This window comes from Spiroplasma endosymbiont of Dactylopius coccus (genome assembly GCF_977110965.1).
Window position 1 is genome coordinate 1672474 of record NZ_OZ373019.1, and the last position, 57671, is coordinate 1730144.

At 24.2% G+C, this 57671-nt stretch carries 58 protein-coding genes, 4 pseudogenes and 1 riboswitch (2 of these 63 only partly in view); of the genes and pseudogenes, 37 read left to right on the plus strand and 25 right to left on the minus strand.

Annotated features, from left to right (window positions below; all coding sequences use genetic code 4):
* Positions 1-1163: the 5' portion of a polyribonucleotide nucleotidyltransferase gene (locus ACXUB0_RS10610; protein WP_458258625.1), read on the minus strand. The gene continues 952 nt to the left of window position 1, outside the view; only the first 1163 of its 2115 coding nucleotides appear in the window; it begins with the start codon at positions 1161-1163; its stop codon lies beyond the left edge, outside the window.
* A gap of 105 nt (positions 1164-1268) precedes the next feature.
* On the opposite strand from ACXUB0_RS10610, the gene ACXUB0_RS10615 reads away from it, so the two are divergent.
* On the plus strand, positions 1269-1604 hold the full coding sequence (locus ACXUB0_RS10615; RefSeq protein ID WP_458258626.1) for a rhodanese-like domain-containing protein: 336 nt from the start codon (positions 1269-1271) through the stop codon (positions 1602-1604).
* Between the two features lies 1 nt (position 1605).
* Here ACXUB0_RS10615 and ACXUB0_RS10620 read toward each other — a convergent pair whose 3' ends face one another.
* From ACXUB0_RS10620 to ACXUB0_RS10630, 3 genes are read right to left on the minus strand one after another with little or no spacing between them, the layout of a single operon-like run.
* A complete protein-coding gene (locus ACXUB0_RS10620) occupies positions 1606-2004 on the minus strand; it encodes a hypothetical protein (protein ID WP_458258627.1) in 399 nt (132 codons plus the stop codon).
* A gap of 38 nt (positions 2005-2042) precedes the next feature.
* Positions 2043-2858 carry an NAD(+)/NADH kinase gene (locus ACXUB0_RS10625; protein ID WP_458258628.1) on the minus strand — a complete coding sequence of 272 codons (816 nt, stop codon included), beginning with the start codon at positions 2856-2858 and terminating at the stop codon, positions 2043-2045.
* Between the two features lie 23 nt (positions 2859-2881).
* Positions 2882-3277, minus strand: a complete 396-nt coding sequence (locus tag ACXUB0_RS10630; RefSeq protein WP_174481244.1) for a Spx/MgsR family RNA polymerase-binding regulatory protein — start codon at positions 3275-3277, stop codon at positions 2882-2884.
* A gap of 308 nt (positions 3278-3585) precedes the next feature.
* Between ACXUB0_RS10630 and ACXUB0_RS10635 the strand changes: the two genes are divergently transcribed.
* The 5 genes from ACXUB0_RS10635 (at position 3586) to ACXUB0_RS10655 (ending at position 7167) form a co-directional block, all read left to right on the plus strand.
* The gene (locus ACXUB0_RS10635) at positions 3586-3708 is read left to right on the plus strand and encodes a hypothetical protein (protein ID WP_255495889.1); all 123 of its coding nucleotides are present in this window, start codon (positions 3586-3588) and stop codon (positions 3706-3708) included.
* 18 nt (positions 3709-3726) lie between these two features.
* Positions 3727-4197: a hypothetical protein gene (locus tag ACXUB0_RS10640; RefSeq protein WP_458258629.1), complete on the plus strand. Its 471-nt coding sequence runs from the start codon at positions 3727-3729 to the stop codon at positions 4195-4197.
* A 349-nt stretch (positions 4198-4546) separates the two neighbouring features.
* Positions 4547-5185: a hypothetical protein gene (locus tag ACXUB0_RS10645; RefSeq protein WP_458258630.1), complete on the plus strand. Its 639-nt coding sequence runs from the start codon at positions 4547-4549 to the stop codon at positions 5183-5185.
* Positions 5133-6311: a hypothetical protein gene (locus ACXUB0_RS10650; protein ID WP_458258631.1), complete on the plus strand. Its 1179-nt coding sequence runs from the start codon at positions 5133-5135 to the stop codon at positions 6309-6311. The genes ACXUB0_RS10645 and ACXUB0_RS10650 overlap by 53 nt, the downstream gene beginning before the upstream one ends.
* Before the next feature lie 196 nt (positions 6312-6507).
* Positions 6508-7167: a hypothetical protein gene (locus tag ACXUB0_RS10655; RefSeq protein ID WP_458258632.1), complete on the plus strand. Its 660-nt coding sequence runs from the start codon at positions 6508-6510 to the stop codon at positions 7165-7167.
* Between the two features lie 79 nt (positions 7168-7246).
* Here ACXUB0_RS10655 and ACXUB0_RS10660 read toward each other — a convergent pair whose 3' ends face one another.
* Positions 7247-7459: a hypothetical protein gene (locus ACXUB0_RS10660; protein ID WP_458257755.1), complete on the minus strand. Its 213-nt coding sequence runs from the start codon at positions 7457-7459 to the stop codon at positions 7247-7249.
* 299 nt (positions 7460-7758) lie between these two features.
* On the opposite strand from ACXUB0_RS10660, the gene ACXUB0_RS10665 reads away from it, so the two are divergent.
* Positions 7759-8007, plus strand: coding sequence for a hypothetical protein (locus ACXUB0_RS10665; RefSeq protein ID WP_458258633.1), 249 nt, complete (start codon positions 7759-7761; stop codon positions 8005-8007).
* Here the strand turns inward: ACXUB0_RS10665 and ACXUB0_RS10670 are convergent.
* The 6 genes from ACXUB0_RS10670 to ACXUB0_RS10695 form a co-directional block, all read right to left on the minus strand.
* A complete protein-coding gene (locus ACXUB0_RS10670; protein ID WP_458258634.1) occupies positions 7963-8697 on the minus strand; it encodes an IS3 family transposase in 735 nt (244 codons plus the stop codon). The genes ACXUB0_RS10665 and ACXUB0_RS10670 overlap by 45 nt on opposite strands.
* A gap of 9 nt (positions 8698-8706) precedes the next feature.
* Positions 8707-9827 (minus strand): IS3 family transposase gene (locus ACXUB0_RS10675; RefSeq protein ID WP_458257450.1). Its coding sequence is split into 2 segments (ribosomal slippage): positions 8707-9584 and positions 9584-9827, totalling 1122 coding nucleotides; the frame shifts between segments, so codons are not numbered across the junction.
* 255 nt (positions 9828-10082) lie between these two features.
* The gene (locus ACXUB0_RS10680) at positions 10083-10952 is read right to left on the minus strand and encodes a rolling circle replication-associated protein (protein WP_458258635.1); all 870 of its coding nucleotides are present in this window, start codon (positions 10950-10952) and stop codon (positions 10083-10085) included.
* A gap of 268 nt (positions 10953-11220) precedes the next feature.
* Positions 11221-11829 carry a hypothetical protein gene (locus ACXUB0_RS10685; protein ID WP_338958323.1) on the minus strand — a complete coding sequence of 203 codons (609 nt, stop codon included), beginning with the start codon at positions 11827-11829 and terminating at the stop codon, positions 11221-11223.
* A 36-nt stretch (positions 11830-11865) separates the two neighbouring features.
* Positions 11866-12411, minus strand: a complete 546-nt coding sequence (locus ACXUB0_RS10690; protein ID WP_252319343.1) for an L-threonylcarbamoyladenylate synthase — start codon at positions 12409-12411, stop codon at positions 11866-11868.
* 222 nt (positions 12412-12633) lie between these two features.
* A protein-coding gene (locus ACXUB0_RS10695) for an IS3 family transposase (RefSeq protein ID WP_458257454.1) occupies positions 12634-13754 on the minus strand; the annotation gives its coding sequence in 2 pieces (ribosomal slippage) (positions 12634-13478 and positions 13478-13754; 1122 coding nt in all).
* Between the two features lie 222 nt (positions 13755-13976).
* Between ACXUB0_RS10695 and ACXUB0_RS10700 the strand changes: the two genes are divergently transcribed.
* Both ACXUB0_RS10700 and ACXUB0_RS10705 read left to right on the plus strand, forming a co-directional pair.
* Positions 13977-14297 (plus strand): hypothetical protein, encoded by a 321-nt coding sequence (locus tag ACXUB0_RS10700; RefSeq protein ID WP_458258636.1) that lies wholly within the window; start codon positions 13977-13979, stop codon positions 14295-14297.
* A 403-nt stretch (positions 14298-14700) separates the two neighbouring features.
* Positions 14701-15192 carry a hypothetical protein gene (locus ACXUB0_RS10705; RefSeq protein WP_338987583.1) on the plus strand — a complete coding sequence of 164 codons (492 nt, stop codon included), beginning with the start codon at positions 14701-14703 and terminating at the stop codon, positions 15190-15192.
* On the opposite strand, the gene ACXUB0_RS10710 is transcribed toward ACXUB0_RS10705, so the two are convergent.
* Positions 15189-15833: a hypothetical protein gene (locus tag ACXUB0_RS10710; protein WP_458258637.1), complete on the minus strand. Its 645-nt coding sequence runs from the start codon at positions 15831-15833 to the stop codon at positions 15189-15191. The genes ACXUB0_RS10705 and ACXUB0_RS10710 overlap by 4 nt on opposite strands.
* A gap of 191 nt (positions 15834-16024) precedes the next feature.
* Between ACXUB0_RS10710 and ACXUB0_RS10715 the strand changes: the two genes are divergently transcribed.
* The 14 genes and pseudogenes from ACXUB0_RS10715 to ACXUB0_RS10780 all read left to right on the plus strand — a co-directional run bounded on the left by ACXUB0_RS10715 (position 16025) and on the right by ACXUB0_RS10780 (position 25128).
* Positions 16025-16972 (plus strand): rolling circle replication-associated protein, encoded by a 948-nt coding sequence (locus tag ACXUB0_RS10715; RefSeq protein ID WP_458258638.1) that lies wholly within the window; start codon positions 16025-16027, stop codon positions 16970-16972.
* 224 nt (positions 16973-17196) lie between these two features.
* A complete protein-coding gene (locus tag ACXUB0_RS10720) occupies positions 17197-17472 on the plus strand; it encodes a hypothetical protein (protein WP_458257892.1) in 276 nt (91 codons plus the stop codon).
* 60 nt (positions 17473-17532) lie between these two features.
* Positions 17533-17736 carry a hypothetical protein gene (locus tag ACXUB0_RS10725; protein ID WP_458257735.1) on the plus strand — a complete coding sequence of 68 codons (204 nt, stop codon included), beginning with the start codon at positions 17533-17535 and terminating at the stop codon, positions 17734-17736.
* A gap of 336 nt (positions 17737-18072) precedes the next feature.
* Complete coding sequence (locus tag ACXUB0_RS10730) at positions 18073-18930, plus strand: hypothetical protein (RefSeq protein ID WP_458258090.1); 858 nt, start codon at positions 18073-18075, stop codon at positions 18928-18930.
* A gap of 1 nt (position 18931) precedes the next feature.
* Positions 18932-19165: a hypothetical protein gene (locus tag ACXUB0_RS10735; protein ID WP_458257597.1), complete on the plus strand. Its 234-nt coding sequence runs from the start codon at positions 18932-18934 to the stop codon at positions 19163-19165.
* A 1-nt stretch (position 19166) separates the two neighbouring features.
* A complete protein-coding gene (locus ACXUB0_RS10740) occupies positions 19167-19373 on the plus strand; it encodes a hypothetical protein (protein WP_174480363.1) in 207 nt (68 codons plus the stop codon).
* Between the two features lie 22 nt (positions 19374-19395).
* Entirely contained in the window at positions 19396-19650 is a 255-nt protein-coding gene (locus ACXUB0_RS10745) for a hypothetical protein (protein WP_174480864.1), read from the plus strand.
* An 11-nt stretch (positions 19651-19661) separates the two neighbouring features.
* On the plus strand, positions 19662-20054 hold the full coding sequence (locus tag ACXUB0_RS10750) for a hypothetical protein (protein WP_458258639.1): 393 nt from the start codon (positions 19662-19664) through the stop codon (positions 20052-20054).
* Between the two features lie 215 nt (positions 20055-20269).
* Positions 20270-20461, plus strand: a complete 192-nt coding sequence (locus ACXUB0_RS10755; RefSeq protein ID WP_458257599.1) for a hypothetical protein — start codon at positions 20270-20272, stop codon at positions 20459-20461.
* Positions 20462-20463: 2 nt separating this feature from the next.
* Entirely contained in the window at positions 20464-21522 is a 1059-nt protein-coding gene (locus tag ACXUB0_RS10760; RefSeq protein ID WP_458257600.1) for a hypothetical protein, read from the plus strand.
* 11 nt (positions 21523-21533) lie between these two features.
* Complete coding sequence (locus ACXUB0_RS10765; protein WP_458257601.1) at positions 21534-22457, plus strand: hypothetical protein; 924 nt, start codon at positions 21534-21536, stop codon at positions 22455-22457.
* Between the two features lie 129 nt (positions 22458-22586).
* Entirely contained in the window at positions 22587-23141 is a 555-nt protein-coding gene (locus tag ACXUB0_RS10770) for an inorganic diphosphatase (RefSeq protein WP_458258640.1), read from the plus strand.
* Between the two features lie 52 nt (positions 23142-23193).
* Positions 23194-23374, plus strand: a riboswitch (cobalamin riboswitch).
* A 124-nt stretch (positions 23375-23498) separates the two neighbouring features.
* Positions 23499-23810: a hypothetical protein gene (locus ACXUB0_RS10775; RefSeq protein ID WP_458258641.1), complete on the plus strand. Its 312-nt coding sequence runs from the start codon at positions 23499-23501 to the stop codon at positions 23808-23810.
* 79 nt (positions 23811-23889) lie between these two features.
* Positions 23890-25128, plus strand: a pseudogene (locus ACXUB0_RS10780) (IS256 family transposase).
* Between the two features lie 325 nt (positions 25129-25453).
* Here ACXUB0_RS10780 and ACXUB0_RS10785 read toward each other — a convergent pair.
* Positions 25454-26368: pseudogene (locus ACXUB0_RS10785) on the minus strand (IS256 family transposase); the annotation flags it as partial.
* A 343-nt stretch (positions 26369-26711) separates the two neighbouring features.
* Here ACXUB0_RS10785 and ACXUB0_RS10790 point away from each other — a divergent pair.
* Positions 26712-26930, plus strand: a complete 219-nt coding sequence (locus ACXUB0_RS10790; protein WP_458258642.1) for a hypothetical protein — start codon at positions 26712-26714, stop codon at positions 26928-26930.
* Between the two features lie 7 nt (positions 26931-26937).
* Here ACXUB0_RS10790 and ACXUB0_RS10795 read toward each other — a convergent pair whose 3' ends face one another.
* From ACXUB0_RS10795 to ACXUB0_RS10815, 5 genes are all read right to left on the minus strand, one after another.
* Positions 26938-29565 carry a valine--tRNA ligase gene (locus ACXUB0_RS10795; protein ID WP_458258643.1) on the minus strand — a complete coding sequence of 876 codons (2628 nt, stop codon included), beginning with the start codon at positions 29563-29565 and terminating at the stop codon, positions 26938-26940.
* Positions 29566-30029: 464 nt separating this feature from the next.
* Positions 30030-30200, minus strand: coding sequence for a hypothetical protein (locus ACXUB0_RS10800; RefSeq protein ID WP_458258644.1), 171 nt, complete (start codon positions 30198-30200; stop codon positions 30030-30032).
* A gap of 842 nt (positions 30201-31042) precedes the next feature.
* Positions 31043-31726 (minus strand): ABC transporter permease, encoded by a 684-nt coding sequence (locus tag ACXUB0_RS10805; RefSeq protein ID WP_458257703.1) that lies wholly within the window; start codon positions 31724-31726, stop codon positions 31043-31045.
* 83 nt (positions 31727-31809) lie between these two features.
* Entirely contained in the window at positions 31810-32541 is a 732-nt protein-coding gene (locus ACXUB0_RS10810) for an ABC transporter ATP-binding protein (protein ID WP_458258366.1), read from the minus strand.
* 761 nt (positions 32542-33302) lie between these two features.
* Positions 33303-34688 (minus strand): hypothetical protein, encoded by a 1386-nt coding sequence (locus ACXUB0_RS10815; protein ID WP_458258645.1) that lies wholly within the window; start codon positions 34686-34688, stop codon positions 33303-33305.
* Between the two features lie 120 nt (positions 34689-34808).
* Here ACXUB0_RS10815 and ACXUB0_RS10820 point away from each other — a divergent pair.
* A protein-coding gene (locus ACXUB0_RS10820) for an IS3 family transposase (RefSeq protein WP_458258646.1) occupies positions 34809-35929 on the plus strand; the annotation gives its coding sequence in 2 pieces (ribosomal slippage) (positions 34809-35052 and positions 35052-35929; 1122 coding nt in all).
* Positions 35930-36044: 115 nt separating this feature from the next.
* Positions 36045-37580: an ABC-F family ATP-binding cassette domain-containing protein gene (locus ACXUB0_RS10825; protein ID WP_338957779.1), complete on the plus strand. Its 1536-nt coding sequence runs from the start codon at positions 36045-36047 to the stop codon at positions 37578-37580.
* A 100-nt stretch (positions 37581-37680) separates the two neighbouring features.
* Here the strand turns inward: ACXUB0_RS10825 and ACXUB0_RS10830 are convergent, their stop codons facing one another.
* The gene (locus ACXUB0_RS10830; protein WP_174480642.1) at positions 37681-37953 is read right to left on the minus strand and encodes a hypothetical protein; all 273 of its coding nucleotides are present in this window, start codon (positions 37951-37953) and stop codon (positions 37681-37683) included.
* A 212-nt stretch (positions 37954-38165) separates the two neighbouring features.
* Positions 38166-40289 carry a hypothetical protein gene (locus ACXUB0_RS10835; protein WP_458258647.1) on the minus strand — a complete coding sequence of 708 codons (2124 nt, stop codon included), beginning with the start codon at positions 40287-40289 and terminating at the stop codon, positions 38166-38168.
* A gap of 324 nt (positions 40290-40613) precedes the next feature.
* Here ACXUB0_RS10835 and ACXUB0_RS10840 point away from each other — a divergent pair, with 324 nt between their 5' ends.
* The 11 genes and pseudogenes from ACXUB0_RS10840 to ACXUB0_RS10890 all read left to right on the plus strand — a co-directional run.
* Positions 40614-45341 (plus strand): FtsX-like permease family protein, encoded by a 4728-nt coding sequence (locus tag ACXUB0_RS10840; protein WP_458258648.1) that lies wholly within the window; start codon positions 40614-40616, stop codon positions 45339-45341.
* Between the two features lie 161 nt (positions 45342-45502).
* On the plus strand, positions 45503-46480 hold the full coding sequence (locus tag ACXUB0_RS10845) for a DnaJ domain-containing protein (RefSeq protein ID WP_458258649.1): 978 nt from the start codon (positions 45503-45505) through the stop codon (positions 46478-46480).
* 219 nt (positions 46481-46699) lie between these two features.
* On the plus strand, positions 46700-47683 hold the full coding sequence (ftsY, locus tag ACXUB0_RS10850; RefSeq protein ID WP_458258650.1) for a signal recognition particle-docking protein FtsY: 984 nt from the start codon (positions 46700-46702) through the stop codon (positions 47681-47683).
* Positions 47676-47990, plus strand: a complete 315-nt coding sequence (ylxM, locus tag ACXUB0_RS10855; RefSeq protein ID WP_174481096.1) for a YlxM family DNA-binding protein — start codon at positions 47676-47678, stop codon at positions 47988-47990. The genes ftsY and ylxM overlap by 8 nt, the downstream gene beginning before the upstream one ends.
* Before the next feature lie 15 nt (positions 47991-48005).
* Positions 48006-48833, plus strand: a complete 828-nt coding sequence (locus tag ACXUB0_RS10860) for a TIGR00282 family metallophosphoesterase (protein WP_458258651.1) — start codon at positions 48006-48008, stop codon at positions 48831-48833.
* A gap of 30 nt (positions 48834-48863) precedes the next feature.
* Positions 48864-49850, plus strand: a complete 987-nt coding sequence (locus ACXUB0_RS10865) for an alpha/beta fold hydrolase (protein WP_458258652.1) — start codon at positions 48864-48866, stop codon at positions 49848-49850.
* A gap of 11 nt (positions 49851-49861) precedes the next feature.
* A complete protein-coding gene (gene metK / locus ACXUB0_RS10870; RefSeq protein WP_458258820.1) occupies positions 49862-51037 on the plus strand; it encodes a methionine adenosyltransferase in 1176 nt (391 codons plus the stop codon).
* 18 nt (positions 51038-51055) lie between these two features.
* Entirely contained in the window at positions 51056-51724 is a 669-nt protein-coding gene (locus tag ACXUB0_RS10875) for a copper homeostasis protein CutC (RefSeq protein ID WP_458258653.1), read from the plus strand.
* A 461-nt stretch (positions 51725-52185) separates the two neighbouring features.
* Positions 52186-52875: pseudogene (locus ACXUB0_RS10880) on the plus strand (IS256 family transposase); the annotation flags it as partial.
* A gap of 76 nt (positions 52876-52951) precedes the next feature.
* Positions 52952-54072, plus strand: a protein-coding gene (locus ACXUB0_RS10885) for an IS3 family transposase (protein WP_458258654.1) whose coding sequence is annotated in 2 segments (ribosomal slippage) — positions 52952-53228 and positions 53228-54072 — 1122 coding nt in all. Because the reading frame shifts where the segments join, the coding sequence is not laid out codon by codon here.
* A gap of 24 nt (positions 54073-54096) precedes the next feature.
* A pseudogene (locus ACXUB0_RS10890) lies at positions 54097-54606 on the plus strand (IS256 family transposase); the annotation flags it as partial.
* Here the strand turns inward: ACXUB0_RS10890 and ACXUB0_RS10895 are convergent.
* The 5 genes from ACXUB0_RS10895 to ACXUB0_RS10915 form a co-directional block, all read right to left on the minus strand.
* Entirely contained in the window at positions 54599-55372 is a 774-nt protein-coding gene (locus tag ACXUB0_RS10895) for a hypothetical protein (protein WP_458258655.1), read from the minus strand. The pseudogene ACXUB0_RS10890 and the gene ACXUB0_RS10895 sit on opposite strands and share 8 nt — an antisense overlap.
* Before the next feature lie 161 nt (positions 55373-55533).
* Positions 55534-55788 (minus strand): hypothetical protein, encoded by a 255-nt coding sequence (locus tag ACXUB0_RS10900; RefSeq protein ID WP_458258656.1) that lies wholly within the window; start codon positions 55786-55788, stop codon positions 55534-55536.
* 41 nt (positions 55789-55829) lie between these two features.
* Complete coding sequence (locus tag ACXUB0_RS10905; RefSeq protein WP_458258657.1) at positions 55830-56066, minus strand: hypothetical protein; 237 nt, start codon at positions 56064-56066, stop codon at positions 55830-55832.
* Between the two features lie 359 nt (positions 56067-56425).
* Positions 56426-57082 (minus strand): hypothetical protein, encoded by a 657-nt coding sequence (locus tag ACXUB0_RS10910; protein ID WP_458258658.1) that lies wholly within the window; start codon positions 57080-57082, stop codon positions 56426-56428.
* A 9-nt stretch (positions 57083-57091) separates the two neighbouring features.
* A protein-coding gene (locus ACXUB0_RS10915) for a phosphoglycerate kinase (protein WP_252319026.1) crosses the window boundary here: on the minus strand, positions 57092-57671 show its end. It continues 611 nt past the right edge of the window; the window shows 580 of its 1191 coding nt (coding positions 612-1191); its start codon lies off the right edge, out of view — the gene reads right to left on this strand; it ends in the stop codon at positions 57092-57094.

A 57671-nucleotide genomic window follows, 5' to 3' on the forward strand; every position in this document is an offset into this window, starting at 1 on the left:
AAATTATAATGATGAATAAAACGTTTATACTCTTCTTTACCTAATCCATCAATAATTTGATGTTCCGCAAGTGCACCCAAAGTTAAAACTGATAAAACTTGTGTTTCACCACGAGTAAACATTGCACTACCATGAACAATAGGTAAAACATCAATCATACTTGTTAATTTTCTAATATCATCTGCTTTTCGTCCATCAACTCGTACATTATTTTTTAAAATCATAGTACGCATTGCTTTTTGTAATAATTGATCAATACTTTTGCGTAAATTATGAATAGTTGTTTCTTCACCAGCATTTAAAACTTCTTGATTAAATTTATTTTTAAAACTTTGAAATGTTTCTTCAACTAAATTTTTAATCAAGTTACTTCGACTTTTTTTATCAACAGTAGTACTAATTTTACTAATTTGTGATTGACAATTTGTTTCTACAAATTGTTCAATATTAACAGGAATTAATGCTAACTGTGGTTTAAATTTATTTGGTTTTAATTTTTCAATGATACTTTCTTGAAAAATTATTAATTTAATAATATGTTCATGTGCAAATTTTAATGCTTTAATCATATCTTTTTCTAAAATATCATGACATCCAGCTTCAACCATATTGATGGCATCTTTTGTTCCACCAACAATCAATTCCATTTTTGAATTTAATAACTGCTCTTGTGTTGGATTAAGGACAAGTTCATCATTTATTTTACCAACAACAACAGTAGCACTAGGACCCTGAAATGGCAAACTACTTAATCCTAAAGCAAGTGAAGTACCAAAAGCTGCATTTACTCTAACATCACAAGCATCATCTAACGCAAAAACATTATTTACAACTTGCACTTCATTAACAAAACCTTTTGGAAATAATGGACGGATTGAACGATCAATTAATCTAGCACATAGTGTTGCATATTCACTAGGTCGACCTTCACGCTTTAAAAAACCACCTGGAATCTTACCAACTGAATATAACTTTTCTTGAAAAACTATTTGTAATGGAAAAAAATCTTGATTATTAATAACTTCATTATATGATACAGTTGTTAATACAACTGTATTTCCATAAGTAATTTTTACTGATTTTTCTGCTAAATTAGCCATTGTACCTAATTCAACAATTAATTCATATTTTCCTTCTTTAAAAAGGAATTTTTCTTTTAACATTATTTACTCCTTAGCTTCCATTTTTTGTCGCAACTATGAGAATTATAGCATAATAAAATGTTAAAATAAGTTATAGAACAATTTTATTTTAGGAGGTCATAACTTATGTTTAAACATAAAATACAAAATGAAATTTTAATTTCAAATAAAGACTTTGATAAAATTAAAAATAAAGCTTTAATTATTGATGTTCGTGATGTTGCTGAATATCAAATTTTAAAAAAAATAACAAATGATAATGGTGAACTTAATATTGTTAATATTCCTTACTATGATTTGATTAAAAATCCTAGTAAATATATTGAAAACAAAAATCAAGTGATTATAACTATTTGTAATGTAGGAAATCGTTCAACTGCTGCTGCACTAACACTCAGAGAATTGGGCTATACTAACACTTATGTTTTAATTAATGGTATTTATGGATATTACAAAAAATAACTTATTTCTCATTATTTAATTTAATAAGATCATTAATAACAATACTTAAATTATTACAATAAGTTCCTAAGACTAAACTAACACTATCGTCTTGGTCTAAAATACCACGATTTTTAATTTTTTTAAGATTATTAAAATTAATTTTTGAATGATCAATAATCTCTACCTTAATTTTATTTGCTGTTGCTGTTGTCTCTTTAATATTATCAATTCCCCCTAAATCAACAATAAAATTTTGTAATTTAAATGGGAATTTTTGTGGTTTATTAATAGGTTTTGAATTACTTTCTTGTTGATTGCGTAATTTTTTAGCTCTACTAACATTTCATATTCAAATCCCAATACTAGCCACAGCAAATAACAATGCAATAACTAATAATACTATTTGTCAAATTGGCATGATTACCTTCCTTAATTAATATATTTTTAAATATTTTCTTAATCTTCTTGAATAAAAGCTTTTTTTACTTTAGCAAGTAAAGAATAATGATTAAGTCGATATTCTAAAACTTGTAACGTTAATTCTGATAATTTAATTGTTACCTTATCATTTAGTTTATCATTAAAATCAAAAGTATCAACAATTAATTTTCCAAAATCGCTCAATTTACTATCTTTTTGAATATTTTTCAAAGTAATTTCATGATTTTCATCCAAAATTAGTGGTGAATTTAAACTGCGATAACTATTATTAGCTACTGGAGCAATTTCATGAAATTGCATTAAGTTATGATTTGAAATTAAAACAGCACCACCAAGTGATTTCATTAAACCCGTCGAACCAGTTCTTGTTGCAATAACTAAACCAGAACCACGAAAGTTTTCAAATAATTGATTATTAATTAACACTTGACATGAAAGAGTTGTTGTTAAATTAACAAATTTAACTTCATTAATAGCATATAAAATCTTATTATTAATATTTACTTCTAATAATGAAAATTTATTTACTATTAAATTATTATCATTTTTATCAATTCACATTAATACTTTGTCAACTTCTGTGTTTAAAAAGTTTTCATAAAAACCAAGATTACCACATTTAAAACTAACAAACTTAATAGTATTGAGTATATTATTATAATCATGAACAGCTTTTAAAAATGTTCCATCACCGCCAATAATAAAAACAATATCTGGAAAAGAAGTATCTTCAAGTGCTTTAAGGGCCAATAACTTGGCCCTTAATTCCTTAGCTAATGATTGAGAATTCTCATATTTATTAGCAATAATTGTAAATTTATAATTTTTCATCATGTACTCCAATCATATTTCAATTAAAATATTTCACAAGAATCTTCAAATTCGTTTTCAATAGAACCACGTAAAAATAATTCAATCTCATCTTCATTATAACCAATTTGAATACGTTGTTTATTTTCTTGAACAATAATTGGACGTTTTAAAACAGTTGGTGAAGTTTTAATTAAATCAAAAACTTGTAACATTGTTAACTTTTCAATATTAATAGCATGTGTTTTAATAAACTTTGCTCTTGTTGAAATAATATCACCAACACCATTTGGTACAAATCTTAATAATAATTTAATTTCAGTATCGGTCAATGGATTATGGATAATATTACGTTTAATATATGGAATTTTATGTTTATCAAAAAATTGAATAACTTTTTTTGAAGACAAACAACTTGGCGAAACATATATTTTAATCATGACAATACCCCTCTTTGCTTTTAGACTACATTTGATTTAAATACTCTTTTTTAAAATTAATATTTTTTTATCTTTAAAAAATAAAAGTTAATAAACTCTACATTACTATAATAATATATATTTCCACACTATCTTTGACCAAACTTAGAAAATAAGTACATGAAAGACTTTTTCCACTATATCCTTCACCCACATATTATATCATATTATTTTTTGAAAAATAGATACTTTTATTCCTTAAATTTTATAAAAAAATTTAACATATATTTTAAATTTATGAAAATTACAAGAATTGCAGGAATAATATTATGTTTTTTAAAATAATAAAAATTATTTTAGGTTTAATAGGAGTTTTATTATCTTCTGCTGTTGCTGGTTTAATTATATTTATTATAGTAAAAATTGTATTAAAAATTAATCAAATATTTTAAAAAAAGGTGGTGAATATTATGTTAGGTAGATTTTTAAGAAGAGATAAAAGCACTAATAATGAAGAAAAAACTAAATTAACTTTTTTAAAAGGTAAAAGTACACATGCTTCTATTTTAAGTTATTTTGGTTTTAATGATTTTAATCATGAAACATATTTTACTGATTTTGTAGCAGAAAATAATGCTAATTTATATAATGCTCCACTAGATATTAACAATGAAACTATTAAGCAGTATTTAATTCAACAAGAATTTTATAGAAAAAATTGAAATTCTATTTTTAAATTAAGTAAATTGGGAATTAGTGGTTATTTAATTTTTATTGCAAATGATGACTTATATTTTCAAGTAGTTGATATACAACAAAGAGTTTATGATATTACTGGTAAATTAATTCAATGTACTATTTTTTATGATAGTTATGAACAAAATGCACAAATTGTAAGAACCTGTTTAGGATCTTTTTTAACTTATTTTTGATTAAATTAATATCATAAATGTTATTTTATAGTTGAAAAATAAATTTTTAATCGATAAGTTGTCAAATGATAAAATCTTTTTAACAAAAAAATGACAAAGAAAATAAAATGTTAATTAACTGTCAGGTTAGAAATAATTATTCCCTTTTTTAGTTTAATTATGTTTAAAAGATTCCAAACAGGTTCTAAGATTATTTGAAGTTTATACATTAAATAATGAACAAGTAACTATTAATCGTGCAATTTATAGTGTTAATGATAGCAAAAAACAATTTCCACTAGATTTTAAATCGTTCATTAATAACCCTAATTTAGCACAAGAACAAATACTAAATATTAACTATATACCAATAGCAATTATGCGAAATAAAGCAAATGAATTAGCAGATTGTAATAAAGTAATGGATAAAATTAAAGCATTAGATGTTATTTATGAACAAATTGTTTTAGATACAATTTTAAACTCACCAAAGTTTATTTTTAATTCAACTTATGGTAATGTAAAAGATTTATTAGAAGATGCTGTAAGAATATTAGTTACTAAAAATTATATTTTTAAAAGTGGCGGAGATAATAATGAACAAAATGAAAATATCAATATGACAAGTAGTAATTTTAAAGGTAAGAATTTAACAGATATATATGATTGAAATGTTAATGAAATATTTAAACGTTGTGGCATTCATATTCCAAGTCAAAAGAAATCTGCACAACAATCAGTACCAGAAAGTACAGCTGTAAATATTTCAACTATTAATTATATTGAACAAAAGTTATGACAATTTAATATTGATATTCTTAAATTTATTCAAATATTAGTACGTTTAGATAAAGATTTATTAAATAGTAAAACATTTAACATTAATGATGAACAAGAAATTAATAATTTAACAGTGAGATTAAAATTATTTAATCCCGAAAATAACCAATTAATAGGAGAAAACAATGGACAATCAAAACAACAAACCACAAACGAAGTTTCCACAGAAACAAACTAAACTTAATCAAGCAGAAGTAGAAAATGATTATTTAATTGACAATATTCCTTATGACTTTACTAATCTTATGAGTAGCAAAGGTGACCCTGAGCTTAAAAGAGCATATGATGAATTTAAACTAAGAACTTTATATATTTATGAAATTGAACGTTTATTTAAAAATAATGAAAATAATAATTTAAGATTTTCAGCAAATACTATTAAAATTGGTTTTATTGATATTGATAAAGTATTAAAAACTACTGCTGCTGAAACATCAGACTTTACTATGCAATTAAATCAAAGAGCAAGTACAAATATTAATGATAATACTATTGAATATAGTATGACTGATATTAAAAATTTAATATTTCAAGAAATAAATTTATTAAATCAATTTAAGTTATATGCTGTATCTATTAATGAACCATTAACTGAAAATAATATTGATAATTTATATATCATTAATAACTATTCTCAACCTTATCAAAATCCAAAAACAAGAAGTACTAAAAGTATTACTATTATTAAAATTAAAGATTTTAAAACAAGAGATGGTTATCCAATTATTATTAAATTACAAAAACCATTAGACAAAGATACAAAAGTAATTGGTTTAAAAATTAAAGCCCCTAGAAGCATGATTTTCGGCAATATAAAGGTACTTGGTGAAGTTGACAATATGGAAGTATACCCAAAGTTATTTGTTAAAGATAAGATAGCATTTCCGCTATTATCAATGCCTATTGAAATTCAACCAAAAGTTAGAATATTACAACAATGATTTAGTGAACAAATATTACCATGAAATTTAGCAAAACAATTTATAGGACAAGAAAAATCAGTTTTAGATTTGATTAAAATTAGTACTGGAACTGAAACAAGAAGAGAAGTTATTAAAAACGCAAGAGTTACACATGCTTGATTAGGATATGAGTTTAGTAATGTTTTAGGTGGTAAATGACCACTAAAAAGTCAAAAAGAATTAAAAGATAAAGAAGTTTGAGATTTTGTAGGTGAAAGTCAATTTTATCAATATGTTGCAACTAATAATAGATTTGATGATATTGAAATTGAAATTAAAGATGCACCAACTAATGATAGTTTACAGCAACTTTTATTAGATATGCTAAGTTTATACATATAACTATAATAGAAATTTTGAAGGTGCTACATATGAAGACAAAAATGGTAAACCAAAAAATGAAATAGCAAAATTACGAGCAAAATTTGAAGGACAAAAGCCCGAAGATGTTATTACTAATTTATTTAAACAATGAAAATTAGATTATCCAAATTATATTAATTTAAAACAAATAAAAATTTTCAAGCAAATATTTATCATGTTATCAGAATATATTTATTCAATATTATCAATAAATAAAGGTTTGAATGATGATAATAAAATTTTATTACCTTATTATTTCGAATTAAAATCAAGTCCAATACATCCTACACCTGATGATATTTGACAATTTAAAGATGTAAAAGTAATATTAAAATTTGCATATTTTGATTTTACAGATATCAATAATATTAAATTAACAAATAATGATATTAGTCAAAATGAATTATTTAAATTAGATGATAATCAATTTAATTGATTATCTATTACAAATGAATTAGAAACAAATAACATACCTTCATTAATTCCTGCTGATTGAACATTAGGTAATGGTGAATATGGAAAATATTTTACAAGAGTAATTATTGAAAAAATTAAACTTGAAAATTTATTAAATTTATATGGTTCAAATAAATCCCAATTATTTTCTAAATTAGAATTTTATAAAGAAATTTCAAAAATTGATAATAATAATGAATTTGAATTACAAATTGAAAATCCAATTACTAACTTAAATCGAGTTGAGATTAGTGGTATTTTTGGTGCTGGTAATTATGATTTACTTTTAATAACTAATAAACAAGAAATAAACTTACAAAATATTAATTTATTTGATAAATATAATGAAAATGTTTCTTATATAAATTTAGAAATTTAATTATCAAAATATCCATCAGGATAAATACCATCTCATTTTATATCAGTACTATCAAGCGGTTTAATACCAAAATATAAACTTATTTTATATTTGTCTTTTGTTTTATATGACCATATTGTTGATTTAGTCCCCCCCAGTAGACTGTATAGTCATGTCCTAAATATGATTTATAACCATTAGTTTGATTATGTGCTAGTGAACCAATTATTAAACCAGTTACTCCACTTATAGCACCAGTTAGTGCTAATGCTAATGTTATTTTACTTAAATTTGTTTTTATTCATGTTTTCATATTAAATTTCTCCTTTTTTCCTTAATTTTACTTATAAATTGTACTATTTTTCATTATTTTTACAAGTATGCTTTTAAATGCAAAATAACGCCTAAATTAAAGGCGTTTATTTTGTGATACCTATACTATTAATTATATTGAAATTGTTTATTATATTTTAAATATGAAAGTGGTTTTTTAAATAATTTTTATTTTATTTAAAATTACACTTATATATTTATATAATAATTAAGTAAATTAATTTTTTAAATATATTTACAATAAATTTAGATTTTTTAAAATAGTTAGGAGAAGTAAATTTGAATTTTAATTATAAATGAAATTTTAGAGAACAATATGCCAAAATTGATAAACTAGTTTTAGAACATATAACAAATAAATTAGAAAAATGAGATTGAAGAATATTTAAAACAAGAGATAAAAAGAAATATAAAATTGTTGATTATCAATATCGAACAAGAAAAACATTATATGGAATGGTGGAATGGCAACACTTTTTAGGACTATTTTTTGGTAGACACTTGTTCTTGATATTTGATAGGAGTTAAGTAGTTTAAAGTGCTGTGGATTCTTATGTTGTTGTATCAATTGATATAATCAAATAATTCTAATTTTAATTGGATTAATGATGTAAAATTTTTATCATTAATAAATTCAGTTTTGAAAGTTTTAAAAGTTGCTTCAGCAACAGCATTATCATAAGGACAACCTTTTTTGCTTAAAGATCGAGTAATATTGAATGCTAATAAAAGATTATTAATAATTTTATTGTTAAATTCATTACCTCGATCACTATGAAATATTTGGATATCTTTTAAACAGCGATTTGATTGCATAAATGCTTGATATACTAGTAATGCATCTTTTTTAACTCCAACACTATGTCCAATAATTTCGCGGTTAAATAGGTCTATTAATAGGCAAATATAGTTTCATTTACCATTAACTTGAACGTAAGTTAAATCACTAACAATAACTTCATTTTTAACCCTATTATTAAAGTTTCTATTAACAAGATTGGTTATTTGACTATTATTGACTTTATTATGATGATTTTTGAATGATAATTTAGTGTATTTTGATATTAAATTATGCTTATTCATAATTTCTTTAATTTTTCTGCGTGATAAATAAATTTCTTGGTTTTCTAAAATTTTTTTTAATCTTCTAGTACCATAAACTTCTTTATTTTCTTTAAAAGCACTAATAACAGCTTCATCATACTGGAATGGCAACACTTTTTAGGACTATTTTTTGGTAGACACTTGTTCTTGATATTTGATAGGAGTTAAGTAGTTTAAAGTGCTGTGGATTCTTATGTTGTTGTATCAATTGATATAATCAAATAATTCTAATTTTAATTGGATTAATGATGTAAAATTTTTATCATTAATAAATTCAGTTTTGAAAGTTTTAAAAGTTGCTTCAGCAACAGCATTATCATAAGGACAACCTTTTTTGCTTAAAGATCGAGTAATATTGAATGCTAATAAAAGATTATTAATAATTTTATTGTTAAATTCATTACCTCGATCACTATGAAATATTTGGATATCTTTTAAACAGCGATTTGATTGCATAAATGCTTGATATACTAGTAATGCATCTTTTTTAACTCCAACACTATGTCCAATAATTTCGCGGTTAAATAGGTCTATTAATAGGCAAATATAGTTTCATTTACCATTAACTTGAACGTAAGTTAAATCACTAACAATAACTTCATTTTTAACCCTATTATTAAAGTTTCTATTAACAAGATTGGTTATTTGACTATTATTGACTTTATTATGATGATTTTTGAATGATAATTTAGTGTATTTTGATATTAAATTATGCTTATTCATAATTTCTTTAATTTTTCTGCGTGATAAATAAATTTCTTGGTTTTCTAAAATTTTTTTTAATCTTCTAGTACCATAAACTTCTTTATTTTCTTTAAAAGCACTAATAACAGCTTCATCATACATATTATTTTTGATTTTATTTTCTTTTTTCTTTAAGTTAAAATAATATGTTGATTTAGATATTTTCAAAAAACGACACATTGTGCGAATTTTATATTTAACTTTATTTTTAGCAATAATTTCTACTTTCTGCCTATTATTAGTGCTGCTTGCTTTAAAATATCATTTTCCATTCTTAATTGTTTTAATTCTTTTCTTAATTTAATTAATTCATTTTCTTCAACAGAACGATTATCTTTAGTTTTAAAACTACCTGAATTAGTAAATTGCTTAATTCAATTATAAGTAGCTGCTCTTGTAACATTGTACTCTTTAGCAAGACAAGACACTGACTTACCGCTTTGATATAAAGCTACTATTTGTTTTTTAAATTCATCTGAATATGAGTTAATATTGGCCATAATTATACTTCCTTTCTTTTCACTAATTTGTTCACTTGTCTACGTAATTAGTGTCCAATAAAGTGTAACCCATCCATTACTAATATGTAACTAAGTTAAGATAACAAAAGTATCTTAATTATAAATATACATAAAACAAAAAAATGTCAATAAATATGACAAAATAGATATTAGTAAAAATATGCGGTAATTACTAATATCCATTAACCATTATATATATATATACATATATATATACAAGTGTTTTATATAAAATTAATGTAAAATTCTTTTCTTGCTTTCAATAAATATTTTTTCAACTTTATTACCAAAAACTTTATCTAAAAAATTCAACAATTTTTCTTTTTTAAATGTCCATGGGTCAAACTGCTTAACCGCATTTCTACAACGTACACTATCAATTGAAATATAATTATTATAATCAGTAAAACTATCATTTTTAATAGTAGTATCAAAACTACCACCAAAAAGCATAGTACGACCAAAAGTATCAATCTTTTTCTTAAAAAACATTGAATTTATTGCCTTAATTGAAGCGTCAATTAAACGTTGATACAACATTACTTTTTGACCTTTAATAACCTTAGGTCAAGTACAATTACGTGAAAAAGCATAAGCACGAACACCTAAATCAAACATATTTTGAGATTTCATATTATTTTGAACTTTAACAACATATTTTGCTAAATACTTAACTACATTTTCATTAGTACCTTTTTGAACAACTCTTACATCATTAATACCAAATGGTCATCATTGTGGCAACATACTTTTATGTATTCTATTAAAAAGTATATGGAAATGAACTGCACCACGTTTTTGATACTCATAAACATAAAGATATTTTAACTCACCTAAATATTTTGCACGCTTAGGATTATTTCATCACTTTTTCAAACGTTTAAAAAATAAAGCAATATGATATTTTGCCAGTTTAACATCTTTCATATTTTCAGCATAAGTTAAAGTAACAAAACTTAAAACTTTACTATCATAAAAATTATGATAAGCACGATGAATAAGATTAGTCTTAGTACGAATAGTACTATTTTTTAATTTCTTACCATTAATTCCTAAATTTTTAATACCTTGTACATTACGTTTATTACTTAAAATTGCTTCCATAGGTAAAACTACATTTTTAACATAACAACCATAAAATGTTTTTTTTAATATAAAAATTTTCTTCCATATATAAAACTCCGCATATTTATTATTAATCTTACATATTATTATCACTTAATATATTATCACAAAAAAATAAAAATTATTTAAAAATAAAAACTCGGGGGTGAATTGTGTTACTTAATTGAATTGTGTTACTTAATATATTTTGTATAATTATATCATTTTCACAAAAAAAGCAAAATTTTTAATTATTAAATAATAATTGTTATAAACTAATAACATGAACAGCAAAACTAATTGCTTCTTCATATTTATTAAAAAGAAAAAATAAACGTTTATTTTGAAAATTAATTTCAATACCAATATATTTTTGTTTATTTTTTATATAATTATTTTTTTCTCAAAAAAATGTAATACTTTTAACATTAACTAATGGTATTATTTGTAGTTCAAAAGAATCAATAAAATAAAGATTATTTCGTGAAATTAACAAGTCTATTTGATTTAAAGGTATAAAATCTGATGATTTGATAAGATTAATGTCTTTAATTTTATAACGTAAAAATAATTTTTTGGCATCACTATATTCAGTTTTTAAAAGAATATTTTGGCCAGAAATCTTATTAAGATCTTCATACTTTCCCAAAATGACTTTGTCACTATAATAAATATCTTCTTTAATTTTTTCTATTGAAACTGGTAATTCTTTAGTATTTATTTTTTTTAATTTTAAATATTTATATAAAGTATTTATATCTTTAGTAATTTTTAATATTTTCTTTTGTTTATTTTTTTTAATTAATAAAATTAGTGCAATTAATAAAATCAATATTGTTGTGCATGCAATAATAATTAAAATTATTCATCAATTCATAGTATTATCTCCTTTTTTAATACTGTTATCTAATTATTATCTAATAATTTTATCATTAAAACTATTAAAAATAGTTGATGGTTTATTTGTTAAAATCTCACCTGCTACTCTATACCTTAAGTTAGGCAAGTTTATATTATGATAATCGTTAATTGGTTGTTCATTACTTAAATTACAACTTGTAGCTACTAAAGGCCCTGTTAATTTAATTAATTTTTGAATAAAATGTGAAGCACTAACTCTAATTGCTATTGTCTTTTTATTTATTCAATATGATGTGTTTAAACTAGGTTGTTTTAAAACTATAACAGTAACTTTACCAGCACTAAAATTATTTATTAAAAATGACTGTAATTGATCGCTAATTATACCAATGCTTTTAGCTTGTTCTCAACTAGCAACTAAAATTGGCAGTTCTTTAGTATAATCACGTTTTTTTATTTGATAAATTTTATTAATAGCTTTGTCATCATTAAATTTACAAACAAGACCATAAATTGTATCTGTTGGTAAAGCAACCACTTCGCCATTAGCAATGATTTGACTAATTTCTTTAATTTGATTTTGCTGTAAAGTTATCATGAAAACACCACTATAAATTTTAACTAAATTATACACCTATTATTTTAAATATAATAGTTGTTTCAAAATAATGAATAAAAAACTTATAAATGATATTTGTAATTTAAAATAAACCTTAAAATTACTAATTAAAGATTGGAAAATCATTCATTAATGGTTTAATGATAAAAAATTTAATAATAATGATTTTACAAAAATGTGGAATGGCAACACTTTTTAGGACTATTTTTTGGTAGACACTTGTTCTTGATATTTGATAGGAGTTAAGTAGTTTAAAGTGCTGTGGATTCTTATGTTGTTGTATCAATTGATATAATCAAATAATTCTAATTTTAATTGGATTAATGATGTAAAATTTTTATCATTAATAAATTCAGTTTTGAAAGTTTTAAAAGTTGCTTCAGCAACAGCATTATCATAAGGACAACCTTTTTTGCTTAAAGATCGAGTAATATTGAATGCTAATAAAAGATTATTAATAATTTTATTGTTAAATTCATTACCTCGATCACTATGAAATATTTGGATATCTTTTAAACAGCGATTTGATTGCATAAATGCTTGATATACTAGTAATGCATCTTTTTTAACTCCAACACTATGTCCAATAATTTCGCGGTTAAATAGGTCTATTAATAGGCAAATATAGTTTCATTTACCATTAACTTGAACGTAAGTTAAATCACTAACAATAACTTCGTTTTTAACCCTATTATTAAAGTTTCTATTAACAAGATTGGTTATTTGACTATTATTGACTTTATTATGATGATTTTTGAATGATAATTTAGTGTATTTTGATATTAAATTATGCTTATTCATAATTTCTTTAATTTTTCTGCGTGATAAATAAATTTCTTGGTTTTCTAAAATTTTTTTTAATCTTCTAGTACCATAAACTTCTTTATTTTCTTTAAAAGCACTAATAACAGCTTCATCATACATATTATTTTTGATTTTATTTTCTTTTTTCTTTAAGTTAAAATAATATGTTGATTTAGATATTTTCAAAAAACGACACATTGTGCGAATTTTATATTTAACTTTATTTTTAGCAATAATTTCTACTTTCTGCCTATTATTAGTGCTGCTTGCTTTAAAATATCATTTTCCATTCTTAATTGTTTTAATTCTTTTCTTAATTTAATTAATTCATTTTCTTCAACAGAACGATTATCTTTAGTTTTAAAACTACCTGAATTAGTAAATTGCTTAATTCAATTATAAGTAGCTGCTCTTGTAACATTGTACTCTTTAGCAAGACAAGACACTGACTTACCGCTTTGATATAAAGCTACTATTTGTTTTTTAAATTCATCTGAATATGAGTTAATATTGGCCATAATTATACTTCCTTTCTTTTCACTAATTTGTTCACTTGTCTACGTAATTAGTGTCCAATAAAGTGTAACCCATCCAGTCAAAAATTTTATGAAAATATTGAACAAGCAAAAATTATTATTTGTGGTGATAGTGCAGGATGAATTAAAGAAGTTGCTGATTATTTAGGTGCACAGTTTGTTTTAGATAAATTTCATTTAATTAGAACATTATATCTTGGAATAATGTCGGGAAATAAAGGAAAATATTTAAAAGAATATAATCATTGTAAAAATTTAATTAATAATGGTGATTATAAACAATTAATTGATTATTTATATAAAGAATTAGATAATCATAAAAAATTAAAGAAAAAATATTTTAAAAATAATAAACAAGGTATTGAAAATCAAGGTGCAAAATGAAATATTGGTTGCTTTACTGAAACTAATATTTGACACGTTTTAAAAGAAATGCTTGGTGATAGAACTTATAATATTTCAATTTATATTAAAATGGTTATTTTTAAATGTAATAAAATAAATACAGAGATACAATTATTATAAGTTAAAATTTTACTTTTTTTAAAAAATCAAAATAAAATAAAATAAAATAAAACTTATTAAATGTGTTTTAATAAGAATTTTTGTTGTGTATAAATATTAGATTTATTTTTTAATTTTTTAGTAATTTTTAAAAATAAGTATTTTAGTTGTATTATCTTTTAAAAAATAGTAAGATAAATATATAATTTCATAAAAATCCAAATTATTTCTTGTCTAAATTTATAATAAGACTGTGTATGAAGTAATTTATTCCGGATTTTTGACAATCTCCCAAATAAAAAACTAAAAAAATAAATTATAATATTAATCATTAATTTAAATAATGTTAAATCCTTATATAGATATTTTTCTGTATTAGGATTTTTATTTAATAAAATTGCTAAAAGAAAAGGAAGATTAAAAGATGGCAAAAAAATATACACCGGAAATAAAAGAAAAAGTATTACAATATTTACAAGATGGTAAAAGTTATGGTGAAATCAAAAAAGAAACTGGCATTTCAAAAACAACAATTTGAATTTGAAAGCAAAAAGCAAGAAAGAATGAACTTAAAGCAAAACATTCAGTCAACTCAGCTCCAAGAGATATATTAGAAGCAACCATCAATATTGCAGAAATAAATTGTGATAATAATGAAAATCAAAATTATAAAGAAGAATTTTTAAATCAACAGCAAGCAATAAATTTATTATCAGTAAATATTAACAAACAAATAGAAAACAACTATTTTGATAATTCAGAAGAAGATAGTGATTCAGAACGATTAGTAATTGATGAAGATTATAAAGAAGAAGTAAATATTTGAAGACCTTGAGAAGAGTCAGAAATAAAACAAAATAGTGAAGAATCTTTAGTAATAGAATTAAAAAAAGATCAATTAAAATATATTATTTAAATATTAAAATGTTGTACTAAAATTTGTACTGGCCTAACTAATAATAAATATAAAAGCAAAACTGAAGTAAATTTAATTAAATTAAATGGTACAAATACAATTCAAATCTTATCTTTAAGATCACCAGCACCATACATGTCTAAAATAAAAGCTCAATTATAAAAAGCACTAATTAATGATACTAAAATACAAGTAATAACAACTGTTGGTATTTCAATAATCATTAATCGTTTTCAAGAATTATTAGATTGCGTTTTTCAAAATGGTAATTGCTTAAATAATAATTTAAAACTACTATATAATAACAATAAAGTAATGGTACTTAACATATAAGCAAATTCACCAATTGGTTCAGCATTACCAGAAGGAAAATGAGGTAAGATTAAACTTAGTCAAGGCACAATAATGGCAATTAACAAACTATAAGGAAGTTTAATAATTAACAATGCAATTAAATTAATAGTATTACCAAAATCAATTTTTAAAAAAGGTAAAAAAATAGGTAGTGTTTCTAATAAGGTCATTAATGTCGTAACTGCCAATAAACTACTAATTAATGCTATCCTATGAGTAGTTAATTTTAAAGAATTATTAATATTACTTTTAAATTGTTGTCACTTTTTCTCATATTTTAAACTCATCTTTTACTCCTTAAAATACATTTATTATTTTAATTATATATAAAAAAACGTTTATTTATTATATAATAAAATTAATTTATTAAGTAACGTTTTTCTTTTATTGTTTGTTTTTATAATTTTTTATGTTAAGATTTGTTTGTTATTAAAATATATAAAATTTGGTTTTAAAAACCTAGATACGAGAATTTTATATGGATATTCAACAAGATTTTTATATTAAAAAGGTTTTTTATGCTTGTTATGTGAAAAATATAGTATTACCTATTTCATTTTTAACTAATATTGGAAATAAAAAAGGTAAATGTTATGTTGGTAATAAGCAAAAATTGAGAAATAGTACTGTTCGTACTAAAACTAATTTAATTCAAAAAGCATTACATAATTTTTATAATAGTAAAATGTTAAGTTTTGTTACTTTAACCTATAAAGATAATATGCAAGATGTTAAAAAAGCAAAAAAAGATATTGGTTTATTTTTTATTAAATTACAAAAGTGGTGAAATGACCCTAAACGTTTTTCGCATTTAGGAGAATTAAAATATTTTTATGTTTATGAGTATCAGTCACGTGGTGCTATTCATTTTCATATAATTTTTAATAGAAAGATACATAAAAGTATGTTAGCAGAATGATGAACTCATGGTTTTAATGATTTAAGAGTAGTTAAAAAAGGTACTAATGAATTTGTTATTAAATATTTAGGAAAGTATGTTACAAAAGTAATAGATGATGTTAAGTCTTTAAATCAAACAGATGTAGGTGTAAAGGCTTATGCTTTTAGTCGTAATTGTAAAAATCCTATTGTAGTTCGTGGTATTAAGAAATTGACAATTGGAGATATAATTAAAGCAAGTTTTAATGCAACAAATGTGTTTTATTTTAAAACTCAAAGAGATAGTAATGGTGATACTGTTATGATTGGTGGTATTATTGAAAGTACTGTTGTAAATGATTATTTTAAAGATTATGAAGATTATGAAAAATATGTATATTTAAGTGCTTTATCGTATAGAGATTATTTACGAACCAGTGAGATTGGTTATTTAATTCAAAGAGATAAAGATGTTTTGACTTGGGTAGATAAAGTTTTTGGTAATAAAGTTGAAAAAATAGATTTTAAGAAAAAAGTTTTACATTAGAAAAAAAACTTAATTTTTTCTATAATTTTACTTGTATATATATATATATATATATATAATGGTTAATGAACATTAGTAATTACTCGTATCTTTACTAGTGTTCATTTTTTTATTTTTAATTGTATTTTTATTTTTTTATGATATATTATTATTAAGCGTAGGTTTACCCTACTATGCTTAACTTATTAAATTTAATTTAATGATACGAGAGGTTAAGTTTTTTTATGTTTAAAGTTCAATTAGTTAATATTGAAAAAGGGCGTATTATTCCCGATAAAAATAATAAAGGTCAAACATTGAAGTTTGATGTTTTGAAATTTGTAGAAATAAACAAACAAACGAGTGTACCAACTGGTCAAACACGTGATAAATGATATAATCCAGAATTTGCTAGTGATTTTAATAATTGTTTATCTACTGTTGATTTAAAAGTTGGTAATTTTTATTCACTTGAACTTGATTTAAGCGGTAATATTAAAAGACTTTCTAATTGAAAATAGTTATTTATTAAAAGGGTAATTTTAAATAATTATTAATATGTTAGGAGTTAATTTTAAATTATGGCTAAAAATGATAATTGTTCATGTGAACAAGCATTTCATTTAGCAATTTATATGTGTAAACTTTGTGACCAAGTTATTTGTCCCAAAAGAGTTTTACAAAACTTATATACTAAAAATTATTATTGTCCAAATTGTATATTAGATATTGCTTTAAATAAAGCAATGAGACAACAAGAAAGTAAGTTAAATTATGAGACATAAGTGTAGTGATTGAACTTATGAAAGAGTATATGGTTGTGAAATGTGTTACAGAGTTGCTAATGAAATGGAACGAATAAGAAAAGAAAATAAAAGAAAAAAATAAAAACTAAATAAGGGGCATATATATACTTTTTAGTGTATTTTTGCCCCTTACTCTAATTAGTATAAATATGCTCCTTATTAGTATATAAAGTAAGGAGTTTTATTTATGGAAAAAAGGAAACAGTTTAAATATGACTATATGTTAATTGATAAAGCGTTTAGAGATGCTAGGGAAGATAAGCATTTGCAAGAGATTTTAAAAAGATTAAGTGAAAAATAGAGGAGACAGTAAACATGCCTAATGAGTTAGAACAAACTAGTAATTATACTTTAACTAAAATTTTAAGAACTGGATTAAGTCCATTAAGTGCTATGGTAGGAGTTAGTGCTTATTATGGTCAATATTTAAAAGACCCAATTTTAGGTTCTATTAATTCTTTGTTATTTAGTAAGAAGTTGGCAATTGATATATGAAATATTAATCAAAGACCAACTACTAAAAATAAAGTTATTAATAGTTATAAAAAGATATTTTTAGGATTAGGAACAATTGGTTTAGTTAATTATGCTAAGTTTGTTAATTATGTAGATAAGTCGGTTTTTTTATTAAGAGATGAACCATGTTTTTGACCACCTTGTCCTACACCACCACCAATTCCTACCCCAATACCAACACCTAGTCCAATAGTTAATAAACCTTTTGTAGACTGAGATACTTATATATCTTTAAATAGTTTTGGTATAGCAAATGTTATTAGTGGTTTAACTGAATTAATACCTAATAGATTTGAAATTATACGTAAAATAGCGAATACGGGTACTGGTGGTTGTTTGATTAGTAGTGGTGTTGCTATGGGTATTAATAATAATTTTAATAATTATTTTGCTATTCCTACGATTATTGCCGGTGCAAGTGAGATTATAAATATTTTATTGTTACCGTTAAGAAATACACATAATAATACAGAATTACAAGAAGTATTTACTGATGAAAGAGCAAGATTAATTAATGCTAGTGTTAATGATTATCAAAGTACAAATGACAGTATGGTTGATGTTGATTTAAATGATGATAATATGTCGGAGATTAATTTAGATAGAGCAAGTTTAAATTGGGATTATTCTTATGCTTATACGTTAGGTGGTGTTTAAAATGGATTTTAAGGAGATTGTTAAATATGCTTTATATATTGGTGGGTTTTGCCTTATACTTTGATTTTGTCGTAATTGAATACATGAGTGTATACAGAAATTCAAACATAAAAAACATGTAAAGGAAAAAGAAAATGACCCAGATTGTATTTTTTGTCGTAAAGATTTTGAAAAGAAGAAACGTAAATTAGAAATGGAAAAACAACAAAAAGAATTAGAGAAAGGGGGTGATTAATATGCCTGCTGGATTATCAGCATTATTAAATATGATTGGTGGTGTTGGCCAACAATTATTAAATGCTTTTACTTATATTTTTGGTTGAGTATTTACTACTGGCGATGGTGGAACACTTACAAATTGACCAGTGTTAATTTCAATTGTATTTATGGTTCTTGTATTTATTAAGCAGTTTGTTGGTCATATTATCCATGGAACACATTAGTAATTAGAAAGGAAGTAAGCAAATGGTAAAGTTATTTTTTAGTTTGGTTTTTGTTTTACCTTTATTGGGTAGACTTTTACCAGTTGTTAATACTTTGGTGCAAACTATTTATATGCAGTATTTAAGTTCTTTTGCTGGATTACATACTGTGACACTTTTTATTAAGTCGTTCTTTTATGATAGTTTATACACTTTACCTTTGCCTATTCTTGCTTTAATAAATGTTAGTTTTGTATTTTATTTAATTTTAGGATTATTTAGATTTACAAGACATTAGGATGTGAAATTATGTTTATACCTTTTATTACAACTGTTATGCAATTATTTGCTTCAATTTTTATGAAGTTTTTTAGTTTTCCACTTGGTGATTTAGGTTTTAATTTAGGTACGTTAATGATATTTTTGATTTTGCTTAGATTTGCATTTAGGGTTATTTTACCCGAATTAATGTTACCAACATTAGGTTTAGGTTATGGTGTTAAATTTATTGGTAAATCTGCTGTTGCTATTGGTGGTGGTGTTGGTAAAGATATTGCAAATGCTTATCGTAATGGAGAATCTGGTGTAAAACCAGTTCAACGTTATAAAGGTGGTACTTATTCTTATAAACAAAAAGGTACTGCTGTTGCTCGTACTAGTGGATATGAACAACATTATTATAATCCTAAGTATATTAAGTAGGTGTTATTATGTCTAATTTTGTTTTTAGTATATTGCATTTTATTTTTATATTTTCTAGTAAAGATATTCAAATATTTTTAAATCAACCAAATATTACTGATGAAGTTTATATTTTGTTTAATTTGACTTTTTGGTTGGTATTAGGTGTATTTTTTAATTTTATTTATCGTAGTATTAAATTTGTTTTTAGGTCATTGTTTGGGTAGGTGTTAATTATGAGTGTTTTAGAAATTTACAATAAAATACATCAATGTATAGTTGATTATTGAACTATGTTTATAGGTAGTCCAGTTGACCAATTTACTACTATTTTATGAAATTTAGTAGTTTATGGTACACAGTTTTTTATTGGATTTATTTTGTTTTATGGTTCATGGTGAATTTTAAAATGTTTATTTGGTAAATAATTATGTGATTTAAGTTTGCTAAATTATTTTTTGTTGTAAATACTTCTGTTCAAGCACCAACTAGTTTAATTGCTTCAAATGACCCTAATGTTGTTAATTATGATATTACAAAAGAAATGGTTAAACATGTTAAATATCATAATTTTGATGATTGAGCAACAATACCATGAAATTCTGCTTATTTTGACATTGACCAACCAGATTTAAAATTAGTAAGTGGTGAATTTATTGGAAATGGTGAGGGTATTTATACATGTCGTTATTTTAGTGATACAGTTGGTGTTTTACCACAAGTGGTAAGGATGGGAACTGGTGTTTATACTTTTAATAGAAAACAATTAGATGACTTTTCACGTATTATGTTTAATCATAATTATGTTTCAAATGATAATGTTAATTATTTAGGTTTTCTTAATACTGGTAAAAGTATTATAAATTTTCAAACACAGTTAAATTTTGAAATTGATAAACCTTTAAGTTTTTATATTCAAGGTTTTATGTTTTATTTTTCTTATCATGATTTTAAAACTTTCTCTGCTCATTTTACTTTTAGTTTTTTAGATAATGTTGGTGATACAAAATATGTTTTTAAAGGTAAAGTTGATAATGATATTTATCAGCAAGATTTATATAATTTTGTTACTATGCCTATTCGTGTTCCAAATTTAAGACATTTAACAGTATTTTTTGATATTCATGGTCAATCAATTAGACCAACTTTTTCACCAGATGTTTTTTTTGGTCAAGTTAATATTTTTTCAAGTGAAAATATAACTCCAGTGCCACCAAATAGTCCTTTTAATCCTGAATATGAAAGACCAAGTTGATATGATGTTTTTGGTCATTTACGTAATGCTTTTAGATGAGTACTTTATGGAGTTGTTGGTAAAGTTTTACCAGTTGAACCTTTAAGAGAATTTTTTACTAAACTTGACGGATTATTAAGACGTATTTTTGATGATACTATTAGTTCTGTTTTAAATGTTGATTTTACTAGTGGTTTAGAGCAAGTTTTAACTTTATGAGTGTTTTTAAAAGCAGTAGGATTTTTAGTTGGTTAGGAGTTGAAATAATGCCTTGATATGGTTATTTACTTTTAGGAGTTATATTATTAATAATACTTTATCCATTTTTAATAACTAGAAAAAATATAAAGATATTACAACGTGTAGGTAGTTATATTATTTCAGCACCACCACGTACTGGTAAATCCGCTCTTGCTTGTTGTTTAGCACAAAAACATAAAGGTAGAGTAGTAAGTCCTATTCCTATTAAAGTTCGTAATGAATATAGTTATCGTTGTTCTTATGATGATGTTTTTAAATTTAATCAATTAAATAGTAATTATGCTTTTAAAGAGTGTGATATGGTTGTTTTAGATGAGTTAGGTTTGAAAATTAATAGTAATGATTTATCACCCGAATTTAAAGAAACACAAGAAAGTTTAGGAATGTTTTGTAAGTTAATAGGTCATAATTTTAATGGAATTATGTATATGATTGAGCAACACCCCGATAGAATACCAAAGCAAGCACGTGAAAAAGTCGAATATATTGTTCAAGTTAAAAGAATGCGTATTTTGTTATTTTTAGTTAAGTTTAAACTAAATATTTATACTAATGTTGATGATTATAATAAAGTTGTATTATCTAAAAGACAAACAAAGCGAATAATTAAACGTGGTGGATTACCACCTAGTTATAGTGGTGAAACTATGACTTTTAGTTTATGATTTCCTAGGTCTTATTTACAAAGATATAATAGTCGTGCTTTAAATTATATTCATTCGTTAAAGAGTGAATTAAGTATTGTTAAAGACTATGAACAATCACAAGCATTAGATTTTACTGTTGATGATATTAGAGCAGTAGGATTAGATAAGTTGGATAATATATTACAAACTGAAAAGAAAGAAACTGAAAATACTGTATGCCGTACTTGTTATTATAGAAATAAATATTCTAAGAAAAATAAGAAAGATGTTAAAATAGAGTAAACCTATATTATTGGTCGGAGCCAACCAGAACCTTGGTTGGTTGGCCGTGGCGTTTACGCCACTGGGGTGAGTTGCGAAGCAACTAGGGGCAAAGCCCCTATATACTTGTTAAAAGGAGATGAAGTATTAATGAATAAAAGTGAAAATAACATTGTGCAAATGGTAGTTGAAATTCCCAAAGGATCAAGTAATAAATATGAATATGATTGAAAATCTAAAACTATGATATTAGATCGTGTTCTTTATGGTGCTAATTTTTATCCCGGTGAATATGGATATATTCCTGAAACTTTAGATTATGATGGTGATCCTTTAGATATTATTAGTTTAATTACTTATCCAACTTTCCCTGGTTGCTTAGTAGAAGTTAGAGTTTTAGGAATGATTAAAATGATTGACGGTGGTGAAGTTGATACTAAATTATTTGGTGTTGTTAATTCTGATCCACGCTTTAATGATTATCAAGATCTAAAAGATGTACCACAACATTTACGTGATGAAATTGTTAATTTCTTTTTACAATATAAAGAATTACAAAAAAAGAAAGTCATAATTGAAGGTTGAGGTAACTTAAAAGAAGCATTAACTGAACTTACAACATGTAAAAATATGTTTAAAGAATATCAAAATGAAATGAATAATTTACCAAAAGCACAATTAGTGTCATTATTAAACAAAAAATAAACAAAAAGTGTAATATATTTTTAATATATTAAATCATTTATCCTTAAATACAACTGAATAAAATTAAATAGATGAACAACTGTTCATAAAAGGGAATTAAGTAATCTTAAGCTGCCCCCCAGCAACTGTGATACTGATAAAAGTTACATAATCCATTGAAATCAAAGATTTTGAGAAGGGTAACAAGTAAAATGAAGTTAAGCCAGTAGACCTATCTATTTAACACTATTAAACTAATCTCTGGGTGCAGATAACAGTTATATAATTTTAATTGATGTTTTATCTCCGATTAGTATAACTAAACCACCTTTATGAGGTGGTTTTAAATTTAAAAAATAAAGAAAGCCGAGAACAAATATGAGTAACCATGTCCAAAAATTAATTCGTATCTTGATTATTCCTTCATATGCAGCACTAGTTTTTGCTTTAAAAGAAGTACTAACAATATTACCAAATATTGAAGTTGTAATTTTTCTATTAGCATTTTCAGCATTAGTTTTTCCACTATATATGTCAATTACTATTCCTTTAATTTTTGCTTCATTAGAAATTATACTTTACGGTGGTAATAGTTGAATATTTTTGTATTTTAGTATATGACCAATATTGGTCATAATAATTTGAATATTTCGTCATTTAATTAAAAAGCATTGATGAATTTTTGGGTAATGTTTAGTAATCTGTGTAACTTACAAAAATAACTATGTTTAATTAATTCTATAATAAACCTAGAAAGAGTGAATTACAGATGGCTAAAAAGCAAAATATTAATAATAATGTTCCAATATCAAAAGCAGTAGATTTATTATTAGAAAATACTGAAGATTTAACAACAGTTTTTAAAGAGGGAGGTTTGTATAAATAATTAACAAAAAGATTAGTAGAAAAAATGTTGAATTCTGAGATGCAAAATTATTTAGGATATGATAAGAATCAACATAGTAATAGTGACAATGCTCGTAATGGTATAAGTTCAAAAAAATTAATAACTCAACAAGGTAAAATTGAGATTGATGTACCACGAGATCGCAATAGTAATTTTAATCCTGTAATAATTGCAAAAAGACAAAGAAGATTTGATGGTTTTGATCAACAAGTTCTTTCTTTATATGCAAAAGGTATGACATTATCAGATATTAGAATGCAATTACAAGAGTTATATCATGGTGCTGATATTAGTGAAAGTGTTATTAGTCAAATTACTGATGATGTTATTGATGATGTAAAAGCATGGCAAAATCGACCATTAGATAGTATTTATCCGATTGTTTATTTTGATTGCATAGTAGTTAAAATACGACAAGATAAACGCATTATTAACAAATCTGTGTATATAGCTTTAGGAGTTGATTTAGAAGGTAAAAAAGATGTTTTAGGCTTATGAATTAGTGAAAATGAAGGTTCTAAATTTTGATTAGCCAATTTCACAGAAATGAAAAATCGAGGCTTAAATGATATTCTTATTGCTTGTAGTGATAATTTAACAGGAATGTCAGAAGCAATACAATCAGTTTATCCTAAAACAGAACATCAATTATGCATCATTCATCAAATTAGAAATAGTTTGAAATATGTCTCATATAAGCATAGAAAATCTCTAGTTGCAGATTTAAAACCAATTTATACTGCATGTAGTGAAGAACAAGCAATGCAGGCTTTAGAAACATTTGAAAATAAGTGAAATAAACAATATCCTCAAATTGCTAAATCTTGATATAAAAATTGAGAAAATTTGATAGTTTTTATTAGTTATCCAACAGAAATTAAAAGAGTAATTTATACCACAAATGCTATTGAATCTGTTAATAGTCAATTACGAAAAGTTATCAGAAATAAAAAAGTTTTTCCTAATGATATGGAAGAATTGAAAATATTTTATTTAGCAATTGAAAATATAACAAAAAAATGAACAATGCCCATTCAAAATTGAAATACAGCAATTGCTCATTTTATGATAAAATTTGAAGATAGAATTAATCTTAACTAGTACTTTGTAAAACAAAGATACACAGATTTCTAAAAAGCCTCAATTTTTATATCAAGATTTAGCAATTTGAGGATATTGTTTATTTCACTTATTTTCAAATGTTTCTAAGAACCTGTTTGGAATCTTTTAAACATAATTAAACTAAAAAAGGGAATAATTATTTCTAACCTGACAGTTAATTAACATTTTATTTTCTTTGTCATTTTTTTGTTAAAAAGATTTTATCATTTGACAACTTATCGATTAAAAATTTATTTTTCAACTATAAAATAACATTTATGATATTAATTTAATCAAAAATAAGTTAAAAAAGATCCTAAACAGGTTCTAAAGCCTGCATTGCTTGTTCTTCACTACATGCAGTATAAATTGGTTTTAAATCTGCAACTAGAGATTTTCTATGCTTATATGAGACATATTTCAAACTATTTCTAATTTGATGAATGATGCATAATTGATGTTCTGTTTTAGGATAAACTGATTGTATTGCTTCTGACATTCCTGTTAAATTATCACTACAAGCAATAAGAATATCATTTAAGCCTCGATTTTTCATTTCTGTGAAATTGGCTAATCAAAATTTAGAACCTTCATTTTCACTAATTCATAAGCCTAAAACATCTTTTTTACCTTCTAAATCAACTCCTAAAGCTATATACACAGATTTGTTAATAATGCGTTTATCTTGTCGTATTTTAACTACTATGCAATCAAAATAAACAATCGGATAAATACTATCTAATGGTCGATTTTGCCATGCTTTTACATCATCAATAACATCATCAGTAATTTGACTAATAACACTTTCACTAATATCAGCACCATGATATAACTCTTGTAATTGCATTCTAATATCTGATAATGTCATACCTTTTGCATATAAAGAAAGAACTTGTTGATCAAAACCATCAAATCTTCTTTGTCTTTTTGCAATTATTACAGGATTAAAATTACTATTGCGATCTCGTGGTACATCAATCTCAATTTTACCTTGTTGAGTTATTAATTTTTTTGAACTTATACCATTACGAGCATTGTCACTATTACTATGTTGATTCTTATCATATCCTAAATAATTTTGCATCTCAGAATTCAACATTTTTTCTACTAATATTTTTGTTAATTATTTATACAAACCTCCCTCTTTAAAAACTGTTGTTAAATCTTCAGTATTTTCTAATAATAAATCTACTGCTTTTGATATTGGAACATTATTATTAATATTTTGCTTTTTAGCCATCTGTAATTCACTCTTTCTAGGTTTATTATAGAATTAATTAAACATAGTTATTTTTGTAAGTTACACAGATTACTAAACATTACCTTAATATGCATCAATTGTATATATTTTCTTTTTGTAGTTATTAATAATTTTTCTAAATTCTCTAAGAACCTGTTTAGGATCTTTTTTAACTTATTTTTGATTAAATTAATATCATAAATGTTATTTTATAGTTGAAAAATAAATTTTTAATGGATAAGTTGTCAAATGATAAAATCTTTTTAACAAAAAAATGACAAAGAAAATAAAATGTTAATTAACTGTCAGGTTAGAAATAATTATTCCCTTTTTTAGTTTAATTATGTTTAAAAGATTCCAAACAGGTTCTAATGATTTTACTGTTGAAAAAAGTCAAATTGGAAGATTTTTGGTTGCTGTAAAAGGTAAAAAAGGTACTCAAGAAAATAAAAAATTTTGATACATTGAACACTGAAATTGTAAAGAATTTATTGATTTTTCAGTAGGTATCGATGATATTAAATTGGAAAATAATGAAATTTTTCAACTTGAATTAAAATAAAAGTTTTTTATAATTCTTTAATCTTGGCATTGATTAAATTTTTTTGATTTTGATACTTTTCTAATTTTTGCTTTTCTATTTCAACTTTTGTTGGTGGTGCCTTTGCTAAAAATTGTTGGTTACTTAAAATATCTTTACTACGTTTTATTTCATTTTCAATATAAACTAATTCCTCTTTTAATTTTGCTAATTGTTCTTCTTTATTAAATAAATTTGAAACATTAATTTCTATTACTGCTGAATTAATAATTTTAATTATTTTATTATTAACAGACAACGGACTATCACTAATAGTAACAATTTGACTATTAGTTAATTGTAATAAATAAGGATTTAAAGTATTTTTTTCTAATTCAAAAAAAGAATTAGTCGTATTGATATGAATAGTTAACGGTAATTTTAAAAATAAATTAAGTTCTTTACGAATTTCTCGAATATTACCAATAATTTCAATTAATATTTCAACAAATTGTGTTACATCTTTTGTTTTTTTCATAACTTTAACTTTAGGAAACTTATTTGTTAAAATGCTATTTTTATACCCCATTTCTTCATAAATTGCTTCTGTGATAAAGGGAATAAAGGGATGAACCATAATAATAATTTGTTGTAAAACATAATATAATGTTTGTAATGAGTTACTTTGTTGCTCTTGATTTTGTAAATTAACTTTATTTAATTCAATATATCAAGAACAATATTTATTTCATATAAAATTTGATAGTGCTTTAACTACTAAAACAAATTCATATTTTTCCATATATTGCTCTACATAAATAATCAATTGATTAAGTTCTTGTAAAATTCATTGATCAATAAATGATAATGAATTATTATAAACAATATTTTCATCCAATTGAAAATTATCATCAATATTCATTAGTACATAACGTGCAGCGTTTCATAACTTATTATTGAAATTTCAAGCTGACTCAACTTTAGTAATACTAAATCTTAAATCTTGACCCGGAGCACAATTGCTAACTAAAAAGTAACGTAAAGCATCCGCACCATACTTTTTAATAACTTCCATTGGATCAATTCCATTATTTAATGATTTTGACATTTTTCTACCTTGTTCATCACGAATTAAACCATGAATTAAAACATTAGTAAATGGTTTTTGATTAGTAAATTTTCAACCCATAAACATCATTCGTGCAACTCAAAAAAATAAAATATCATAAGCAGTAACTAATACTGATATTGGATAATATTTTTGCAAATCAACATTTTTTTGTGGTCAATCCAAGGTTACAAAAGGTCATAAACCACTAGAAAATCATGTATCTAATACGTCTGATTCTTGAATATAATCGTTAATTGGTGATGGTGGATTAGTATCAACATAAATTTTCTTAGTTTTTTTATGATATCAAACTGGAAGCGAATGACCTCATCACAATTGACGAGAAATACATCAATCTTGAATATTATTTAATCACTGCAAAAGTTGTTGTTCAAATAATATTGGATGAAAATCAATCTTTGTTTTCTTATTTTTTTGTTTATCAATAATCATTTCAACTAATGGTTTCATTTTTATGAATCATTGTTGTGATAAATATGGTTCAATAATAGCGTTACTTCTTTCTGAATAACCAACTTGATGAAGATGGTATTCAACCTTTACAACTAAATTTTCTTTTCTTAATTGTTCAACTAATTGTTTACGACATACCATTCGATCTTGATTAATATATGATTGTGCTAATTCATTCATAGTTCCATCAACATTCATACAAATAGGCATTGCTAAATTGTGACGTAATGCAATTTCATAGTCATTAGCATCATGAGCTGGTGTACATTTCATAGCACCTGTTCCAAAATTCATATCAACATAATCATCAGCAATGATTTTAATTAACATTTTATTAGCCGGATTAACAACCATTTTACCAATAAATTGTAAATAACGTTTATCTTTACTATTTACAACTATACACTGATCAACAAAAATTGTTTCTGGTCTGGTAGTAGCAATAGTAATAAATTCATTACTATTTTCTATAAAATATTTTAAATAATACATTTTTCCTTTTGTTTCATGATATTTTACTTCAATATTAGAAATAGCGGTTTTTAATTCTGGATCTCAATTTACTATCTTTTTTCCTCGATAAACTAAACCTTCTTTATATAACTTTACAAATACTTCATTAACTGCTTGCTTAACATTTTCATCTAAAGTAAATACTTCATGCGAATAATCTAATGCTAAACCAAGTTTTGCTCACTGTTTTCTTATGTTTTGTGCATATTCTGTTTTTCATTTTCATGCTTGTTGTAAAAATTTATCTTTACCTAATTCTTGCAAATTAAGTTTTTGTTCTTCTTTAATACGTTGTGCAACTTTAACTTGCGTGGCAATGCCAGCATGATCCATACCAGGTATAAATAAAGTATTAAATCCTTGTAAACGTTTATAACGAATTAATAAATCTTGGATAGTACTATCTCAAGCATGACCTAAATGTAAAAGTCCGGTTACATTAGGTGGTGGTAAGATAATAGAAAATGTAGGATTAATAGAACTAACATTTGCCTTAAATAATCCAGATTTTACTCATTGTTCATAACGATCCTTTTCAATTTCAATATGATTATATTTTTTGTTTAAATTTCTATTCATTTGTTATACTCCTTTTTAAAATAAAAAAACATTCCACAAATAGGAACGTTTTTTAACGCGGTACCATCCTAATTCATTTACAAAGTAAATGCACTTAATTATTATTTAAATTGCTAATAATATAAGTTACCTTCAAATTAAAGTTGCTTAGTTTACAGCAACCACTAAGTCTCTAAATTACCATTTAATTTTACTCTTTTATATTTTAAACTAATTATGTATTTTATTTTACATTGTTAATTTTAAAAAACAAGACATTTGAGAAAAGTGTCATTATTTAGTGATAATTTCCTATTAATTATCGAGTAAAAATTTCCCAAAAATGAAGTTATTATAAAAACTTATTATTGATAATAACTAGATTTAAAACAAGCCTCATTAGGCTTGTTTATTTTTTGAATACTGAACCATATAAAATTTTAAATCGTTTGTATATAAACAAATTTGGTTCCTTAAAATTGATTTTACATAAGTACACAACATTTAAAACAGTTACTTTGTTCAATTGATGTTGATTCATTATTTATATTGCTTACATGTTCTTGCAATAAAGGTGTTGTTTCGTTTTCTTTTACTTGCATATTATTTTTAATTTGATTTTCAATTTTGATTATTTCTTCATTTATATTTTGCAACTTATATTCAGATTCTTTAATTTGATTTTCAAATGGTAAGGTTAGTTTATTTTTTTCTTCAATCTCTTGCTGATCAATTTCATTTATTTTTTGTTTAAAAAAATTAATATTTTTTTCTATATTTGTTTTTTTATTTTTAATTGTTCTAAAATTTCTTGCATTTTTTTCTTCCTTTCAAAATAAAAACTCATTTATTTTAAAATAAAATAATGAGTTAAAAACTTATATTAAGTTTAATTAAATTATACAAAAAAAGTTCCTATATGAAAGTAAGAAACTAAAGTTTTAGGGGTTATTTGGAATTTGTGTTTATTTAACAGTGTAACTTTCCAAAATAATTTAATTTTTGATAAATATTTTTGGGAAATTTTCACTCGATATTGACAGACATTTGAGAAAAGAAAAAATCTAAATATTAAAATTATCTTTTTTAAAAACAGGAGTTGATGTTTTCATAGACTGCATGCAGTCTAATTTATTTTTTAGAACCTGTTTGGAATCTTTTATAAAATAACGTAAAATGACTATATATTTTAAGAACCTGTTTGGAATCTTTTAAACATAATTAAACTAAAAAAGGGAATAATTATTTCTAACCTGACAGTTAATTAACATTTTATTTTCTTTGTCATTTTTTTGTTAAAAAGATTTTATCATTTGACAACTTATCGATTAAAAATTTATTTTTCAACTATAAAATAACATTTATGATATTAATTTAATCAAAAATAAGTTAAAAAAGATCCTAAACAGGTTCTTACAGTAGATTTAAGTTTGCTAGTTGTTGATTGAAATAAAAATAGTTATCAAAATGGTAACTATTTTTATTATTATAGATTAATTTATTTTCGTCGATATTTATAAGCCATAATTGCTCCAAATATTAATGCTCCAATTCAAAGTAAACTAACTAAAATTGGTATTCAGTAATTATCAAAAAGTGCTGCATTGATTAAATCATTTGGAGTACCATAATTATTTCATCCTCTATTCATAATAGAAACAGGATAAGAAAAAGGAATAATTTTAGCAATAATAACTAAAACTGGTTGTCCTTTAATGGCTACATACGGAATATATTGACCCGATAAAAATGATGTTGGCAAATATAATAATAAAGCAAAAGCATTAGCAATTTTAAAATCAGAAGCAAGAATACCAACCATTATTCCTACTGCTGAACACATAATTGATGAAAGCAGAATTGCTAGTAATATATAACCTCAATTAATTAGTTCTCAATTAATCTGATTATGATATAAAGCTGCACCAATTCCTAATGTTCAAAAACTACCAATAAAAATTAAAATAACATGAAATATTAAAATACTACTAATAAATTGTCATGGTTTTAATGGTGTTGCACCAATTCTTTTAATAATTATTGATTGTTTAAAATCAGAATATGTCATTGATAAAGTAACAATTCCTAATACTGGTGAAGCTGACATCACTAACCCCGGTAATACTGTTTGTGCAACATTTGGGTTACCGGGTGTTAATACAGCAACTAAAATTGTTAACATAATAATAGGGAAAATAAAGCCAAAGAAAATACTATGGAAAGATTTCTTAAAATAACCAAATAATAATTGAAACATTGCTAGCATTATTTTTTTTCCTTTCTCGTAGTTATTTCTAATGGTGTTTCTGTTTTTTCTAAATAATATTTTAATAATGAACCATATTTTTTAGTAACTTCAACAACAGTAGTATCATCAATAATTTGACCATCCTTTAAAAAAATAATACGTTTACATAAAGCTTGGATTTCATCTAAATTATGACTAACTAAAATTAAAGTAATGTTATTCAAACTAATTTGTTCTTGTAAAAAATTAATAATATCAATTCTTGTTTTAACATCTAAACCAGTTGAAATCTCATCACCAATATAAATTTTTGGTTGATGAAATAATGATAAAAATAAATTAACTCTTTGTCTTTGACCACCCGATAAACTATTTACTTTACGTTTGTATAATTCTTTTAATTGAAACTTATCTAACATACTATTAAAAATTTCGGGTTTTATTTTATCTAAATAAATCTTATGATAAAAATTTATTAATTCTTTAACTGTTATAAAGTTAGGATAAACTTGATCTTGAAAATTTATTCCAACAACATATGGAATATCTTTTTTATTAAAGTTATATTCAATTTCTCCTGTACTTGCATTTTTAGTATTACTAATAATCTCACATAATGTGGTTTTACCAGCACCATTAGCACCAAAAATAGCAACAGAACTACCACTCTCAATTTCTAAATTAATAGGTCCGAGTACAACATTACCATTATACGACTTCGTAATATTTTTAACCTTAATTACTTTCATAATTGCTTCCTTTCATATTATTTTAAACTTTATAAATAAGTATAGCATTAAAAAAATCTAATTTTATATCATAAGAACCAACATTTTTTTTAATTAAATTTTTTTTAATATATTTAATTTTAAGTAACATTTAAAATGTTACTTAAAATTTTTATTTGAATACAAAATTCCTTCAGTTCCTGCAGCATATAAAGTATTTTCTGAATTAATTGTTAAGGCAAGAATATGTTCATTATCATTATCTATTCCTAACATATTGCAAAAAATAGATGATTTTTTTTACTTTTTTATATATTTGATTTGAATCAACACCAGCGAACAAAACACCATCTCTATCAATAATTAATCGTTTAATTTCATGACCTGTATTTAAAATTTTAGAATACATACTTCCACTATTAATTTGATAAATATTACCATTATCAGAACCAGCAAAAATAGTTCCAATAGTATCTACGACTAAACTTTTTATTGACCCAGCATCATTTTGTTCTTTAATTAATTGAAAATCATTTACACCATTACTTTTATAAATTTTACCATGATTATTAGCTCCAGCAAAAACAGAACCATCTTCACCTATTGCTAAACTATTAATATAATCATGTGTTCCTAAGAACCTGTTTAGGATCTTTTTTAACTTATTTTTGATTAAATTAATATCATAAATGTTATTTTATAGTTGAAAAATAAATTTTTAATCGATAAGTTGTCAAATGATAAAATCTTTTTAACAAAAAAATGACAAAGAAAATAAAATGTTAATTAACTGTCAGGTTAGAAATAATTATTCCCTTTTTTAGTTTAATTATGTTTAAAAGATTCCAAACAGGTTCTAACATATGATTAACGTTACTATTTTTATCAATGCTATACACACCATCATCATTCCCAACATAAACAATACCGGTTTTTTTATTAACCGCTAAAGCTCATATTCAATTTGTTGAATCTGGCAATAAAATTTTTTCAAATTTATGTATTCCATCACTTTTATAAACAGAACCAGAATCAGTTCCAACATAAACATTATCTTCATTATCAATTACTATATTTCTGGCAGTTTTACCAGCATCTAATCCTTCTATTAAAGTTTCTACTCCTGTAGTACTAAGTTTATAAATTCTATCTTCTTGTGTTCTAAAAATATTACTTTGTGAATCAACAACCAAAGCATAAATTTTTTCATTTGCTATTTTTTTATTTAATAAAACAGATGAATCAGATAAATTATGAAATGTAATAGAATCTAATTTTATATCATAAGAACTACCACTAGCACAAAACTGAGAAGAATTATGACCTGCATATTGACAATAAATATTATTATCATCGTGCCATATACATAAATATATATGAATTCGATTTTGAGCCATAAAAATTCAAAAATTATTTTCAAACTTAAAATTAAAAGTATCATTATTTAATACTACAGGATCATTAAATGGAGGAGCAATATACTCAGGAATAGATTTATTAATTTTATTAGTCATTAAACTTAGATTATTGTTAATAACAGGACCATTAGAATTAGTTAATTTAATATAAGAATTATTAAATGAAAGGCTAGGTCATAATAGACAAAACTCTTCTCATCTTTTTGCATATTTTGTTCAATTAATTAAAGTGTAGTTTTCTGATTTAAAATCTTCTCAACTATTAGTTCCATCAAATGATTGAGAATTAAATATATTAATATTTTTACTTAAATTCGTATTATTAAATTTATGATAATAAATTTCAATTACATTATTATCTTTATCAAAAATATAATTAATTGAATAATCTCTTGCATCATTAGAAAAGGGCAATTCATTAATTAGTTTATAAACTTTTTCTTTATCAACAATTAAATTAATAATCTCATTAGTTAAACTTTTATTAAAACTATTTTTAATACTAATTTTACTAATAAAATCCTTTCCTAAACTATCAGCTACACCTTTAGTAATTTTATTTTCGTGTACTGCTTTAACAATATAATATAAACCTAATGTTTCATTTAGATTATTACTATGTTCAACTTTATCAGCACCTACTTGATTTGAAATATCAATATGACTATTTAATCCTCCAAATTGAATATATTGTCAATCATTATTATCATAAATACTTTCATTAGAACCTGTTTGGAATCTTTTAAACATAATTAAACTAAAAAAGGGAATAATTATTTCTAACCTGACAGTTATGGATGGGTTACACTTTATTGGACACTAATTACGTAGACAAGTGAACAAATTAGTGAAAAGAAAGGAAGTATAATTATGGCCAATATTAACTCATATTCAGATGAAGTTAAAAAACAAATAGTAGCTTTATATCAAAGCGGTAAGTCAGTGTCTTGTATTGCTAAAGAGTACAATGTTACAAGAGCAGCTACTTATAATTGAATTAAGCAATTTACTAATTCAGGTAGTTTTAAAACTAAAGATAATCGTTCTGTTGAAGAAAATGAATTAATTAAATTAAGAAAAGAATTAAAACAATTAAGAATGGAAAATGATATTTTAAAGCAAGCAGCACTAATAATAGGCAGAAAGTAGAAATTATTGCTAAAAATAAAGTTAAATATAAAATTCGCACAATGTGTCGTTTTTTGAAAATATCTAAATCAACATATTATTTTAACTTAAAGAAAAAAGAAAATAAAATCAAAAATAATATGTATGATGAAGCTGTTATTAGTGCTTTTAAAGAAAATAAAGAAGTTTATGGTACTAGAAGATTAAAAAAAATTTTAGAAAACCAAGAAATTTATTTATCACGCAGAAAAATTAAAGAAATTATGAATAAGCATAATTTAATATCAAAATACACTAAATTATCATTCAAAAATCATCATAATAAAGTCAATAATAGTCAAATAACCAATCTTGTTAATAGAAACTTTAATAATAGGGTTAAAAATGAAGTTATTGTTAGTGATTTAACTTACGTTCAAGTTAATGGTAAATGAAACTATATTTGCCTATTAATAGACCTATTTAACCGCGAAATTATTGGACATAGTGTTGGAGTTAAAAAAGATGCATTACTAGTATATCAAGCATTTATGCAATCAAATCGCTGTTTAAAAGATATCCAAATATTTCATAGTGATCGAGGTAATGAATTTAACAATAAAATTATTAATAATCTTTTATTAGCATTCAATATTACTCGATCTTTAAGCAAAAAAGGTTGTCCTTATGATAATGCTGTTGCTGAAGCAACTTTTAAAACTTTCAAAACTGAATTTATTAATGATAAAAATTTTACATCATTAATCCAATTAAAATTAGAATTATTTGATTATATCAATTGATACAACAACATAAGAATCCACAGCACTTTAAACTACTTAACTCCTATCAAATATCAAGAACAAGTGTCTACCAAAAAATAGTCCTAAAAAGTGTTGCCATTCCAAAATTAATACTATTTTCTCTTTTCTCTTATTTTATGGCTAATATTCATGTTATTATTACTAAGTAATTAAAAAAATATTAATGAGGTATAAGATGAGTATTGTCACAATTGAGAATTTAACACATGCTAATGGTGGAAAAGTTTTGTATAAAAACGCCACTTTACAAATTAATAAAGGTGAACATGTGGCATTAATTGGTATGAATGGTGTTGGTAAAACAACATTATTAAATATTATTAATGGAACAGTATCTGCAGATCATATTAATTTAAATATTCATCCTAAAATTAAAATTGGCTATTTGGATCAACATCAAGAGGTTAATTTAGAATTAACAGTTTTACAATATTTGCGTGAAAGTTATCAAAAACTTTTTGAACGTGAACAACAAATGGAAAACTTATATGCAGAAATGGCTAATAATTATAGTGAAGAGTTATTAACGAAAGCAATGAAAATTCAAGATGAATTGACACACCAAGGATTTGATACTATTAGTAAAAAAATTGGTCGTTTAGTTGATGGATTGGGTATTAATTTACAGCTTTTAGAACAAACTTTAGGTAGTTTAAGTGGTGGTCAAAGAGCAAAAGTGTTATTAGCAAAATTATTATTAAATGAAGATGATTTTTTATTACTTGATGAACCAACTAATTTTTTGGATATTGAACAAATTAATTGATTAGCTAAGTTTTTACAAAATTACCCTAGTGCATTTTTATTGGTGTCACATGATCGTAATTTTATTAATACAACATGTAATATTATTTTCGATATTGATAATTATATGATTACTCGTTATGTTGGTAATTTTGAAAGTTTTTTAGAACAAAAAAGTTTACATCATCGTCAATATGAATCAGCATATTCAAATCAAAAGAAATTAATTGAAAAATTAGAAACTTATATTAGTAAAAATGCAGCACGTGCTTCAACTGCTAAAAGTGCTGAATCAAGAAGAAAACAATTATCTAAAATTAATGTTTTAGAAAAACAGCAAATCCAGTCTCCTCCAAAGTTTTATTTTAAGTATTATAAAACAACGAGTTCAATTGCTGTGCAAGCTAAAAACCTTGAAATAGGTTATCATAAACCATTAATTAAGCCACTTACTTTTGTTATTAAGACTGGTAGTAAGTGAGTTGTTAAAGGGTATAATGGAATTGGTAAAACTACTTTCTTGCAAACATTAGCCGGTAATATTCCAGCACTTGCTGGAAATATTAATTTAGATGATCGAATGCAAGTAGCATATTTTCATCAGACTGAAGTAATGACTAGTACTACTCCATTTAATTATTTAAAAGAGTTAGATATTAAATTAAATGATGTTGAGATTAGAAGAATTTTAGCAAGTTTTGGCTTGCGTAGTAATTTAGTAATGAAACCAATGAACTTACTTTCTGGTGGTGAACAAACTAAGGTTAGATTAGCAGCATTGGCATTAAAACCTTACAACTTATTAATTTTAGATGAACCAACTAATCATATTGATGTTTTAGCTAAAGAGTCTTTATTAAAAGCATTGCAAGAATTTGAAGGCACTGTATTATTGACAACTCATGATACTAATTTTAATAATAGTTGAGTTGATGGTGTTTTAGATTTTGAAAAATTAACAAATTAGTGAAATTAAAATAGTTATTTTTAATATTTAATTTATACATTTAAACAAATAAAAAAACTTATAACTAAATCTTAGTTATAAGTTTTTTTATTTGTTTAAATTATCCTTTACGATTACGGTCGTCACGGTCTCGTCTGCTAAATCCACCACTGTTTCCTCAACTAGAATCACCACGGTCAGAACGTGGTCTAAAGTTTCCACGATCAGAAGAATTTCTATCCCCTTGTGTTCTTGCTCCACGTTCAGCAAAACGTTTTTCACGTTCTTCTGTGATTTTTACAAGTGTTGTTAAACTTGCATTAATAGTAATTACTGTTTCTTTTAAAACTTTAATTTCTTCTAATAATGCTTCGATTGTTTGATTGTTTTCCATTAACAATGCCTCTTCTTTCTGGCGCCTAATTGATAAATCTGATAATAATATCTGATATAATGAGATTAATAAGCACTTAATTAAGTATAGCATTAAAATTAAAATTGTATAGTATATAGTCATATATTTTATAGTTAAAAATAATTATTATTATGATAACTATTATTTTTTATTAAATATCTAGTAAATAATATTATTATAAAATTAGTTTTTTATTTTACTAAAGTAATACTTTTAAATTTAAAAGTACGTATACCTTGAAAATCAATTAAATTTTCAATATCAATAGCAGTGATAATAAAATGATATGTAGTGTTTTTAATTTTATATGTAAAATCATATTTTAAATTAATTGTTTCAATATTATTGATGGTAGTTTTAGTCATAGTAATATTAGAAGTATTACCTATTTTTTTATTAATGCCGGTTGTGTTATCAGCATCAAAATAAACTTCATAGTTATCTTTAATTCATTGATTATTATTAGTAGTAATAATATTTTTAATTCCTAATTTATGACTTTCGTCAGTAGTACCAAGTAATAAATTTAAGATATTATTTAGTTGACTGTGTGGTTCAAGCATAGTTTTTTGTAAAATATCCAGTATTGAACCTTGAGTAAAAGTTGGATATTCTGGATCATCTTTATTAATGTGTCCACCTAATGATTTATATAATTCTTCGACATCGGTTGCTGTTACATCACTTTTATTAATTATGTTTTTTAGAGTAACAATAGTATCATTTTTAAAAATTATTAAGAGACCAGTAGTATTATTAAATAAAAAATTCTCTAAATCTTGTAAATCAATATTAATACCTTCATTACCTGGATATTGTTCTGAAATTTTGGTAATTAGATCAGTAATACTAGTAATAATGTTTTTAACACTATCTGTATTAATTGCTTTGATAATGGTATCAATTAATGGACTAGGATCATATGTACTATCACCAATAAGCCCGCCTAAGGTTAAATTTGCTGATATAGGTAAAGGACCAATTTTAACTTTTAAATTAAGTTTAACATCATAAAGAAATGTATCGAAACCACGAGTTTCTGCTGTAGTTTTACCAAATACGGTTAGAAGTATTTGCTTTAATTTTTCTGGTTGGCTAATTAAAGATTTTATAGTATTGATAATATCAAGTAAATTATAGCTACCAGCACTTGGCTTTGATGGATAACCATTACCAATTGTTAAATTTTTAACACCTTCAGTAATATCGGGCATATCTAATATTCATTTTTTAATAACCGGAATAATTGCTTCAATAATTGTTAAGATATAAAGTGGGTTAGTTAAAAGATAGGGAAAGTATTTTTCAATATCAGCAAAAAATCCTTTATCATCAAATTGAACATCCGGTGGATTTATACGATTAACAGTTATGTATTCTGAAAGAATATTACCTAAATACCTTGGAGTTTTACCATCTTTACCAAAAATTTTATTGTCTTCACTCATTTTTCAAAACAAGTAATTAATTAAAGTGCCACCATGATATAAATCATAATCTTGTTTTGATTTTCAATTTTCAACTTTATGACCAGGAAATTGACCAAAACTTGGACTTATTTTTCATTCTCCATCATCATTTCAAGCGCTATAAGGTTGACCACTATCATCTTTTCAATTATTAATAAACTTAGTTAATGTTTCTTCATCAGTGGGTGTCGAAGTTTGTTGATCAGATCAACTGCCATTGACTAAATTACCAAATATTCTAGTTAGCGGATTTAAAAAATTAGAACCATAGTTATTAATTAAATTGGCAACTAATTGTAATCCAGCTGGTAAAGTGCTTAAGTCACCTTGTAATGATTTTAAAAAACTAGAAATGGGGTCCATACCAGCACCTACAACTATATTTTCTAATTGTGGGTTAGCCATAATTGATATAGTTCTAATATAATCAAGTGATGAAAAAATATCATTAACTTGTTTTTTACTATTGATGGTTTTAGTTAATTCACCTGTTCCAGAAGCTTTAAAAAAAATATCAGGATCAAAATTATTTACATCAATTTTTCCATTTTCCCCTCAACGTGTTTGTAAATCACCTCAATTATCTAAACTAGTATTTTTAGTTAAATTATTAATACTATTATTTTTAATTTTTCCCATAATATCATCATTAGTACTACTAGTATCAGCACCTAACTCTTTTGACATAACCATACTTTTAATTAAAGCAGAAGTTTGGTCAGCAAAACTTTTAGCGATACTATTAGTTACACGGTTAACATAAAAATTAAAGGTACAAGCTGATAGAGGTAAAATAGTGGCACTTGCTATTAAGATAATTCCTAACTTGGTAAATACTTTTTTCATAGCAGTTCTCCTTAAATAAAGTGTTATTTTTGTCAATTTTATTTTACTAAAATTTAATACATTTAACTCTGAAAATAATTAAATTCATTTCTTACAAATTGTATCATTAGTTATTTTAATTTTAAAATTTATTTAAATAAACAATTTAAATATGGTAATATATCAAACAGAGAAAAATTAAACATTATAAAAATTATCTATTATTTATTTTAAAATTATCCTATATATTAATTTTGTATAAGTGTGATATTATTAATCCATATGTGAACTTAATAATTAAAATTAAATGCAAAATTTTAATTTCAGGAATTAGGGAGAACTGTAATGGCAAGGTTAAATAAACGCGAAAAAGCGAATGATAAAAAAATGGTGTCTACTAATAAGAAAGCAAAAAAAAGTTTATTTAAGAATTCGTTACTATTAAAGCAGACTTTAGTTGCTACATGAAAAAGTAAATTACAATTAGTTATTTTATTATTACTTACTGCTTTTGCAACTTCGTTGGTTACTGGAAGTTGAATTTCGTACGTTAGAATGATTGAAGGAAGCAATCAATTAGGATTAAATGATCTTAAGTTTGATGCTGTTTTACCTTATTCACCAGTGTCGCAAGGTATTAAACAAATTGCTAATCAAGCTTTTAGTTTAAAGTTAGGTCGATTTTATGTTCAAAACGGAACTGATAGTAAAAGTACTAAAGCGCTTTATTTTGATGATACAAAAATAGGCACAGATCAAGAAATCCTACCAATTACTAAAGATAACTTAACTATTGATTATACTCGTGATAATACAGGTAATATTACTGGGTTTAATGATATAAGATGAACAACCCCAGATAATCCTTTAATTTTTAATTTGAATAATAATAATGTTAAAGCAAGCATCTATGGTCAATTATTATTAAAGTCAAAAAATGCTGCTAATGAGAATTTAAAAAACCATTTTAAAACAGCAGCAGATGATTTATATCGTGCTGTTTTTTTAAAAAAAACAGCACCCAATATTCTTCAATCTATTAATACTTTTATTAAGGAATGGATTACAAAACATTCAACAGAACCGATATTAAAGGAGACTGATAATGATAAAGTTACCACTTGAATTTTAGAAAATAAAATAAATTTTAGATCTTCTTCTAATGATGCTACTATTCCTGATAGTGTTAATTTACAAGATCAAACAGAAAGAAATGAACTTTTTATTAAAGTAGTTAAGGAAACTGAAATTGATCCAAGATTAGATAATGAGTATGGTATGAATGGTCAATGAATGAGAATTTATCGTAATTTTTCTGCAACAGAATCAGATAGTAACATTTATACTAATTTTACTAATACTTCTATTGGTTATCATTCGCCTTTTAACTATAATATGATTAGTGATGGCACTGAAAGAGACGCTTTTTCTTCATATTTAATTCGTGCGGTTGCAGCATTACAAATGCGTGATTTATATGTTCGTAATCAATTTACTGCCAGTGTTGGAGTAATTAATAATACTCAAATTAATACTAAAATTATTGATATTGGTTTACCTAATGCTTTAAATCATACTAATCTAAAAGTATTTGAAGGTGTTGCACCAACAAGTAAAAATGAAATAGTTATTACGCCACAATATGCAAGAAAAAATAAAAGTAATAAAGCGTATAAACCAGGCGATCATATTAATATTAATGGTACTGACTTTATTGTTAGTGGTATTGGTGGTGATGCTTATGATATTTATCCAACGATTAGTGACTTAGATCCAATTCCCAATACAAGAACTGAATTTATTGCTTATGTTACACCTTCAGCATGAAATGATGGAAATTGATATAAGACAGCAGATAAAACTGATAATACTTTAATGTATTTTACAAAATGAAATAATGTTCCTAAAAATAGTATTCATGAATTTGATGTTGATTTATTTAATGATTTTTTTCAAAAAACAATATTTAGTGATAATGGTGTTAGTGATTTAAATCAATATGATTATAATAAGTATTTAGTTGAGAAATATGGTAATACAGTTCCAACACCACAATCTTCTTATACATACCTTATTAATCCAAATCCTGTAGTTACAAGTAGTAATAGTCAGTTTTCGCTTTATAATAGTAAAGAAAAGATATTTAATTCAGCAATAATTGGATTTTTATTTGCAGCAATAGCAGGAGTATTATTTTTACTAACGGTTGTTATTTTTATTACTACTTTAATTGTTAAAAAAGCAATCCAACATGGACAAGTTTCAATGGGTATTTTAAAATCAATAGGTTATAAAACATGACAAATTACGATTTCTTATTTGGCATATCCATTATTAACACTATTAATTGCAATTCCAATTGGCTGAATTGTTGGTCTTGTAATTCAGGTATATTTAACTGAGATTTTTAATACTTTATTTGTTTTACCATATAATGTTTTTAACTTTGATGTTGTTCCATTATTTATTTCAATTGTTTTAATTATTGGTTTTATTACAATTGTTACTTTATTAACTGCCTTTCGTCTTTTAAAACGTGATCCTTTATTTTTAATTAAAAAAGATAGTGATTTAGCTTTAGGTGTTCCTAAAAGTAGACCTAGCAAGTTTTTACAAAATAATTTTCGTCTTCGTTTTTTATTATCGTTATCAAAAACTAGTTGAAAAAAAATTTTAGTTACTTCGGGAGTTATTACTTTAGCTTCACTTTCAATTGTAGCAACAACACTAGTTCCTGCCACTATTAATAGTTTAAAAGTTAATTATTTCAAAACTCAAGAATATAAAAATTATTATGAGTATCAAACACCAATGCCGAATATGCCAATGAGTAAATATGGATTATATTCATGAGATTTTTTTAATCGACCAAGCGGTGAGAAATATTATCCAACTTATGGTGCTATGCCTTGACCTGAAGATAAAATTGTTTATGATGAGAAAAAGGCACGTGTTGGATGATATAATCCATTATTGTTTAAAAAAGAAAAATTAACTAATAATTTTGCTGATATTTTTACTTTTGATTCATCTTTTCCTGAATCTGAAAGAGCAGAGTTTATAAAAAAAATGTCCTCTTATTATCAAGAACAATCAACAGGGACATTAGATCTTAATGATTTAGTTTGATCATATAGTTGATTAGGTGGCAAAGCCTTTAGTAATCAGTTAATAACTGATTTAAGTAAAGAAGATAATACACCATCAAAAATACTTTCATATAATATTGTTAATTTTGCAAGTGGCCAATTACCTAATATTTTGCAAGTTCCCAATCCTGGAGTGCCACCTGGTCCAGAGGCAATTAAAGAAATTTTAAAGCAAGTATTACCAGGCTTTGTTCGTCAGAGTATTGATAGTTTGCCAAGACCTAATATTAAAGAAGATCCTTATGATTATTTTAGTATTGGTCATAATACTATTGCTTTTAATCCAAAAACTACTAATAATGGTGATATTAATGGACCAGATGAAGAATTAGTAACACAGTTTAAAGTTGGTGTTGATGAAAGTACAAAAATTGCTAAAAAAGAACTAATGGATGTTATTGGTATTAATCCCAATACTGCGATGTTGGTATTAAAAAATGATGAAGTTAAAGCTTTAAAATATAATGCTAATGCTAATGCTATTCCAATGGTTATCAATCGTGCTTTTCAATCTAAATTTGGATTAGATGTTGGTTCACAATTTAGTGGTGTACCACAAGTTAATACTCTATGTTATAAAAATATTGATGGTAAAAGTATTCCTTTACCAAAAGAAAATTGATATTACGGTGAAACACCACCAACAGATTCTTATACTACAAATGGTGGCATTTGATCAAAAAGTGGAACAAAATGAAATTATCGTGGTGATCAAAAAATAAAATTATCTGATAATAGTAAAGAATATAGTGATATCCACGGCACTAGGTATAATGGTATGTATGATGAAAAAGGACAACCAATTATAAATAATGAACCTAGTACTTGAAATAATGTTAATGATATTTGATTAAAATTGCCTTCTGATATTAGTGATAGTGCTAAAAGTGGTAAAATTCCAACAGCTGATAATGCTAAAACAATTGATTTTGATTTATCACGTATTTCCGATTCAACAGGTGAATGAATTAGACCTTTTTCATATGATTTGGTAAAGCCATATAATGGATTTGATCCTAAAGATCCATTAAGTATTTTATTAAACCGCCCAGCAGAATGATTTATGGGAATGGTTAATAATAATATTTTAACTAAAGAAAATAATATTAATGCTGATAGTTTACAAGCAGATATTAAAAATAACATGCCAACATGATGAAAAAATATTACGGGTAATGATAATCCACTTCATACATATCAAGTTGTGGGAATTCAAGATTCTTATGATACTCCTAAAGCCTATGTTGATCAAAAATGAGCTAATAAAATTATGGGTTATAGTTATATTGATGATAATCCTTATTATTCAGGAACGGATGTATTTCAATGATTTAATGGTAAGTTAAGTGCTAATGCTAATGTTTTTGATTTAATTGGAAGAATGAGTTTTAAATCAAATTTAGATGATTATACTATTTATGCAACCACTAGTTTAAGTGGTAATCAAAATATACCAATGGTCAAAAAAAATTATTTATTATCAAGACAACAAGCAATGTTTACTAAAATGTCAGATATTGCTTTCAGTGCTAGTGCTTTATTTATTGTGACAACGATTATTTGTTCAATATTAATTGTTATTATGATTACTGATTTATTTACCGATCAATTTCGTCGTTTTATGGCTCATATGAAAGCAGAAGGATATACTAATTGAGAAATTAATTCTTTTACTTTAGGTATTTTTACACCTTGAGCATTACTTGGTTATATTGTAGGATTTGCCCTAGGTTTCCTTGCTATTTATGGTTTAATTTCTATTCTTACTAGTTTTGTTGGTGTGGCTTTACCATTTACAATAACATGATGAATATTACCAGTAAGTTTTACCATAATTGGTGGTATATATATATCAACATTTATTATCAATAATCATGAATTAAATAAAATGAATTTAATTGAATTATTAAAATCTGATGAATAAAATAAAGTTCACTAAAGAATGTTTGGTAAATTTAAATATTTAAATTTACCAAATTAATAGTCAAATATGTATACTTTATTTGAAAACTAAATATAGTTTTTAACTCATTACTTTATTTTAAAGTAAATGGGTTTTTATTTTGAAAGGAGAAAAAAAGAAATTTGAAAGATGAATCATTAATTTCTAATTATTATGATATATTAAATGTATTACCAACAGCATCAGTAGCAGAAATTAAAAAAAAATTCAAACAGACTGCTCTAAAAACTCACCCAGATAAAAATAATAATCATCAATCAAAAATTAAAATGCAAGAATTGAATGAAGCAAAAAGAATATTAACGGATGAAAACTTAAGAAAAGTTTTTGATCAAAAACTTTTTATTTACTTTTTACAAAATGGTAATAATAAGGTAGTTATTTATTTTCTTACTAATAAAATAAATAATTTAAATATAAATGAAAAAGATAATTCTGGTAATACTCCTTTACATTATGCATGTTTTCATAATTTTTTAGAAACTGCAGATCTATTAATTAAATATGGTGCTAATATAAATGCCAAAAATAATAGTGATAATACTCCTTTACATTATGCTATAATGGGTAATGCTGATTTAAAATTTATTAATTTATTAATTAATAAAGGTGCTAATTTTATTGAGAAAGATAAAATGGGTAATGATAGTTTATCTTTTGCCAAAGATTTTTCAAAAGATAAGAAAGTTTCTAAATTTTTTTTAAAAAAAATGCAAAAATTAAGAATAAAACAAAATCAACAAATCTTATTAAATATAACTAAAAGAATTACTAATATTGAAAGAGAAATTATCAATATTGAAAGAGATATTGCACATTTTGAACAGAAAAAAACAAATTCAGTATTAAATTATATTATTATTATTTTTACTTTTGGTTGTGTTAATAAGAACAAAGATATAAATAAGGATATTTTAATTAAGACTGATCAACTTAAAAATTTATTATTTGAAAAAGAAATTGCTAATAATGAGAAACATGTATTTGAAGAAAAAATAAAGCGATTAAGTTTTAATAAAACTAAAAAAATAAATGCAATGGATTTACAAAATCAACCTTCAACAAGTGGATATAACCCATCAAATTCATCATGTATTTAATAAAACAAGTTAAAAGATTGCAAAAGCAATCTTTTATTTTTAGCTAAAATCAAGAAAAAATGATTGATATTTTTTGGATTTATTATTAAATTAAAATATAATAAATTACTTATTAAATAAAACTTTTAAATCGTACTATTAATATTTTAATAAAATTAAAGTATTAATGTCATAAATAACTAGTTATTTATTGGTATAATAAACAATGTAGGTGAAAATATGGCATTTTTTAAAAATTTAAAGACAAAATTATTTGGTCAAAAGACAACTAAATATGATCAGGGCCTTAAAAAGTCAAGAACATTATTTGCATCTAAAATTAAAGCATTAGCAGCGCGTTATCATCAACTTGATGAACAATATTTTGAAGAATTAACTGAAGTATTAATTTTAGCAGATGTTGGATACAAAATGGCAGAAACTATTACTGATGAAATTCGTCATGAAGCTAAAATTCAAAAATTAACAAAACCAAAAGATATTAATGATATTATTATTGATAAAATGTTTGTTATTTATACTGATGGTCAGTTGGTTTCTACAAGATTAAATTTTAGTAGTAATAATATTTCGTTATTTTTAGTTGTTGGTGTTAATGGTAATGGTAAGACAACATCAGCAGCTAAATTAGCAGCTAAATTAAAAACACAAGGTAAAAAAACAATTCTAGTTGCTGCTGATACTTTTCGTGCTGGTGCAGTTGAACAATTGCAAATTTGAGCAGAAAGAATTGGTATTCCTTGTTATTTAGGAACACCAAAACAAGATCCAGCTAGTGTTGTTTATGCTGGAATTGAAGCAGCTAAATCTGAAGGTTGTGATGTTATTATTGTTGATACAGCAGGGAGATTAGAAAATAAAATTAATTTGATGCAGGAGTTAAAAAAGATTAATAAAATTATTACTCAGAAATTAGGACATGAAGCCAATGAAACATTGTTAGTAATTGATTGTACAACTGGACAAAATGGTATTAATCAAGCGCAAGAATTTATGAAAATTGTTTCTTTGACTGGCATTATTTTAACAAAAATGGATGGCACTGCTAAAGGTGGCATTATTCTTGCTATTAAGGAAGAATTAGATATTCCTGTTAAATTAATGGGTTTTGGTGAAGGTATTAATGACTTGGAAGAGTTTGATTTAGATAAGTATATTTTTAGTTTAACAAGTGATTTGTTTGTGGAGTATGAAAATGAATAGTTTAGAAAAACAAGTTTTATATTATAGTTTATTTGCTTTTTATAATACATTATTAACAGCAAAACAAAAACAATATTTTACCAATTACTTTATTGAGAATTTATCTTTACAAGAAATCGCTGATTTACAAAAAGTATCACGAACGGCTGTTCATGATAGTCTACAAAAAGTTATTATTTTATTAAATAAATATGAAAGTAAGTTGCATCTTTATGAAAAATATAAACAACGACAAGTAATATATGAAAAATATACGGAAAAGTATAATTTTATTAAAGTTTTACAAGAAATTGATAAAATAGAATAAAGCAGGTGGAAATTAATGAAAATTTTAATAATTGGTGATATTTACAGTATTGTTGGTAGACAAATGGTTAAATATTGAATTCCTAAAATAAAAAAGGAATATGAAAATCAATTTAAGATTGATTTAGTAGTTGCGAATGGTGAAAATACTACTCATGGTAAATCATTATGTAAAAAACACTATGATGAATTAAAAAATGCTGGTATTGATATTATTACTACCGGTAATCATATTTTTGATCATCCTGATGTTGCTAAGTATATTAATACAACTCCCGATTTATTGCGTCCTTTAAATTATAATCCTTATCATCCAGGTAATGGTACAATTTTAGTTAAAGTTGGTAATAAAAAAGTACGTGTAACAAACTTAATTGGTCGTACTTTCATGGATAAATCTGATAATCCTTATTTTGCTCTTGAACAACTTATTACGATTGATAAACAAAATAGTGAAGAAAAAAGTGACATTCATATTATTGATTTTCATGCTGAAGCAACAGCGGAAAAGTTATCTTTTGCTTGAAATTTTGATGGTCAAGTTACTTGTGTAGTAGGGACTCATACTCATGTTCAAACAGCAGATAATCGTTTATTACCAAAAGGTACTGCTTTTATTAGCGATGTTGGAATGACAGGTCCGTTTTATTCTATTATTGGTGCTAAAGCTGAAGAAGTTATTATTCGTGATAAAAAAAGTATGCCGGCAAAATTTAGTTCAGCTGATGGTGAAGGTCAATTTTCAGCTGTTTTATTAACTATTAATGATGAGACAAATAAAGCACAAAAAATTGAACGTATTTTTATTCATCCACAAGCACCTAATTTTAAAATTTACGAATAATTACAAATATAGGAAGGGACTAACTTTAACATGATATGAAACAATGCTAATTTTTTTACTGATAAAAATGGTTTATATTCGATTTTAATTGTGATTAGTATATTAATTATTTTAATAATTTTAAGAATTTTATTAATGGCAAAAATTAAAGATAATGTTCATGTACAACAAGCTGCTGAAATACGAGAAAAGGTAATTATTTTACGTGATGGTTATGAAGTAAAATTATTTAAGCAAATGGTTGATAAAAGTACAGTCATTATTATTGGTGCTCATGGCTTGCAAGGTCAAAAAGATGATTTTAAATTATTAAGTTCTTTTTGTAAAAAATCACAACTATCTTTAATTACTTATGATCGAAGAGGTAATGGTAAAAATGGACAAGATTGAAAATTTAAATCATTAGGTACTGATATTAATGATTTAAAAGATATAATAAGTGCAGTAAAATCTAAATATCCTAATCAAAAAATTATTGTTTTTGGTGAATCATTAGGCGCAGCTATTGCCAGTCATGCTGTTAAAAATAATTCACAAGTATCAGCATTAATTACTAGTAATTTAGTAACTAAAAAAAATCTTTATCAATTTTCATTAAGTTTTATTATTTGTTTTTGTTTTGCTTTTATTTTTAATTCTAATATTCAAATGCCAATCTATGTTGAAAATCAAGATATTTCTAGTAATAATGCTCATATTACTAATATAAATCAAAGATATAGTAATCGTCAAAATTGATCATTACGTTTTTTACTACAATTTAAAAAAATTAATAAAAAAAGTATAATGGAAATTAGTAATTCAAAACTTCCAACGTTAATCTTGCAAAGTGCTGATGATGTATTTAGTGATTTTCATCAACTTAAAATTAATAAAAAATATTGGAAGAAACATCATAGTTATGTTTTTATTTTTGATGGTAAACATGCTTTAATTAATGAACCTAATATTAAAGATATATTTGATAATGAAATTATGCCATGAATTACAAAAAAAATTTTACTTGAGAAAGGTTAAAAAATATGAAATTAATACCTAATATTACCCATCCTCTTTTTACTAGTGAGTCTGTTGCTCCTGGTCATCCTGATAAGATTTGCGATCAAATTGCTGATGCAATTTTAGATGGTTTTTTAAAACAAGATCCACATGCCAAAGTAGCATGTGAGGTTTTTATTACTACAAATTTTGTTTTAATTGGTGGTGAAGTTCATAGTCATGCTCAAGTTGATTATCAAGCAATTGCGCGAAAAGTTATTACTGAAATTGGTTATATAAATGATGAAATTGGATTTAATGGTTTTACTTGTGAAATTAAAGTGTTAATTCATGAACAATCACCTGATATTTTACAAGGTGTTGAATTAAAAAATCATCAAATTGGTGCTGGTGATCAAGGAATAATGTTTGGTTATGCATGTCAACAAACAACAGAATATATGCCATTAGCAATTGTTTTAGCACATGAATTAATTAAACGAGCTACAAAATTACGAAAGGAAAAAAAATTTAAGTATGCACTTCTTGATATGAAAGCGCAAGTTACTATTGATCAAGAAGACCCTAAAAATTTAAAAATACATACTATTTTAATGAGCATTCAACATCAAGCAAATTATGATGAAAAACAATTTAAAACATTTATTCATAAAGAAATTATGCAATATATTGCTAATAAATATCATTTAAATATTGATTTTAAATATTTAATTAATCCAACTGGTAAATTTGTAATTGGTGGACCTGCTGGTGATACTGGTTTAACAGGAAGAAAATTAATGGTTGATACTTATGGTGGAGCTGCTTGTCATGGTGGGGGAGCTTTTTCAGGAAAAGATCCCACTAAAGTTGATAGAACGGGTGCTTATTATGCTAGGTATATTGCTAAAAATATTGTTGCTGCTAACTTAGCAAAGATTTGTGAAGTACAATTAGCTTATGCAATTGGAACTCCTGAACCAATTGCAATATTTGTTAATACTCATCAAACTATTATTTCCGGTTTAACAGAGGCAAAATTAACAGAAATAATTTATCAAGTCTTTGATTGTTCTGCTAGTGCTATGATTGATAAATTAGAGTTATTTAAACAAAATTATCAACAATTATCAACTTATGGTCATTTTGGTAGAAATGATTTACAATTACCTTGAGAGAAATTAGATAAAGTTAGTTTATTGAAAACTTATTTATCAAAAAAATAAGATGGGGAGAGATATTTTATGTTTTTAGAAGTAATAGCTACATCTTTAAAAGATATAGAAAAAATTAATAATTCTTTAGCTAATCAAGTTGAGCTTTGTACTGCTATGGAATTTGGTGGTTATACTCCAAATTATGAATTGATTGCTGAAGCATGTAAAATTTCATTGAAACCAGTAATGGTTATGGTTAGAAATAATAATAATGGTTTTAATATTGCTGATAATGATTTTAAAATCTTTAAAAGAGATATTGAATTTATTAAAACAACTCATGCATCAGGTATTGTTTGTGGTATTTTAACTAAAGATAATAATATTGATGTTGAAAGAATGAGTGAAATTATTAAATTAGCAAAGCCTTTAAAAATAACTTTTCATCGTGCTTTTGATGAAATTTTTAATAAAAAACAAGCTTTAGAACAGTTAGTAAAATTAGGTGTTACTACAGTTTTAACTTCTGGTGGTCAAGATAATATTGTAAATAATATTAATAAATTTAAAGAATTAAAGAAATTAAATTTACCAATAAAAATTCTTGCTGGTGGTGGAGTTAATTTAGAAAATATTAATGTTTTATTAAAAAATGGTATTAATGATATTCACGTTGGAAAATGTGTGCACGAAGATAATAATTTTAATAATCCTATTAATTATCAATTAATTAATAATATTAAAAATATGGCATAAATAATAAAAAGTTTTATAATAGATAAGATTAAACATTTAACAAGGTTACTGTTCTTTTAATACAAAAGAACAGTAACCTTTATTGATGGTTTATTATTATAATTAGTTGAGTAATGTTTAGTAATCTGTGTAACTTACAAAAATAACTATGTTTAATTAATTCTATAATAAACCTAGAAAGAGTGAATTACAGATGGCTAAAAAGCAAAATATTAATAATAATGATCCAATATCAAAAGCAGTAGATTTATTATTAGAACCTGTTTAGGATCTTTTTTAACTTATTTTTGATTAAATTAATATCATAAATGTTATTTTATAGTTGAAAAATAAATTTTTAATCGATAAGTTGTCAAATGATAAAATCTTTTTAACAAAAAAATGACAAAGAAAATAAAATGTTAATTAACTGTCAGGTTAGAAATAATTATTCCCTTTTTTAGTTTAATTATGTTTAAAAGATTCCAAACAGGTTCTTAGAAAATACTGAAGATTTAACAACAGTTTTTAAAGAGGGAGGTTTGTATAAAGAATTAACAAAAAGATTAGTAGAAAAAATGTTGAATTCTGAGATGCAAAATTATTTAGGATATGATAAGAATCAACATAGTAATAGTGACAATGCTCGTAATGGTATAAGTTCAAAAAAATTAATAACTCAACAAGGTAAAATTGAGATTGATGTACCACGAGATCGCAATAGTAATTTTAATCCTGTAATAATTGCAAAAAGACAAAGAAAATTTGATGGTTTTGATCAACAAGTTCTTTCTTTATATGCAAAAGGTATGACATTATCAGATATTAGAATGCAATTACAAGAGTTATATCATGGTGCTGATATTAGTGAAAGTGTTATTAGTCAAATTACTGATGATGTTATTGATGATGTAAAAGCATGGCAAAATCGACCATTAGATAGTATTTATCCGATTGTTTATTTTGATTGCATAGTAGTTAAAATACGACAAGATAAACGCATTATTAACAAATCTGTGTATATAGCTTTAGGAGTTGATTTAGAAGGTAAAAAAGATGTTTTAGGCTTATGAATTAGTGAAAATGAAGGTTCTAAATTTTGATTAGCCAATTTCACAGAAATGAAAAATCGAGGCTTAAATGATATTCTTATTGCTTGTAGTGATAATTTATGGATGGGTTACACTTTATTGGACACTAATTACGTAGACAAGTGAACAAATTAGTGAAAAGAAAGGAAGTATAATTATGGCCAATATTAACTCATATTCAGATGAATTTAAAAAACAAATAGTAGCTTTATATCAAAGCAGTAAGTCAGTGTCTTGTCTTGCTAAAGAGTACAATGTTACAAGAGCAGCTACTTATAATTGAATTAAGCAATTTACTAATTCAGGTAGTTTTAAAACTAAAGATAATCGTTTTTTTGAAGAAAATGAATTAATTAAATTAAGAAAAGAATTAAAACAATTAAGAATGGAAAATGATATTTTAAAGCAAGCAGCACTAATAATAGGCAGAAAGTAGAAATTATTGCTAAAAATAAAGTTAAATATAAAATTCGCACAATGTGTCGTTTTTTGAAAATATCTAAATCAACATATTATTTTAACTTAAAGAAAAAAGAAAATAAAATCAAAAATAATATGTATGATGAAGCTGTTATTAGTGCTTTTAAAGAAAATAAAGAAGTTTATGGTACTAGAAGATTAAAAAAAATTTTAGAAAACCAAGAAATTTATTTATCACGCAGAAAAATTAAAGAAATTATGAATAAGCATAATTTAATATCAAAATACACTAAATTATCATTCAAAAATCATCATAATAAAGTCAATAATAGTCAAATAACCAATCTTGTTAATAGAAACTTTAATAATAGGGTTAAAAATGAAGTTATTGTTAGTGATTTAACTTACGTTCAAGTTAATGGTAAATGAAACTATATTTGCCTATTAATAGACCTATTTAACCGCGAAATTATTGGACATAGTGTTGGAGTTAAAAAAGATGCATTACTAGTATATCAAGCATTTATGCAATCAAATCGTTGTTTAAAAGATATCCAAATATTTCATAGTGATCGAGGTAATGAATTTAACAATAAAATTATTAATAATCTTTTATTAGCATTCAATATTACTCGATCTTTAAGCAAAAAAGGTTGTCCTTATGATAATGCTGTTGCTGAAGCAACTTTTAAAACTTTCAAAACAGAATTTATTAATGATAAAAATTTTACATCATTAATCCAATTAAAATTAGAATTATTTGATTATATCAATTGATACAACAACATAAGAATCCACAGCACTTTAAACTACTTAACTCCTATCAAATATCAAGAACAAGTGTCTACCAAAAAATAGTCCTAAAAAGTGTTGCCATTCCATAATTTAACAGGAATGTCAGAAGCAATACAATCAGTTTATCCTAAAACAGAACATCAATTATGCATCGTTCATCAAATTAGAAATAGTTTGAAATATGTCTCATATAAGCATAGAAAATCTCTAGTTGCAGATTTAAAACCAATTTATACTGCATGTAGTGAAGAACAAGCAATGCAGGCTTTAGAAACATTTGAAAATAAGTGAAATAAACAATATCCTCAAATTGCTAAATCTTGATATAAAAATTGAGAAAATTTGATAGTTTTTATTAGTTATCCAACAGAAATTAAAAGAGTAATTTATACCACAAATGCTATTGAATCTGTTAATAGTCAATTACGAAAAGTTATCAGAAATAAAAAAGTTTTTCCTAATGATATGGAAGAATTGAAAATATTTTATTTAGCAATTGAAAATATAACAAAAAAATGAACAATGCCCATTCAAAATTGAAATACAGCAATTGCTCATTTTATGATAAAATTTGAAGATAGAATTAATCTTAACTAGTACTTTGTAAAACAAAGATACACAGATTTCTAAAAAGCCTCTTATTTTTTACTATTTGTGAGTTTTCAGAATTAAGAAACTCATATTTTTTTTCATCTTTTATTTCTTCTATTTCTTCAGGACTTTGTTCTTTAATGTTTGTACTAGTATCAATAATAAAAGAACTTAAATTTTGTTGTGATTGGGTTGGTGTGCTATCATAGTAAATATCAGAAAGTAGCGTTAACGTGTCTGCTTGTTGATTTTCAAATTCTAAAAGACTTGTAGTATCACTTTTTTGATTATTTGTTATGAAAAGACTTGTATATATATTTTCAATTTGTTCAGTTAATTTAATTTTTATTAAAACATTATTGTTATTTTTTAATGATATTGTGCTTATTAAGTTTGTTTCTTTTAATAGTGCTTGTTCTTGATTAAGTTGCAAACCATTTAATAATGGTATTGATTTTCCATATTTTTCTTTAGTTTTTGTTATTCGTTGCTCATAGATTTTCTTGTATTTTTTCAAAAATATTATTGCTTCATTTTTTGTTTTAAAATAATATTTATTAGAGTTATTTTCAAGATTATGTTGTGAGAGATAGTAAGAAGTTAAGTCTATATCTTGTGCATATATTGTAATTTCAATAAACTTAATTTTAAAATTTTCAATTTTTTCTATAAGTAAATTTATTCTTTCAATAAAAACTAAATTTTCTTTTATTTTATTTATTTTTTTCTTAGTTTTTCTTTGTTTAATTTCCATAAATAATTTTTTTAACATTATCTTTTTTTCCCTTTCAATTTATTTTATTAAAAATATGCTTCGTATCATAACTACTAATAGATAATAGAAACTTTGTTTCTTATTGCAGTTAAGTTTTGGTTCATAGTCAACAAATGAATTTTTAGTTGATATCTATCAATAATATAAATAACTTATTTTTATAATGAAGAGTTGTTATTTATACTTGTTAAATATTGATTTGAAAAATCTCCTAATTCCATTGAATTAATTTTATCAATATTTAAATTTGATTCGATTTTTTTATCTAAATTTAATTTTCCATAAATAGCTAAACTTAAAACATCATTGCACATGCCTAAAATAGTTTTATTTACAAATTTGGCAGTAATTGTTTTTTCAGCAATAGAACCATCTCCACCACCTTTGTAGGGCTTATTTAAATCTAAATTCATATTTGTTAAATCAATTCCATACAAATGTCATTCTTTGGTACTTATTTTGTTTGAATAATAATGTTTACATGTTTTTTATGACGATGTTTATGATTAAAAATTTCGGCTTGTTTTAAATTAATTGGTAGTTCTTGTAAATTGGTTAATGATTCTTGTAAGGTTGTTGGGTTAGTTAATGATTTTATTGGCATAGATTGTACTTTTTGTTTTTCATTATGAAATAATGGAATAATTAATATTCATAATTTAAATAAAAAACTTGGATTAAAATATTTCATTTTAACACCCCTTTCAAAATAATAATTAATAAAAATATATCTAAAATTATGTATTTATTTTAACATTTTTTTATTTTTCTTAGGATATTTGCTTTTATAATGCTTTTATAATAATAAACATGGTATATAATTTAAAGCAAGATTACTATACTTTTGTAAATGAAATTTAAATGTATATTATAGTTTTATCGCTATAATTACTAGGTTTATTTTTGGTTTGTATTTTAGATAATAGAAATTTATTTAATAATCATTTATTAATAAATATTAAGTTTAAATTTAATTAAAAATAATAAAAAAAGTATCAATTTTTACCACAAGTGTAAATTTGATACTTAATTAAAATAATTTTATTTTATTTAAAACATTAAATCAGAAAATGGAAAACAAGATTTAAATAGGGTAATATATTTAATAGTTTTTTGTTCACTATAATTTAATTCTGTATTTAATGTCATTAATTGTTTACGAAATTTTTCATAAAACATTGTTCAAAATAATCAACTCATAGTAATAATAAGTAAGCTAAGGAAACTAAAAATTGCTAAGATTTCCTTGTTAATATTATTATTTTGAACTGGAATGTAATATAATAAAGCACAAATAATAGTAATAATAACACCATTTATAAAAAATAAATTAATAATTGGTAGAGTTAAATTACTTCATTTTTGAGAATTATTTTTTCACTTAATAACAAGTACACTACTTAAAGTTTGATATTTATTTCAAGTAGTAATTTCATTAAAATCACGACTTTTTAATTTTAAAATATTTTTTTTAAAATTATAGTTAAGATATTTAAAAGTAAATTTACTTTTAAATATTTGACAATTAATATTTTCATTGGATAATGCTTGTTGATAGCTAGGTTTTAATTTAGTATCATTTTTTTTAGTTTTTAAAATAATAATTAATCAAAAAATAAATTGGAATAATTGAAATATTAAAACCATCGTAATTAAAAATAAACTAATAAGAATAAAAACACTTGTTGTTTGATCTTGAGTAATCATATATTTTCACTATTTATTTTCTATAGCATTAATACCAGGTAAATCCTTACCTTCTAGATATTCTAATGAAGCACCTCCACCAGTTGAAATATGGCTAAATTTATTTTCATATCCAAATTTAACTGCTGCTGCTGCACTATCACCACCACCAATTAGTGTAAATGCACCTTTTAATTGTGAAATAGTTTTACAAATATTTTTTGTTCCATTAACAAAGTTACTCATTTCAAAAACTCCTAATGGTCCATTTCAAAAAACAGTTTTAGCATTAATTAAAGTATTTTCAAATAATTTAATTGTTTTTGGACCAATATCCATTCCTTCATATCCATCATCAATGTTTTCATTATTAGTAATTTTACCTTTGATATCCTTAAATTCCGGAGCAATTACAAAGTCAATAGGTAGTATTAATTTTTCTTTTCCTAATTCAATAATTTCTTTAGCAATATCAATTTTATCTTTTTCTAATAATGAATCACCAATTTTATAATTCAATGCTTTCATAAAAGTATAAGCCATACCACCACCAACAAGAACTTTATCAGCTTTTGTTAATAATTGTTTGATAACATCAATTTTATCTGAT